This window comes from Hyphomonas sp. (genome assembly GCF_018402285.1).
Lineage (GTDB): Bacteria > Pseudomonadota > Alphaproteobacteria > Caulobacterales > Hyphomonadaceae > Hyphomonas.
On the sequence record NZ_JAGYJH010000003.1, the window covers coordinates 218,877 to 273,689 of the forward strand.

At 63.0% G+C, this 54,813-nt stretch carries 54 protein-coding genes, 1 tRNA gene and 1 pseudogene (1 of these 56 cut by a window edge); 30 read left to right on the plus strand and 26 right to left on the minus strand.

Annotated elements, in window-relative coordinates; genetic code table 11:
• Together KG722_RS03520 and KG722_RS03525 are read left to right on the plus strand one after the other, a co-directional pair.
• Nucleotides 1-688, plus strand: partial view of a DMT family transporter gene (locus tag KG722_RS03520; RefSeq protein ID WP_213269521.1) — the 3' portion only. The gene continues 173 nt to the left of window position 1, outside the view; 688 of the gene's 861 nt are visible here — the last part of the coding sequence; its start codon lies off the left edge, out of view; the stop codon is at nucleotides 686-688.
• 70 nt (nucleotides 689-758) lie between these two features.
• Complete coding sequence (locus KG722_RS03525; protein WP_213269523.1) at nucleotides 759-1,505, plus strand: septation protein IspZ; 747 nt, start codon at nucleotides 759-761, stop codon at nucleotides 1,503-1,505.
• A 6-nt stretch (nucleotides 1,506-1,511) separates the two neighbouring features.
• On the opposite strand, the gene KG722_RS03530 is transcribed toward KG722_RS03525, so the two are convergent.
• Nucleotides 1,512-2,063 carry an NUDIX hydrolase gene (locus KG722_RS03530; protein WP_300998214.1) on the minus strand — a complete coding sequence of 184 codons (552 nt, stop codon included), beginning with the start codon at nucleotides 2,061-2,063 and terminating at the stop codon, nucleotides 1,512-1,514.
• 141 nt (nucleotides 2,064-2,204) lie between these two features.
• On the opposite strand from KG722_RS03530, the gene KG722_RS03535 reads away from it, so the two are divergent.
• Entirely contained in the window at nucleotides 2,205-2,801 is a 597-nt protein-coding gene (locus KG722_RS03535) for a MarR family transcriptional regulator (RefSeq protein ID WP_213269524.1), read from the plus strand.
• 21 nt (nucleotides 2,802-2,822) lie between these two features.
• On the opposite strand, the gene KG722_RS03540 is transcribed toward KG722_RS03535, so the two are convergent.
• From KG722_RS03540 to ccmA, 5 genes are read right to left on the minus strand one after another with little or no spacing between them, the layout of a single operon-like run.
• On the minus strand, nucleotides 2,823-3,347 hold the full coding sequence (locus tag KG722_RS03540) for a redoxin family protein (RefSeq protein WP_213269525.1): 525 nt from the start codon (nucleotides 3,345-3,347) through the stop codon (nucleotides 2,823-2,825).
• On the minus strand, nucleotides 3,344-3,502 hold the full coding sequence (ccmD, locus tag KG722_RS03545) for a heme exporter protein CcmD (protein WP_213269526.1): 159 nt from the start codon (nucleotides 3,500-3,502) through the stop codon (nucleotides 3,344-3,346). Before ccmD ends, KG722_RS03540 begins: the two co-directional genes overlap by 4 nt.
• 5 nt (nucleotides 3,503-3,507) lie before the next feature.
• Nucleotides 3,508-4,233, minus strand: a complete 726-nt coding sequence (ccmC, locus tag KG722_RS03550) for a heme ABC transporter permease CcmC (protein ID WP_213269527.1) — start codon at nucleotides 4,231-4,233, stop codon at nucleotides 3,508-3,510.
• A gap of 23 nt (nucleotides 4,234-4,256) precedes the next feature.
• On the minus strand, nucleotides 4,257-4,922 hold the full coding sequence (gene ccmB / locus KG722_RS03555) for a heme exporter protein CcmB (RefSeq protein ID WP_213269528.1): 666 nt from the start codon (nucleotides 4,920-4,922) through the stop codon (nucleotides 4,257-4,259).
• Complete coding sequence (ccmA, locus tag KG722_RS03560; protein WP_213269529.1) at nucleotides 4,919-5,500, minus strand: heme ABC exporter ATP-binding protein CcmA; 582 nt, start codon at nucleotides 5,498-5,500, stop codon at nucleotides 4,919-4,921. The genes ccmB and ccmA overlap by 4 nt, the downstream gene beginning before the upstream one ends.
• A gap of 172 nt (nucleotides 5,501-5,672) precedes the next feature.
• Between ccmA and acnA the strand changes: the two genes are divergently transcribed.
• Together acnA and KG722_RS03570 are read left to right on the plus strand one after the other, a co-directional pair.
• Entirely contained in the window at nucleotides 5,673-8,438 is a 2,766-nt protein-coding gene (acnA, locus tag KG722_RS03565; protein ID WP_213269530.1) for an aconitate hydratase AcnA, read from the plus strand.
• A gap of 104 nt (nucleotides 8,439-8,542) precedes the next feature.
• A complete protein-coding gene (locus KG722_RS03570) occupies nucleotides 8,543-9,193 on the plus strand; it encodes a DUF1223 domain-containing protein (RefSeq protein WP_213269532.1) in 651 nt (216 codons plus the stop codon).
• On the opposite strand, the gene KG722_RS03575 is transcribed toward KG722_RS03570, so the two are convergent.
• The 7 genes from KG722_RS03575 to purE all read right to left on the minus strand — a co-directional run bounded on the left by KG722_RS03575 (nucleotide 9,194) and on the right by purE (nucleotide 16,062).
• Nucleotides 9,194-10,249 (minus strand): DUF4340 domain-containing protein, encoded by a 1,056-nt coding sequence (locus KG722_RS03575; RefSeq protein WP_213269534.1) that lies wholly within the window; start codon nucleotides 10,247-10,249, stop codon nucleotides 9,194-9,196. It abuts the gene before it with no gap.
• Nucleotides 10,246-12,141 (minus strand): Gldg family protein, encoded by a 1,896-nt coding sequence (locus tag KG722_RS03580; protein WP_213269536.1) that lies wholly within the window; start codon nucleotides 12,139-12,141, stop codon nucleotides 10,246-10,248. Before KG722_RS03580 ends, KG722_RS03575 begins: the two co-directional genes overlap by 4 nt.
• Before the next feature lie 3 nt (nucleotides 12,142-12,144).
• The gene (locus KG722_RS03585; protein ID WP_366909994.1) at nucleotides 12,145-12,903 is read right to left on the minus strand and encodes an ABC transporter permease subunit; all 759 of its coding nucleotides are present in this window, start codon (nucleotides 12,901-12,903) and stop codon (nucleotides 12,145-12,147) included.
• Nucleotides 12,900-13,649: an ATP-binding cassette domain-containing protein gene (locus tag KG722_RS03590; RefSeq protein ID WP_300998215.1), complete on the minus strand. Its 750-nt coding sequence runs from the start codon at nucleotides 13,647-13,649 to the stop codon at nucleotides 12,900-12,902. The genes KG722_RS03585 and KG722_RS03590 overlap by 4 nt, the downstream gene beginning before the upstream one ends.
• Nucleotides 13,650-13,728: 79 nt before the next feature.
• Nucleotides 13,729-14,484 carry a creatininase family protein gene (locus KG722_RS03595; protein ID WP_213269537.1) on the minus strand — a complete coding sequence of 252 codons (756 nt, stop codon included), beginning with the start codon at nucleotides 14,482-14,484 and terminating at the stop codon, nucleotides 13,729-13,731.
• A 4-nt stretch (nucleotides 14,485-14,488) separates the two neighbouring features.
• A complete protein-coding gene (locus KG722_RS03600; protein WP_213269538.1) occupies nucleotides 14,489-15,571 on the minus strand; it encodes a 5-(carboxyamino)imidazole ribonucleotide synthase in 1,083 nt (360 codons plus the stop codon).
• On the minus strand, nucleotides 15,568-16,062 hold the full coding sequence (purE, locus tag KG722_RS03605; protein ID WP_213269539.1) for a 5-(carboxyamino)imidazole ribonucleotide mutase: 495 nt from the start codon (nucleotides 16,060-16,062) through the stop codon (nucleotides 15,568-15,570). Before purE ends, KG722_RS03600 begins: the two co-directional genes overlap by 4 nt.
• Here purE and KG722_RS03610 point away from each other — a divergent pair.
• From KG722_RS03610 to KG722_RS03620, 3 genes are all read left to right on the plus strand, one after another.
• Nucleotides 16,061-16,882 carry a GGDEF domain-containing protein gene (locus KG722_RS03610; protein WP_300998365.1) on the plus strand — a complete coding sequence of 274 codons (822 nt, stop codon included), beginning with the start codon at nucleotides 16,061-16,063 and terminating at the stop codon, nucleotides 16,880-16,882. The two genes, purE and KG722_RS03610, sit on opposite strands and share 2 nt — an antisense overlap.
• Nucleotides 16,883-16,983: 101 nt before the next feature.
• Entirely contained in the window at nucleotides 16,984-17,151 is a 168-nt protein-coding gene (locus tag KG722_RS03615; protein ID WP_300998216.1) for a DUF465 domain-containing protein, read from the plus strand.
• Nucleotides 17,152-17,261: 110 nt separating this feature from the next.
• Entirely contained in the window at nucleotides 17,262-18,020 is a 759-nt protein-coding gene (locus tag KG722_RS03620; RefSeq protein ID WP_213269542.1) for an SDR family oxidoreductase, read from the plus strand.
• Between the two features lie 4 nt (nucleotides 18,021-18,024).
• Here KG722_RS03620 and KG722_RS03625 read toward each other — a convergent pair whose 3' ends face one another.
• On the minus strand, nucleotides 18,025-19,710 hold the full coding sequence (locus tag KG722_RS03625; RefSeq protein WP_213269543.1) for an alkaline phosphatase D family protein: 1,686 nt from the start codon (nucleotides 19,708-19,710) through the stop codon (nucleotides 18,025-18,027).
• Nucleotides 19,711-19,803: 93 nt separating this feature from the next.
• Between KG722_RS03625 and KG722_RS03630 the strand changes: the two genes are divergently transcribed.
• Entirely contained in the window at nucleotides 19,804-20,829 is a 1,026-nt protein-coding gene (locus tag KG722_RS03630) for an RluA family pseudouridine synthase (RefSeq protein ID WP_213271554.1), read from the plus strand.
• Here KG722_RS03630 and KG722_RS03635 read toward each other — a convergent pair.
• Nucleotides 20,826-21,719, minus strand: coding sequence for a DUF3108 domain-containing protein (locus KG722_RS03635; RefSeq protein ID WP_213269545.1), 894 nt, complete (start codon nucleotides 21,717-21,719; stop codon nucleotides 20,826-20,828). The two genes, KG722_RS03630 and KG722_RS03635, sit on opposite strands and share 4 nt — an antisense overlap.
• 267 nt (nucleotides 21,720-21,986) lie before the next feature.
• Here KG722_RS03635 and rpmB point away from each other — a divergent pair, with 267 nt between their 5' ends.
• The 3 genes from rpmB (at nucleotide 21,987) to msrA (KG722_RS03650) (ending at nucleotide 24,892) form a co-directional block, all read left to right on the plus strand.
• Nucleotides 21,987-22,274, plus strand: coding sequence for a 50S ribosomal protein L28 (gene rpmB / locus KG722_RS03640; protein ID WP_213269547.1), 288 nt, complete (start codon nucleotides 21,987-21,989; stop codon nucleotides 22,272-22,274).
• A gap of 228 nt (nucleotides 22,275-22,502) precedes the next feature.
• Nucleotides 22,503-24,158: an amidohydrolase gene (locus tag KG722_RS03645; RefSeq protein ID WP_213269549.1), complete on the plus strand. Its 1,656-nt coding sequence runs from the start codon at nucleotides 22,503-22,505 to the stop codon at nucleotides 24,156-24,158.
• A 116-nt stretch (nucleotides 24,159-24,274) separates the two neighbouring features.
• Complete coding sequence (gene msrA / locus KG722_RS03650) at nucleotides 24,275-24,892, plus strand: peptide-methionine (S)-S-oxide reductase MsrA (RefSeq protein WP_213269551.1); 618 nt, start codon at nucleotides 24,275-24,277, stop codon at nucleotides 24,890-24,892.
• A 16-nt stretch (nucleotides 24,893-24,908) separates the two neighbouring features.
• On the opposite strand, the gene KG722_RS03655 is transcribed toward msrA (KG722_RS03650), so the two are convergent.
• A complete protein-coding gene (locus KG722_RS03655; RefSeq protein WP_213269553.1) occupies nucleotides 24,909-26,156 on the minus strand; it encodes a hypothetical protein in 1,248 nt (415 codons plus the stop codon).
• A gap of 171 nt (nucleotides 26,157-26,327) precedes the next feature.
• Here KG722_RS03655 and cobS point away from each other — a divergent pair, with 171 nt between their 5' ends.
• Entirely contained in the window at nucleotides 26,328-27,311 is a 984-nt protein-coding gene (cobS, locus tag KG722_RS03660; RefSeq protein ID WP_213269555.1) for a cobaltochelatase subunit CobS, read from the plus strand.
• A gap of 30 nt (nucleotides 27,312-27,341) precedes the next feature.
• Nucleotides 27,342-29,339: a cobaltochelatase subunit CobT gene (gene cobT, locus KG722_RS03665; RefSeq protein WP_213269556.1), complete on the plus strand. Its 1,998-nt coding sequence runs from the start codon at nucleotides 27,342-27,344 to the stop codon at nucleotides 29,337-29,339.
• Between the two features lie 405 nt (nucleotides 29,340-29,744).
• Here cobT and KG722_RS03670 read toward each other — a convergent pair whose 3' ends face one another.
• Nucleotides 29,745-30,986, minus strand: a complete 1,242-nt coding sequence (locus KG722_RS03670; protein WP_213269558.1) for an argininosuccinate synthase — start codon at nucleotides 30,984-30,986, stop codon at nucleotides 29,745-29,747.
• Nucleotides 30,987-31,163: 177 nt separating this feature from the next.
• Here KG722_RS03670 and KG722_RS03675 point away from each other — a divergent pair, with 177 nt between their 5' ends.
• From KG722_RS03675 to KG722_RS03685, 3 genes are read left to right on the plus strand one after another with little or no spacing between them, the layout of a single operon-like run.
• Entirely contained in the window at nucleotides 31,164-33,095 is a 1,932-nt protein-coding gene (locus KG722_RS03675; RefSeq protein WP_213269560.1) for a hypothetical protein, read from the plus strand.
• Between the two features lie 44 nt (nucleotides 33,096-33,139).
• Nucleotides 33,140-33,481, plus strand: coding sequence for a DUF952 domain-containing protein (locus KG722_RS03680; RefSeq protein ID WP_213269562.1), 342 nt, complete (start codon nucleotides 33,140-33,142; stop codon nucleotides 33,479-33,481).
• The gene (locus tag KG722_RS03685; protein ID WP_213269564.1) at nucleotides 33,481-34,530 is read left to right on the plus strand and encodes a quinone-dependent dihydroorotate dehydrogenase; all 1,050 of its coding nucleotides are present in this window, start codon (nucleotides 33,481-33,483) and stop codon (nucleotides 34,528-34,530) included. Before KG722_RS03680 ends, KG722_RS03685 begins: the two co-directional genes overlap by 1 nt.
• Here KG722_RS03685 and KG722_RS03690 read toward each other — a convergent pair.
• From KG722_RS03690 to KG722_RS03700, 3 genes are all read right to left on the minus strand, one after another.
• Complete coding sequence (locus tag KG722_RS03690; protein ID WP_213269566.1) at nucleotides 34,527-35,237, minus strand: class I SAM-dependent methyltransferase; 711 nt, start codon at nucleotides 35,235-35,237, stop codon at nucleotides 34,527-34,529. The two genes, KG722_RS03685 and KG722_RS03690, sit on opposite strands and share 4 nt — an antisense overlap.
• Before the next feature lie 60 nt (nucleotides 35,238-35,297).
• Nucleotides 35,298-36,398, minus strand: coding sequence for a Zn-dependent alcohol dehydrogenase (locus KG722_RS03695; protein ID WP_213269568.1), 1,101 nt, complete (start codon nucleotides 36,396-36,398; stop codon nucleotides 35,298-35,300).
• A 94-nt stretch (nucleotides 36,399-36,492) separates the two neighbouring features.
• Entirely contained in the window at nucleotides 36,493-37,296 is an 804-nt protein-coding gene (locus tag KG722_RS03700) for a helix-turn-helix transcriptional regulator (protein WP_213269570.1), read from the minus strand.
• 139 nt (nucleotides 37,297-37,435) lie between these two features.
• On the opposite strand from KG722_RS03700, the gene KG722_RS03705 reads away from it, so the two are divergent.
• Nucleotides 37,436-37,840, plus strand: a complete 405-nt coding sequence (locus KG722_RS03705; RefSeq protein ID WP_213269572.1) for a hypothetical protein — start codon at nucleotides 37,436-37,438, stop codon at nucleotides 37,838-37,840.
• 6 nt (nucleotides 37,841-37,846) lie between these two features.
• On the opposite strand, the gene KG722_RS03710 is transcribed toward KG722_RS03705, so the two are convergent.
• The 3 genes from KG722_RS03710 to gluQRS all read right to left on the minus strand — a co-directional run bounded on the left by KG722_RS03710 (nucleotide 37,847) and on the right by gluQRS (nucleotide 41,277).
• Nucleotides 37,847-39,436, minus strand: coding sequence for an alkaline phosphatase (locus KG722_RS03710; RefSeq protein ID WP_213269579.1), 1,590 nt, complete (start codon nucleotides 39,434-39,436; stop codon nucleotides 37,847-37,849).
• A gap of 66 nt (nucleotides 39,437-39,502) precedes the next feature.
• Nucleotides 39,503-40,435: a DMT family transporter gene (locus KG722_RS03715; protein ID WP_213269581.1), complete on the minus strand. Its 933-nt coding sequence runs from the start codon at nucleotides 40,433-40,435 to the stop codon at nucleotides 39,503-39,505.
• Nucleotides 40,432-41,277: a tRNA glutamyl-Q(34) synthetase GluQRS gene (gene gluQRS, locus KG722_RS03720; RefSeq protein WP_213269583.1), complete on the minus strand. Its 846-nt coding sequence runs from the start codon at nucleotides 41,275-41,277 to the stop codon at nucleotides 40,432-40,434. The genes KG722_RS03715 and gluQRS overlap by 4 nt, the downstream gene beginning before the upstream one ends.
• Before the next feature lie 80 nt (nucleotides 41,278-41,357).
• Here gluQRS and KG722_RS03725 point away from each other — a divergent pair, with 80 nt between their 5' ends.
• Nucleotides 41,358-42,419, plus strand: a complete 1,062-nt coding sequence (locus KG722_RS03725) for a hypothetical protein (RefSeq protein WP_213269585.1) — start codon at nucleotides 41,358-41,360, stop codon at nucleotides 42,417-42,419.
• A gap of 12 nt (nucleotides 42,420-42,431) precedes the next feature.
• Here KG722_RS03725 and msrA (KG722_RS03730) read toward each other — a convergent pair whose 3' ends face one another.
• Nucleotides 42,432-43,082 (minus strand): peptide-methionine (S)-S-oxide reductase MsrA, encoded by a 651-nt coding sequence (gene msrA, locus KG722_RS03730; protein WP_213269587.1) that lies wholly within the window; start codon nucleotides 43,080-43,082, stop codon nucleotides 42,432-42,434.
• 119 nt (nucleotides 43,083-43,201) lie between these two features.
• Between msrA (KG722_RS03730) and KG722_RS03735 the strand changes: the two genes are divergently transcribed.
• Nucleotides 43,202-43,289 (plus strand) — tRNA-Ser (locus tag KG722_RS03735).
• Nucleotides 43,290-43,345: 56 nt separating this feature from the next.
• On the opposite strand, the pseudogene KG722_RS03740 reads toward KG722_RS03735, so the two are convergent.
• Nucleotides 43,346-43,771: pseudogene (locus KG722_RS03740) on the minus strand (IS481 family transposase); the annotation flags it as partial.
• Between the two features lie 173 nt (nucleotides 43,772-43,944).
• Here KG722_RS03740 and KG722_RS03745 point away from each other — a divergent pair.
• On the plus strand, nucleotides 43,945-45,174 hold the full coding sequence (locus KG722_RS03745; protein ID WP_213269591.1) for a glycosyltransferase: 1,230 nt from the start codon (nucleotides 43,945-43,947) through the stop codon (nucleotides 45,172-45,174).
• Nucleotides 45,175-45,250: 76 nt separating this feature from the next.
• On the opposite strand, the gene KG722_RS03750 is transcribed toward KG722_RS03745, so the two are convergent.
• A complete protein-coding gene (locus KG722_RS03750) occupies nucleotides 45,251-46,420 on the minus strand; it encodes an NAD-dependent epimerase/dehydratase family protein (RefSeq protein ID WP_213269593.1) in 1,170 nt (389 codons plus the stop codon).
• A gap of 378 nt (nucleotides 46,421-46,798) precedes the next feature.
• Here KG722_RS03750 and KG722_RS03755 point away from each other — a divergent pair, with 378 nt between their 5' ends.
• From KG722_RS03755 to KG722_RS03795, 9 genes are all read left to right on the plus strand, one after another.
• Nucleotides 46,799-47,449 (plus strand): sulfotransferase family 2 domain-containing protein, encoded by a 651-nt coding sequence (locus KG722_RS03755; protein WP_213269595.1) that lies wholly within the window; start codon nucleotides 46,799-46,801, stop codon nucleotides 47,447-47,449.
• A gap of 226 nt (nucleotides 47,450-47,675) precedes the next feature.
• The gene (locus KG722_RS03760) at nucleotides 47,676-48,311 is read left to right on the plus strand and encodes a phosphoribosylanthranilate isomerase (RefSeq protein WP_213269597.1); all 636 of its coding nucleotides are present in this window, start codon (nucleotides 47,676-47,678) and stop codon (nucleotides 48,309-48,311) included.
• A gap of 38 nt (nucleotides 48,312-48,349) precedes the next feature.
• Nucleotides 48,350-49,561 (plus strand): tryptophan synthase subunit beta, encoded by a 1,212-nt coding sequence (gene trpB / locus KG722_RS03765; protein WP_213269599.1) that lies wholly within the window; start codon nucleotides 48,350-48,352, stop codon nucleotides 49,559-49,561.
• Complete coding sequence (gene cutA, locus KG722_RS03770; RefSeq protein ID WP_213269602.1) at nucleotides 49,558-49,878, plus strand: divalent-cation tolerance protein CutA; 321 nt, start codon at nucleotides 49,558-49,560, stop codon at nucleotides 49,876-49,878. Before trpB ends, cutA begins: the two co-directional genes overlap by 4 nt.
• A 2-nt stretch (nucleotides 49,879-49,880) precedes the next feature.
• Nucleotides 49,881-50,708, plus strand: coding sequence for a tryptophan synthase subunit alpha (gene trpA / locus KG722_RS03775; protein WP_213269604.1), 828 nt, complete (start codon nucleotides 49,881-49,883; stop codon nucleotides 50,706-50,708).
• Between the two features lie 30 nt (nucleotides 50,709-50,738).
• The gene (locus KG722_RS03780) at nucleotides 50,739-51,719 is read left to right on the plus strand and encodes an acetyl-CoA carboxylase carboxyltransferase subunit beta (RefSeq protein WP_213269611.1); all 981 of its coding nucleotides are present in this window, start codon (nucleotides 50,739-50,741) and stop codon (nucleotides 51,717-51,719) included.
• Nucleotides 51,716-52,969: a folylpolyglutamate synthase/dihydrofolate synthase family protein gene (locus KG722_RS03785; RefSeq protein WP_213269613.1), complete on the plus strand. Its 1,254-nt coding sequence runs from the start codon at nucleotides 51,716-51,718 to the stop codon at nucleotides 52,967-52,969. The genes KG722_RS03780 and KG722_RS03785 overlap by 4 nt, the downstream gene beginning before the upstream one ends.
• 128 nt (nucleotides 52,970-53,097) lie before the next feature.
• Nucleotides 53,098-53,844 carry an electron transfer flavoprotein subunit beta/FixA family protein gene (locus tag KG722_RS03790; protein WP_213269615.1) on the plus strand — a complete coding sequence of 249 codons (747 nt, stop codon included), beginning with the start codon at nucleotides 53,098-53,100 and terminating at the stop codon, nucleotides 53,842-53,844.
• Nucleotides 53,844-54,773, plus strand: a complete 930-nt coding sequence (locus KG722_RS03795; protein WP_213269616.1) for an electron transfer flavoprotein subunit alpha/FixB family protein — start codon at nucleotides 53,844-53,846, stop codon at nucleotides 54,771-54,773. The genes KG722_RS03790 and KG722_RS03795 overlap by 1 nt, the downstream gene beginning before the upstream one ends.
• The last annotated feature ends 40 nt before the right edge of the window (nucleotides 54,774-54,813 follow it).

The window sequence follows — 54,813 nt, forward strand, 5'->3', positions numbered from 1 at the left end:
GCAGACCTGGCCGCTGATCGCCATCTCGGTGGCCGTCCACTGGTTCTACCAGTTCTCTGCGATCCGCGCGCTCCACCGGGGCGCGCTTTCGCTTGTCTTCCCGGTCATGCGCGGCCTCGGGCCTCTGGCGACAGCAGCCTTCGCCGCGATCTGGCTGCACGAGAGCCTCTCCCCGCTCCAGCTCGCCGGCCTGATGGCGGCCTCCCTCTCCATCCTTGTCTTCGCTTTGCCCACAGGGCTGACCGAAAGAGCACGCAAGCTCGACCGGGCGGCGCTTTTTTGGGCGCTGATGACAGCGATCGGCGTCGGTCTCTATGCGGTGGCCGACACGCGCGCTGTCCGTGCGATGGACGATCCGCTCACGTTTGTCGTCTGGCTCTTCCTGTTCGATTGGGTGGGCGTAACGCTCGTCCTCCTCTGGCAGCGCAAGGGGAGGGTGGTTGCCTGTCTACAAAAGGAGCTGCGCGCGGGCATTATCGGCGGCGTCGCCGGGGCGCTCTCTTATGGCATGGCAATCTATGCCTATTCGATGACGGACGCAGCGATGGTCACGGCCCTGCGGGAAACCTCCGTGGTCTTCGCCGCCGCGTTTGGCGCCTGGCTCCTTAAGGAAGGCTTCGGACGCCGCCGGGTTGCCGCCGCCGCCACGCTCGCGGCGGGTCTCGTCCTGATGCAGGCTGCGGGCTGACGGAAGAATTCATTCATGACATGAAGCTAGTCAGCTGAACCGGAAGCCGCTCCAGCGCGTAAGGAATGCTATGACCGAGATGAACCCGCCGCCTTCGCCCTCCAATGGCATTGGAACTGCTGCTGACAAAGCCAACCAGATATGGGGGGATTTCATCCCCGTCATCGGCTTTATTCTCACCTACAACATCTTCCGGCGCGTGGAGCTGCTCGGCGGGCTGATCAACAAGGATACCGCCATCTACTGGGCAACCGGCGTTCTGATCATCCTGATGCTGGGCTTCCTAGCCAAGCAGCTTATCCAGCGCCAGCCCGTTTCCCAGATGATGGTGTTCTCCTCCGCCATCGTCGGCGGGTTCGGCCTCATTGGTATCCTGCTTCAGGAGAAGGCCTTCATCTATGTGAAGCCGACCATCCAGCAGCTTTTCATGGCGGGCATGATCTTCATCCCGCTGATGTTCGGAAAAAACCTCTGGAAGTCCCTTTTCGCCAAGGTGTTCGACCTGCCTGATTTTGCCTGGCGCACGCTGGCGATCCGCTGGGGGCTGTTCTTCGTGGCGATGGCGGTCTGGAACGAATATCTCTGGCGCATGTATGCGCCGGGCTTCGAAAACCCGCTTGTGCTCGCCGGCATTCCGGTGGCGCCGGCCGGAACCTACGACTTCCTTGGCCTGACATTCGGCGCGAAGAATGCCGAAGACGTCTGGGCCAACTGGAAGCTCGGGAATATGGTCATCGTGCTCCTGTTCGGCGCCCTCAATACGCCCTACACACTGAAGCATCTGCGCAACACTGAGGAAGCCCCCGAAGCTGCCTGACAGGCCTCAACGCGTAACCTTGTCCGTGCCCGGCGGGTTGGCAAAGGGTGGAAACGCTTTCAGGTGCCGCGTTTGCGCATAATGGGTCAGCGCCCAGATGGCCGTCGGGAACGCCATCTGCGACCAGGGAATATCCTGCCAGCGGACGAGTTTGACTTCCTCGCTTTCAGGTCCTGGCGCGATGTCTGACAAAAGACGGGCGCGGAACATGATTTGGACCTGCGAGATCCGGGGCACGGAATAGATCCCGATTATGCCATCGATCTCGATTTCGGCGCAGGCCTCCTCTCTGGCTTCCCGCCGGGCGCCTTCCTCGACGCTCTCGCCTTCTTCCATGAATCCGGCGGGCAGGGTCCAGAACCCCTTGCGTGGCTCGATTGCACGCCTACAGATGAGGACATGTTCATCCTTGATTACGACCGCTCCGGTCACAATCTTAGGATTCACGTAATCAATAAAATTGCAGCGAGCACAAATTCGCCGCATCCGATCGTCCCCATCTGGCACATCAAGGCGAAAATCTGTGTTCTGGAAAGGAGTTGGCAATTGATCAGTCATCCAATCTTTATCCTGTCGCCTATATGGAGAATGTGTTTGATCCGCCTACGGGGCTGTTGTTAACGCCCCTGAACACGGATCGGCCCCCATCCCAATCCTGTCCTTCCCCGGACGCCAGTCAATCAAAATAGGAACCCCATCATGAGCTTCAATCTCAACGCCTCGCCCAGCCATCTTCTGCACCGCGCCCAGCAGATCGCTGCCAACCATTCCGCCGCTGCCCTGAAATCGGCCGGCGTCACGCTGCGTCAGTTCTCTGTCCTCGCTGCCCTCTCGGGCAATGAAGGTGTCAGCCAGTCTGATCTTGTCAATGCCACCGGCATCGACCGCTCCACTCTCGCCGACATGGTTGCCCGTATGGAAACCGCCGGCCTTATCAAGCGCGCCGATTCCAAGACCGACGCCCGCGCCAAATCCGTTAGCCTGACGGCAAAAGGCAAGAAAGCATATGACAAGGCCCTCCCCGCTGTCACAAAGGCTGACGACGCCCTCTTCTCGACCCTGGCAAAAGCCAAGCAAGACGCGCTCCTGCAAGGCCTGACCGGCCTCGTCGACGATTCGGACAAGAAAGAAGCCGCTCCGGCTGCTCCTAAAGCTGCGCCGAAGGCAAAGGCTGCAAAAGCCCCGAAAGCTGCGCCGAAAGCCAAGAAAGCGCCTGCCAAGAAAAAGTCTGCTGCCAAGGCTGCTGTGAAGAAAGCCCCGGTTGCCGTCAAGAAAGCCGCTGCAAAGAAGAAATAAGCTTCTTCTTCCTTACTAAAGTTATGGGCGGGGCGCTTCTAGCGCCCCGCTTACTTTTTGGGCGAGGGTTTCGTCCAGCGGGCCGCCGATGTGCAGGATGACTTCTCCGCTCTCGGAGATAACGAACGTCTCCGGAACGCCCGTCAGCCCGAAATCAAGCCCGCCGCGCCCTTCCGGGTCCAGCGCCACCTGGGCGTAGGGGTTGCCGAGGCGCTCGAGAAAGCCGGCGCCGTCCTCCACCTTGTCCTTGTAAAGAATGCCGTAGACCTGGCCGGGATGCTGCTCGCCGAGCGCAACGAGATATTTGTGCTCGGCCTCGCACGGGGCGCACCAGCTGGCAAAAAGGTTCACCACCACGGGCTGACTGCCGGGGGGAGGGGCAAAAGAAATCTCGCCGCTCCCGTCCATAAGCGGAAAGACATGCTCGGGCGCTGCCCGGGAGACGCGTTCAAAATCCCCCTTAGAAGGGCGCATCATCTGCCAGCCGCCGAGCCCTCCGACCACCACCAGCGCCGCCACCGGCAGAGCATAGAGCCAGCGTTTCATGCCCGCAGGTCCTCATCATTGGCCATCATGGCGGCAAGGCGTTTCTTCGCCGCCCGCGCCGCCAGCCAGGCCTGAAGGCAGGCCCCGGCAATCATTAGCCCGCCGATGAGAAAGCAGGCCCAGATATAGACGGCGTTCTTGTCAAACTCGGGCATAACTATCATTCCAGCGCCTGCGCGGTGAGGCGGGCAATCCGCCGCTGGCGGATTTCGGTGCGCATGTGGGTCATCACAAGGCCGCCAAATAGCAAGCCGTGGCCAAGGCTGGAGACCAGAAGCGGGGCGAGGTAGACCGCCGCCATCTTCGGGCCATCCGCGGTGATCACGCTGGCGGGCTGGTGCAGCGAAGTGAAGAGGTCCACGGAGAATTTTATCAGCGGCACATTGATGGCGCCCACCATCGCCAGGATCGCCCCGGCGCGGGCCGCTTTCTGGCGCGAATCCATCGAGGCGCGCAGGGCCATGTAGCCAAGGAACAGGAACAGGAGGAATAGCACGGACATCATCCGCGCGTCATCCCATTGCCACCAGGTGCCCCAGGTTGGCTTGCCCCAGATCGCCCCGGTAGCCAGGCACAGCGCCGTCCACACCGCGCCAAGCGGAGCAATCGCCTTGGCGGCAATATCGGCCAGCTCATGGCGCCAGATGAACCAGACGAAGCTTGCCACCGCGAGGCCCGAATAGCTCGCCATCGCCAGCCAGGCGGCAGGCACATGGATGAACATCACCCGCATGATGTCCCCGCCCTGGTATTCGTCCTTCGGAACAATCCAGAGGCCCTGCCAGAGGCCCCAGAGGATGCAGAGCGCGCCGGCCCCATAGAAGAGGGGCGCCGCTACGGCGGAGAATTTCAGGAATTTGTGCGGATTGGCGAAGGCAGACCACATGGTGTTACCGAGATAGCCTCCCCTTAGTCCGCCGCCAAGCGCAAGGCGGCGGCCATGGCATAGGGCGCAACAGCGCAGGCAAAGAGTGTGGAGGCGGCCAGCAGCATCGGCGCCCCGTCCGAACCGATGCCACCTGTCATGGCGAGGGCTCCGAAGATGGCGGTTGGCACATAAAGCGGCAGGGCGATGATCGAGATCAGCAGCCCGCCTCGGCGCACCGTGGCCGAAAGGGCCGCGCCGACCCCGCCCCAGAAGAAAAAGGCAAGCCCGCCAAGGGCGTAGAGCCCCAGATGGACGAGCAACTCCAGGCTCGCCTGCGCCTGGAACATCAGCGCCAGCAGCGGCGAGGCCAGCGCGAGGGGCAAACCGGCGGCCAGCCAGTGTGCCAGCGTCTTGGCCGCCGCAATGCCCGCCATCGGCGCGCCCGTCTGCAGCCAGAGGTCAAGCGTCCCGTCTTCCACGTCCGCTTGGAAGATCCGCTCCAGCGTCACGAGGCTCGACAGTGCCAGCGACACCCAGATGATGCCCGGGCCGACGGCGCTTAGGGTATCAGTATCACTTCCGATACCCAGGGGCACGAGAACCGCCGTCCCTCCGAGAAAGCCGAGCGGCAGCAGCGCGCCTGCCCCGCCTGCCCAGGCTTCAGCGAAAGCCTGCCGGAAAGCGGCAAGGATTGGCGCCGCGCTCAAAGGGTCACCTCGGCGGTAACAGGGAACCCGGCAATGTCATGCATGGAGGCAATAATGGCCCCGTTTGACCGTAAATGGCTGGAAATGACCGCGTCGAGCATGGCTTTGCCGCTGGCATCAAGCGCGGTGTAGGGCTCGTCCAGCAGCCAGACGGGCCGTTCTTCCAGCAGCAGGCGGCCAAACGCCGTGCGCCGCCGCTGTCCGGCGGAGAGATACCGGCCGGGTACATCTGCGGCCCGCTTCAGCGCCATTTTCTCAAGGATTTCAGGGATGTTCGCTTTGGATCCCCAGGCCTGTGCCCAGAGGGCAAGGTGTCCGCGCGGGCTTTCCTGTGGCTTGATGCCTTCTTTGTGGCCGATCCAGTGATGGGGGGCTGCGCGCGCCACATCCCCCGCTTCCGGCCGAGTCAGCCCGGCCAGCATCCGCAGCAGCGTTGTCTTGCCGGCCCCGTTGGCGCCGCGCAAAACGATGCCCTCGCCGGGGGAGAGGGAGAGGCCAACGCCCCGGAACAGCACCCGCTCTCCCCGCAGGATAGCGAGGTCACGGGCAGTCAGGAGCGGGGCGGTCAGCAAGGTCACAGGCAGAGGCTTAGCCTGTTCGCCCTGCCCTGCAAACAAGGCGTAGCGCCGCTATTAACGCTTTGACCCTATGTCCCAATTGCGCCGGAAGGGCAGGGCCTATAAGAGGGCCGCAGCGACGAAAGCGGGCCCCCGGATGGTGTGGCCCTTTACCAGGAGGCAAGGCTCGGACATGCCGTCAAAGGACAGCTTCAAATCGAAAAGCACGCTCACAGCAGCTGGCAAGACCTACACTTACTACTCGCTGGAAGCTGCGGCGAAGAATGCAGGCCTCGGCGATGTATCGCGCCTGCCTGCCGCGCTGAAGGTTCTCCTCGAGAACATGCTGCGTTTTGAAGACGGCCTCACGGTCGTTGAAGACGACATCCGCGCCTTCGGCGAATGGGCAGACAAAGGGGGCCAGAACCCGCGTGAGATCGCCTATCGCCCTGCCCGCGTGCTGATGCAGGACTTCACGGGCGTTCCGGCCGTGGTCGACCTCGCCGCCATGCGTGACGGGATCAAGGCCCTCGGCGGCAGCGCCAAGAAGATCAACCCGCTGGTCCCGGTGGACCTCGTGATCGACCACTCGGTCATGATCGACGAGTTCGGCACCCCCCGCGCCTTCCAGGCCAACGTTGACCTCGAATACGAGCGCAACATGGAGCGCTACACCTTCCTCAAATGGGGACAGAAGGCGTTCAACAATTTCCGCGTCGTTCCGCCCGGCACCGGCATTTGCCACCAGGTGAACCTCGAATACCTCGCCCAGGCTGTCTGGACCGATACCGACACGGACGGCTCCATCCTCGCCTATCCCGACACGCTGGTCGGCACTGACAGCCATACCACGATGGTCAATGGCCTCGCCGTGCTCGGCTGGGGCGTGGGCGGGATCGAAGCCGAAGCGGCCATGCTCGGCCAGCCGGTCTCGATGCTGATCCCGGAAGTGGTTGGCTTCAAGGTTACCGGCGCAATGAAGGAAGGCGTCACCGCCACCGACCTTGTGCTGAAAGTGGTGCAGATGCTCCGCAAGCACGGTGTCGTGAACAAGTTCGTGGAATTCTACGGCCCCGGCCTCGACAACATGCCGCTCGCAGACCGCGCGACAATCGCCAATATGGCGCCGGAATATGGCGCGACCTGTGGCTTCTTCCCGATCGACGACGAGACGATCCGTTACCTCCGCCAGACCGGCCGGGACGAAGACCGCATTGCGCTCGTTGAAGCCTACGCGAAACAGAACGGCTTCTGGCGCAGCGCCGACTATGCACCGGTCTACACCTCGACCCTGCATCTCGATCTGGGCGATGTCGTCCCGGCGATCTCCGGCCCGAAACGCCCGCAGGATCATGTCGCGCTCGACGCAGCAGCAAAGGTTTTCGGCGAATATATCGACGGCGTGCGCAAACCGGCCAAGGCGCCCGAGCTGCAAAAGTCGGAAATGACGGAAGAGGGCGGGGCGCCCTCGCCCAAAACCATCCCCGGCGACCATACCGGCCCCAGCGAAGCGGCCGTTGAAGGCCATGATTGGAAGCTGCGCGATGGCTCGGTCGTGATCGCCTCGATCACCTCCTGCACCAACACGTCCAACCCCTACGTCCTGATCGGCGCTGGTCTCGTCGCCCGCAAGGCGCGGGCCCTCGGCCTGACGCGCAAGCCCTGGGTGAAGACATCGCTCGCCCCCGGATCGCAGGTCGTTTCCGAATACCTTAACGCCGCTGGCCTGCAGGAAGATCTTGACGCGCTCGGCTTCAACCTCGTCGGCTATGGCTGCACTACCTGTATCGGTAACTCCGGCCCGCTGGCGCCGGAAATCTCCAAGTCGATCAACGAGAACGATCTCGTGGCCGTTTCGGTGCTTTCGGGCAACCGCAACTTCGAAGGCCGTATCAGCCCCGATGTGCGCGCCAACTATCTGGCCTCGCCGCCGCTGGTCGTGGCCTATGCCATCGCCGGCGACATGAACATCGACATCACCAGGGATGCCATCGGCACGTCGAAAGACGGCAAGCCTGTCTTCCTGAAAGACATCTGGCCGACGACCAAGGAAATTGCCGACATGGTCCACGCTACCGTGACCCGCCAGATGTTCATGTCGAAGTATGCCGACGTGTTCAAAGGCGACGAGAAGTGGCAGAGTGTTCAGACTACGGATGCTGAAACCTATGACTGGCCGGTCAGCTCGACCTACATCCAGAACCCGCCTTATTTCCGCGGCATGTCGGCTGAAAAAGGCGACATCAACCCAATCAAAGGCGCGCGTGTCCTCGCGCTTCTGGGCGATATGATCACCACCGATCACATCTCTCCGGCCGGTTCCTTCAAGGCCAACAGCCCGGCGGGCAAATACCTCACTGACCGTCAGGTGCCGGTGAAGGACTTCAACTCCTACGGCTCGCGCCGCGGCAACCATGAAATCATGATGCGCGGCACCTTTGCCAACATCCGTATCAAGAACGAGATGCTCGACGGCGTGGAGGGCGGCTACACGCTCGGGCCAGATGGCGAACAGACTTCCATCTATGACGCGGCAATGGCCTGGATCGACAAGGGTGTCCCGCTCGTCGTCATTGGCGGCATCGAATATGGCGCCGGCTCCAGCCGTGACTGGGCTGCCAAGGGTACGAACCTTCTCGGCGTCAAAGCCGTGATCGCCGAAAGCTTCGAGAGGATCCACCGCTCCAACCTCGTCGGCATGGGCGTCATCCCGTTCGAGTTCACGGGCGGCGACAATCGCAAGTCCCTCGGCCTCAAGGGCACCGAAATCTTCGATATCGAAGGCCTCGGCAACGACATTCGCCCGCTCTCCACGGTTCCGGCCAAGATCACTTATGCCGATGGTGCGGTAAAAACGATCCAGATCAAATGCCGGATCGATACCGAGATCGAGGTTGATTACGTCAAGCATGGCGGCGTGCTGCACTATGTGCTGCGTGACCTTGTCCGCGCCTCTTAAGACTGAAGAGCCCGCCGCAGGATCGCCCTCCGGCGGGCTTTTTGCAGCCTTTCACGCGGGTGTGACTGTCAGCAAGATGTTCCGCGGCATATAAGCGGGTTGTGATGATGCGACTGCCTGCCCTTCTTGGCCTGATCCTGGCTGCCTTTGCAGCGCCTCCGGCGCATGCGGACGGCCCGGTTCTGGTCGAGCTGTTTGCTTCCAAGAACTGCCGTTCGTGCCCGGCCGCCTACAAGGCGATGGAAGAGCTGGAAGCCCAGAGCGACGATGTCCTTGTGCTCACCTGGCCGGTTGATTACTGGGATTACCTCGGCAGCAAGGAAACAATGGCCCTGCCGGAATCGAAAGACCGCCAGCGCGGCTATGTGGAACGCTTCAAGCTGCGCGGGCCCTACACTCCCCAGGCTGTCTTCAATGGCGAGGAGCAGGCCCCCGGCAACAAGGCTGGCAAGGTTGGCGCCGCACTCGGCAAGACCATGTCGCTGCCGGCGACGGGCATTTCCCTCGTCCGGAAGAACGACAAGGTTTCGCTGATAGGCGAGACCGGCAGCCTGACCGACCTTTGGTGGGTGGCTTATCTCAAGGATGAAGAAAACGAGACCAAGATGCCCAATCCGGTCATCTCGGTCCGCCAGATCGGACCGTGGCTTGGCGGGCGCGCGGATATTGATCTCCCGGCCTGCGAATCAGGCTGTATGCTGATCGTTCAGGAAGCCGGTTTCGGCCCTGTGCTTGCGGTTATGGATGCGCGCTGATCAATCGCCTGTGATGGCGCCGCCGGGAGCGGGGCTTTCGCCCGGCAGGCGCGCGATGGACTCGATTGAGGGCGTGAAGTCCATCCAGTCCACTTCGGAAATCTGAAATGCCCAGCCATTGGCGCGCTCATTGATCGCGCCGCCGCGATGGGCCCCTTCGCCCGCTTCGATTGCCCGCAGCGTCACAAAATATCCGTCCGCCTCGCGATAGGGGCGCACATCCACTTCCAGCCCGTCATGGGTCTGGGTGATGTGGCGGCCGATGGGCCGTGTCTTGAGGCTGCTGGCAGGTTTCACGCCGACAGGCTGGAAGCGTGTCAGCGCCAGCGCAGGGCCGGTCGTCACGAGCCGGTTCACCAGTTCGAAGTCCTCCTGCGGCGGGGCAGGGCGGAACGCCCGGTCGCTCGCTCCGATCGTCCGCTGAAGGAAGAGCGAGGCGCCGCTGGCATCGATCAGGCGCACGGCCGAGACGGCGTCAGCGTTCAGGTCGATGATGTCGAGATCAAGCCAGGCCTCCGCCGTATAGAGCGGCGGCAGCGATCCAGTCACCTTGTAGGCCTGCATCTCTCCGGGGCGCCGCACATAGATATGCTCATCCTTCCGGCCGGTCAGCAGCGCGGCAGACACCTCGCCTTCCTGGCCGATGACTTCCACAAGGGCGCCATTGCCGCCTTCGCGCGGATCGCCCAGCCCGATGGCGTTCATCTTGGCCGGATCGCGCGTGCGGGGCGCGTCCCAGACGAGTGTTTCCAGCCCGCCCGCCAGATCGCTCAGCCGGTCGGCGCGGATGGGATAGCCATCGCTGCCTTCCAACCGCCAGCCCCCGGGCGCAGCAAAAAGCGTGTAGGTGGCATCTGCCAGCGTGATGCGGATCTGCGAGGCCTCGGCGCGGGTCTCTGCAAAGCCCGGCAGCACAGGCTCGCCCTGCAGGTCGCTGCGCGGGGTGGCCGCCCCGCCCAGCAGCTCGCTCGCAAGCGCGATCAGCACGAGCGCGCCGGCCATAGCGCCCATGATACGGATACGGGAGGTCCGCTGCTGGTTGCGAAGCGCCGTCATGTCACCGCCTGCTGTTTCCGGGCCTGGCGCCGCCAGACTAGGACGCCCGCCAGCATCACCAGCAGGGGCCCGCCCCAGATGTTGATCGCTTTGAGCGTTGCCTCCAGCGCGTCGATCTCGCGCCGATAGTCGCGCTCGATGTCGCGCAGGCCTGCGCGGATGGTGAGGATATCCTCACGCAGCGCTGAAAGCTCTGCCCGTTCGTCCGGAGTAAGCTCTGCTTCCGGGTCACCCGCGAAAAACCCTTCGCCCGAAGCCACAGATTGAAGCTCGGCGAGGCGTGCCTGGGCGGTCGAAAGGCGCGCTTCCAGCGTGGACTGCTGGCGGAAATATTGTGCCTCTGCCCTTTCGCGCATCGTCTCGATACGGTCCATCGGGCGCAGGCTGGCAGCGCGTGAGCGCAGCCTCGAGAGCTCGCCGCGCCCCGCTAGCGCGTCGAGCGCGTTGAGCAGCAGCGCGCCATTGTCTGCCACTACGAGACCGCTTCCTGGCACCACATAGAAGTCGTCCGCCAGGAAATCGGCGTCGGCAATGATCACGATCTCGGCCGGTGTCTGGCTGGCGCTGACATGGCCGGGCAGGGCGGCGGCTTCAGCGCGGGCTGCTTCGATTTCACTGTCGTCTGCGGGCTCGTCCATCGCCGGGGCGCCAGCGGGAAAGGCGCTCGCCAGATTGCCGGTCAGCCGCGCGGCGATCACCAGCGGCTCCGGCTCGGTCATGTAGCTCTGCAACACTTCGTCCGGACCCATGTCGCGGGCCGCGCGCGCCGGGTCGATATAGGATGGGCTGGGGCCCGTCGTGATCAGAGGGGCAAAGGTAAGGCCTGCCGAAACTGCCGGGGCGAGCAGGGCGCCGGGCGCGCCAAAATTCACAACCCGCATCAGGTCTGCTGTAATCGGATCATCCTGACTCATGGTCTCGGCTGGCACGCCCACGAACAGCGGATGGGCAAGCTCCTCGATGCCCCCGCCAAAGGCCTCGACCGGAACGGTCAGCGCATTAGCCGCGTCCGCCACCGCCTGCGGGGCCAGTTCCACACCCCAGGCCCCGCCCAGCCGTCCAAGGCTCGACCGTGCCAGGGAATCGGTGGCCGAAAAGAAGCTGCCGGAAAGCGCGGTCTTGGCGGCGGGGTCAACCACGAAGATTGCCCGCCCCTCACGCAGGATGAACTGGTCGATCAGCCATTCCTGCCGCGCGGTCAGCACGCCGGGATGGGCGACCAGCAGCACGTCAGCATCCGGCAGGCTGCGGAAATCCTCCGGGATCTGTTCTACTGTGAAGCTCCGCCCGATATCCTGCAGCACGGTGTAGCCGCTCTCTCCGCCCAACGCCTTCATGCCGGCAAGGGAGCTGAGGATGCCAACCTTCGGCGGCTCTGGGTTGTCCAGCCGCGCAATCATCCTTGTGAGATCATATTCCAGCGTCGTCTCGCGCTCGGGCGCCAGGAACGGGATCAGCCGCAGATCGTCGATCGTGTTGCGCCCGATGATGCCGAAGTAAAGCGGGTCATTGCCGGCGGCCGGAATGGCGCTGATTCCGGCGGCGAGTGCCTCATCCTCGGCCTCGGAGAATGGTTTGGGATCAATCTCCCGCACGCGTACATTTCCGCCAGAGGCGGCCGCATACGCCGCAAGCAGTTCGCGCACGCGGGCAGCATGCGCCTGGATCGCGGGATACTCCTGCCCCACGCGGCGGGAATAGACGTAGGTGATGTCCACCGGTTCGGCGAGATCGCGCAGGGTCACGCGGGTGGCGTCCGAGAGGGTGTAGAGCTTGCCTTCAGTGAAATCGAGCCGGGCGCCGGCCAGCAACTTCTGCGCGGCAATGTTCCCGGCTAGCAGGACGATCCCGGCCAGCAGCGTCATTAGGACCAGATAGCGGCGCGCCTTCATCGCTCAGCCAAGCCTCCGGCGCGATGCCCAGAGGCAATTGAGGAAGGCAAAGGTCGCTGTAAATCCGAGGAAATAGGCCACCACCCGAAGCTCCAGCACGCCGCGCTGCGCGCTCTCGAACTGGGTGATGAAGGAAAAGCGCGCGATGAGATCGGCAAAGCCTGTCCCGAACAGCGTCTGCACTGTCGAGAGCACCAGCGGCCAGCCAGCGGCGGTAAACACGAACGCGATCACCACCGAGATCACGAACGCCGTCACCTGGCTTCCCGTCAGCGCCGAGACCGCTGCGCCGATCGAAAGATACGCTCCGGCCATCAGGAAGCTTACGAAATAGGTTAGCGCGATGGCGGCATTGTCCGGGCTGCCAAGATAATTGACGGACAGCCACATCGGCAGGGTCAGAAGGAGGCCGGTTCCCGCGACTGTCCATGCCGCGCAGAGCTTGCCCAGCACCAGCCCAGGTAAGCCGAGCGGCAGGGAGAGGAGAAGTTCATCCGTCCCCGCCGCGCGCTCGTCCGCCCAGAGCCGCATGGCGAGCGCTGGCAGGAAAACCATGTAGAGCCAGGGATGCCAGGCAAAAAAAGGCTGAAGGTCTGCTACGCCGGAATCGAAAAAGCGCGCGGCCTCCCAGGTGAAGAGGCCGAGCGCCAGAAGGAACACAGCGAGGAACACATACGCCATCGGCGTGGCGAAATACGCGTTCAGCTCACGGCGATAGGTTGCGGTAAACCCGCTCATCTGCTGGCGGATGGCGCCGGTCACAGCGTTTCCTCCTCCACCTGATCGGTCAGGCGGGCAAAGGCGCTTTCCAGCGTCCCTTCATCCGAGCGCCGGGCAAGGCCCTCGGGCGTGTCATCGGCGACGATCCGTCCACGGTCGACCAGCACGGCGCGGTGACACATCGCGGGCACTTCGGTCAGGGTGTGGGTCGAGATTACAATCGCCTTGGTCGGCGCCATCCGGGCGATCAGCGCGCGCACGGCTCGTTTCTGGTTGGGGTCGAGGCCGTCCGTTGGCTCGTCAAGCACCAGCACCGGCGGATCATGCAGAATCGCCCCGGCCAGCCCAACGCGGCGGCGATAGCCCTTGGAGAGTGCGCCGATCCGCTGGCCGAGAACGCCGGAAATCCGCGCGTCGGCAATCGTGCGCTCGATGGCGTCCTTGCGCTGGGCCTTGGGAATCTGCCGCGCGCTGGCGAGGAAGGCAAGGAACTCGGGCGGCGTCATGTCATTGTAAAGGGGTGCGCCTTCCGGCAGGTAGCCGAGCGCGGCCTGCGCCGCGCGCCGGTCAGAGATAATGGATTTCCCATCGATCAGCACATCGCCCACATCAGGCTCCAGCACCCCGGCAATCATCCGCATCGTGGTCGATTTGCCAGCCCCGTTGGGGCCCAGAAAACCCAGCACGGTGCCTTTCTCCACGGCAAAGGATATGCCGCGCACGGCCTGCTTGCTGCCATAGGCTTTTTCGAGCGATCTGACGTCCAGCATGAATGTCCCGCGCTTCATTTCGCCCCCGTGATAGCGGGCATCGCGCCAAGGTCAAAGCCGTAGGCTCAGAGATTACCGGCGTTTCATGTCGGCAGGCTCAGGCAGAAAATCGCGCGACCTCTTCCAGAACGCACTTTGCCGCCACCGCCACGATCTTCCCGCCATCTTCTATGCTCGACTGGCTCGGGTCAGAGCCTATCCGGCCATCGGGAAAGTCGCGGCGATACTGCACGGCGTCGCCAATCGCGCCGGAAGGGGCAATCTTCGGGCTCATCGGTGTCTTGCTGCGTTCCCGCTCGGGATATCCCCAATAGGTAACGGAAACCTCCGACGGCGTGGCATGGCTGCCATGGCCGGTGGGGTAGAGCTGGTTGCAGATGCCCATTACCTCCCGGAAGTCCCACCAGTCGCGGCGCTTGAGGCTGAGGCCGGGGCGGTTGGTTTCCCCACGCGGGTCATAGCTGCGGCGCGCATGGATTTCGGAGAAGGCCGCCTGGATGGTGGCAATGTTGCCCCCATGGCCGTTCAGCCAGTAAATCCGTTCAAATCCGTGCCGCATCAGGCTCTCGGTCCAGTCCGCCATCGCCGCGATCATGGTCGAAGGGCGCAGGGTGATCGTGCCGGTAAAGCCAAGGTGATGCTGCGCGCAGCCGACATTGAAGGTCGGCCCCACAAGGATGTCATCGGGCGCCAGGCTCTCGGCATGGTTGGCGATGATTTCCGGGCACAGAGCATCGGTCCCGATAAAGCCATTGGGCCCATGCTGCTCGAAAGATCCGATAGGAATGACGATGGTTTTCGACTTTCTCAGCCAGGCTTCAATGTCGGGCCAGGTGGAAACGGGAAGGCGCATGGGGCTAATCCTTTCGGGGGCCAAGGCGGCGCGTGATATGGCCCATCTTGCGTCCGGGCCGGGCTTCGCGCTTGCCGTAAAGGGTCAGAATATCGTTCAGTTTGAGCGTTGCCGGGTCAACGAGGCCTGCGTCTCCGATCAGATTGATCATCTCGGCATCAAACAGGCGCCGTGTATCCCCCAGCGGCCAGCCGGCCACACAGCGGATATGCTGCTCGAACTGACCGGTCTGGCAAGCTTCGGGTGTCCAGTGGCCGGAATTGTGCACGCGCGGGGCAAATTCGTTGGCCAGCAGCGTGCCGTCCGGCAGCACAAAAAACTCCAGCGCCAGAACGCCGACATGGCCCAGCGCTTCAGCCAGATGCATAGCCTTGGCGCGCGCCTCGTCCTCGACCGTCTTGCTTAGGCCGGATGGTACGGTGGAGCGGGCGAGGATCCCGTACTCATGGGAGTTGCGCGGCGGCGCCCAGCTCATGGTTGCCCCGTTGATGCTGCGGGCAACCAGCACGGAGATTTCGCAGTCAAACGCGATCGCGCCCTCAAGGATGCACGGGCGCTCGCCCAGCGCCGTCCACGCTTCCTTGATCCCGCCATGGCCGAGGCGCACCCAGGCTTGGCCCTTGCCGTCATAGCCGTCGCGGCGCGTCTTCAGAACGCCGTATCCGCCGAGTGCTTCCAGCGCGAGAACAATGTCGTCCAGCTGGTTGATCTCTCGGAACGGCGCGGTCGGAATCCCGTGATCATTGAGGAAGGTTTTTTCGGTGAGCCGGTCCTGCGAGACCGAAAGCGATTTCGCCCCCGGCAGCACGCTTTTGCCCGCCCGCTCAATGATCTCGACGCTCGCCACCGGCACATTCTCGAATTCCAGCGTGATCACATCGCACGCCTCTGCAAACTCGCTCAGGGCGGCGGCGTCGTCCCAGTCGGCCTGGAAGGCGCCCGCCGCTAAGCGGCCAGCCGGGGGATCATCCTCAGGCGAATAGATCAGCACATCAAAGCCAAGCTGGGCGGCCGCGCTCGCCAGCATCCGGCCAAGCTGCCCCCCGCCAAGTATCCCGATCACCGCGCCGGGGCGAAGCGGGCTCATTCCTTGGGAACCTCATTCACCGCCGCTGTCTGCGCCGCGCGGAAAGCGTCGAGCTTTGCCGCGACGCTCGTGTCTTCCAGCGCAATGATCGACGCGGCGAGAATGCCCGCATTCGCAGCGCCTGCCTCGCCAATCGCCAGCGTGCCCACCGGAATGCCCTTGGGCATCTGGACAATAGATAGAAGGCTATCAAGACCCTTGAGGGCCTTGGACTGAACCGGCACGCCCAGAACGGGCAGGGGGGTCATAGAGGCCGCCATGCCGGGCAGATGGGCTGCGCCACCTGCGCCTGCGATGATCACCTTCAGGCCGCGATCCTTGGCGCTGGTAGCATACTCGACCAGCCTCTGGGGCGTGCGGTGCGCCGAGACGATCTTCGCCTCGAAAGCGACGCCCATATCCTCGAGAACCTTCGCGGCCTCGCGCATCACCGGCCAGTCCGACTGGCTGCCCATGATGATGCCCACAACCGGGGAGCGCGCCTTGTCCATGCCTGCCTCGCCGCTGGAAAGCGCGCACCATAAGTGCGCGCCGCTTACCGTCAACCGGTCCTGTCAGGGGAAAGTTGCGGCAGGAATCGAACACCCGCTCTACAAGAGACCCGATCACAGCTATTGTTTCGCCATGCCATCAGACACCCCAGAGCTCTCCGAAGCCGAAAAGCGCGCCCTGCTCGAGGCGTTGGGGGTCGATCTTGGCCAGCTCGACCTGCGCGCCCGCGCCGCCATTGAGGCGCTCGCCGAAGAAGTCATCGCCTTGCGCGAGGAGACCGACGCCCTCCGGGCCAGCCTCGCGGACGCAGCCCTGCTGGCCGACAATGACGCGCTCTGTCCGGTCTTCAACCGCCGCGCCTTTGAACGGGAAGTGCGCCGGGAAATCGCACTCTCGGGCCGTTTCCAGACGCCGCTCACCCTGATTTTCATCGATTTGGACAATTTCAAGCAGGTCAACGACGTCTATGGCCATGCCGCTGGCGACAGCGTGCTCCTGAAGATTTCCGACATTCTCCTCGCCAAGACCCGGGAAACCGACATTGTCGGTCGCCTCGGCGGGGACGAATTCGGCATCGTGCTTGCCCATGCCGGCCTCGAGGACAGCCGCCGCAAGGCCGTCCAGCTTGCCGCAGCGATCGACGCCCTGGAAGTACGCGGGGAAACCGGCTCGCCTCTCGCCCCCGTCCAGATCGGCGCTTCCTGCGGGGTGGTGGAGTGGCATACCGGCCAGAGCCCGGCTGCGCTCATTGCGCGGGCAGACCAGGCGATGTTTGCCGAAAAAGCGCGCCGCAAGGCCGAAGGACGGGCACTGAGGTGAAAATGCGGCAAGATAAGTGGTTCTACCCATGACTTGCCTAAACGACTGTGTCATTCTTGCATCACCGGTCACTCCGGACCGGAGACGAAAGGAGACTGCCTATGTCGCTCATCGGTCGCATCAGTGAACTCTCTGCGAAGCACCGCAATCTGGACGAGAAGATTTCCGACGAACAGAAACGCCCTTCTGCCGATGGCCTCGTTCTCAAGGATTTGAAGCGACAGAAACTCAGGGTTAAGGAGCAGCTGCGACACCTCAAGGCCAGCTGAACTTTTCCGGCAGTCCCGTTCCTGGGAAGGCCGCGTCCGGCCAAAAGACAGGAACGGGACCCATGCCCCTAAACCATTCCACCCCCTGCATATGCGCGGCGACCTGAGTCATGGGCCAGCCTGTAAGCTTGGTCCTGGGGCTCGGCCGCGAGGTCGGTGAAGCGATTGCCCGCCGGTTTGAAGATGAAGGCCACAAGGTGCTCGTCGCAGACCCTTCGCAGGAGCGGATCGACGCCGCCCGCGACACACTCGACGAAGCCATCCAGTACTATCATGGCGAGCTCCACTCCCGCCTCGGCCTGCGCAACGCCGTTACCGCCGCCGTCGAAGCATTCGGCCGCGTCGATCACGCCGTCATCGTGCCCGCCTATGAAGAGCCCGACTCGCTGCTCGATTTTTCGCAGGAGAAGTTCGAGAAGGCGCTGGGCAAGTCCGCCCGCGGCGCTGCCATGGCCCTGCGCGTGGTGGCAGAGCGCCTCCTGGAACAGGAAGACCTCCCCGAAACCGGCGTCGAGCGCAAATACCAGAAAGGCTCGATCACCTTCGTGCTGCGCTATGCCGCCCAGGCGTCGATGCCGGGCCGCTTCACCGACACCGTCAGCCAGGCGGCCATCCAGGGGGTGATGCGCGCCGGCGCACTGGAGCTTGCCGAGCACGCGATCCGCGTCAACGCCATCGTCTCCCTGCGCCCCAGCGAAGAGCGCGCCACCCCCTGGTCGCTCGGCCGCGTGCCGCTCGGCCGCGCGGTCCTCGCCGACGAGATCGCCGGCGCGGCCTTCTTCCTGGCCTCGCGCGATGCGGCATTCATGACCGGGCAGAGCCTGATCATGGATGGCGGCCGCTCGACGCTGTCGGGCGTTCTGGAATAGCCCTTTAGAGCGTCTTCAGCGGCGAAACGCCGCCGTCCTCCGCGCTGGCCTCGAAGCTGGCAACCGTCTCTGTGCTGAAGGTTTCGCCATAGATGTCGGACACCTTTCGGAACACCGCCCGCGCCGTTCCCGGCGTCAGCGTCACCAGCGTATATCCATGCCCGAACGGGTCATGCCAGACGACTTCATTGTTCGTTTTGGCAATCTGTTTGCCCAGATCAGGCACGTCCTTCACATAAGCGCCCATGCCGGGCGAGGTGATTGAGGTGCATCCAAACTCCACGCCCCGGCGCGTGCCGGAGGCATCATAAAGCTCGTTGGCATAGGCCGTATGCGTATCACCTGCCAGCGTCACAAGACGCGCGCCGGCGCTGGCAACGCTTTCATACAGCCGCTCGCGCGCGGCCGGATAACCGTCCCAGGCGTCAAGGTTCCAGGGCAGGCCCAGCGCCGTGAAAGCCAGGAAGCCCTTCACTTCGGGAATGTCCTGCGCCGCGATCTGCGCCGGGCTCAGCGTCTCGGTGAAATTGGGCAGCGCCACGCGCGCCATGATCACCTGATTGGCCAGAACCTGCCAGGCTGCGCCGGAAGAGACAGACGCGGTAAGCTCCGTGCTCAGCCAGCTTTCCTGCTCGGCGCCCAGCATGGTGCGGGCCGGGTCGGCGGCCTTTTCCAGCAGCGCTTTCGCTTTGCCGCCCACTTCCAGCGGCGAAGCCGCATTGCCCAGGGCGCTCGCCCAGCTGAGGCTTTCCGAGCGCCCGGTCAGGCGCGTTTCCAGCGCATGCAGCGTCGCCACATCGCCGAAGCGGAAGCTGCGCCAGGCAGCCGTCGTGATTTCACCTGGCGTGATGTCGCGGATCGGCATCCATTCGAAGTAGGCTTGGACTGCCGCCATCTTGCGGTCGCTCCACTCGCCTTCGCCTTCTTCCGGATTGTGGTTCTGCGCGCCCGTCCGGTAGCTGTCATTGGTGCTCTCGTGATCGTCCCAGGTGCAGATCCACGGCACGGCCGCATGGGCGGCCTGAAGGTGGGGATCTGTCTTGTACTGGGCGTGGCGCTTGCGATAATCGGCTAGCGTTACAATCTCCGTGGACGGTTCATGCATCCGGCCAAGCTGCGCAGCCACTTCGGCGCCATAGCCGTCGATTCCGTATTCATAGAGATAGTCGCCCAGATGGACCACCGCGTCGAGGCCGGGCTCTTCGGCCAGCGCCTTGTAGGCGTTGAACCGGCCGAACTGCCAGTTGGAGCAGGACACGACCGCAAGGTTCACCGCGCTCGTGCCATTGGCGGCGGGTGTGCGCAGGCGTCCCTCGGGGGAGGCAATGTCGCCGTTATCGGTGAGGGCGGTGAAGCGGTAGGTATAGTCAGACCCCGGCTGCAGCCCGGCGGCGTCCACCTTGACGCAATAGTCCCTCGCTTCGCTCGCTTCGGTCATTCCAGCGGCGACGGGCGTCTCTTGCCCGGCGCGCAGCACTTCCCATCGCACGGGGACCGGTCCGGCGCCTGACAGCGGCGTCACGCGCGTCCAGAGGATGATCCGGTCGGGCAGGGGATCGCCCGAGGCAACCCCGTGCTGGAAGGCCACCTCGCCCTTGAAGGTCTGCGGGCCCGTCTTGCCGCAGGCGGCCAGCGCCACCGTGCCCAATGCTGCGCCGCCCAGCAGGCCGCGCCGTGTCACCTGTACCATCTTCAAGGAACTCCCCAGTTGCGTGCCGCTCTCATGGCGTGAATTTGCGACACCAGCATGACGCGCGCTGAAAGCTTCGTCTATAAGGCGCCGATGAACCAGATCCTGATCACTTCGCAGGCGGCTGACGCTGGCCAGCGCCTCGATGCCTTCCTTGGCGCCCGCGCCGAGGGCCTTTCCCGTTCCCGGGCCAAGACCCTGATCGAGGAGGGCGCTGTCACGGTGGACGGCGCGGTGGAGACAAACCCCCGCGCTCCTGTGAAGGAAGGCCTCGTGTATGCGGTAAACCTGCCCCCGCCGGTCCCCGCCATGCCGGAGGCTGAGGCCATCCCGCTCGAAATACTTTATGAGGACGCCCACATCATCATCCTCAACAAGGCGGCCGGCATGGCGGTCCATCCCGCCCCGGGCAGTCAGGATGGCACGCTGGTGAACGCGCTGCTGCATCATTGCCAGGGCCAGTTGTCAGGCATCGGCGGGGTGGAGCGTCCCGGCATCGTCCACCGGCTCGACAAGCTCACCTCCGGCGTCATGGTCGCGGCCAAGAGCGAAGCGGCCCATACCGGCCTTGCCGCCCTGTTCGAGCGGCATGACATTGACCGGGTCTACCGCGCCGTCACGCGCGGTTCCCCGCGCCCGCTCTCGGGAACAATAGATGCGGCCATCGCGCGCTCTGAAAACGACCGGAAGAAAATGTCGGTCCACCGCAATCCCGACAGCCCGGCCGCCCGCCGCGCCGTTACGCATTACAAGGCAGTCGAAACGTTCGGTTATAAAGACCGCGCCACCCGGTTACCCGCAGCGGCGCTCCTCGAATGCCGCCTCGAAACCGGCCGCACCCACCAGATCCGGGTCCACATGGCCCATGCCGGCGCCCCGCTGATCGGGGACCCCGTCTATGGCCGCCAGACGGGCATCATGGCCTGGAAGGCGCCGGGCAGTGAGGTGAATTACGAGAAGGCGCTTGCCGCCGCCCGCGCCTTCTCACGCCAGGCGTTGCACGCGGCGGTCCTGGGTTTCGTCCACCCTGTCACCGGCCAGACGCTCCGTTTCGAAGCCCCGCTGCCTGAAGACATGACTGCCCTGATTGCCGCCCTGCGAAAACTGCCGGTCGACTAGCGTCCCCCGCCTGCACCACCTGTTTGCGCAGCGGCCGCCGTCTCCAGCGGCTCAAACCGCAGTGTGCGGGCCTGCAGGGTCACCTTGCCGACTCTGTCGGTGTCGGCAACGATCCGCACCGGCACATGGCTGCCGTTTTCCAGCGGCGCCAGATACATGCGCAGTGGGCCGTCGATGCCTGTCAGCGTGTCCTTGTTCACTTCGCCTGCCTTGTAGCCGGCAATCTTGTCCATGGTCACATGGCACTCGATCGCCTTGCCGCTCCAGGCGGGGCTTTTTACATTCGCCGTGCCGGCATTCTTCAGGTGCAGGTAGGTCAGCTGCTTGCCATCAAACACGCGGATCGGCCCGCCGCAGGGGTCAGCCCCCTTGGCCCTCGGCTCCAGCGCAAAGGTGATCAGCGCCGTCAGCGGGTCATTGGCCAGGATCGCCTGCTCCTGCGTTGCGGCCGGGTCGCCCAGATTTCCGAAGGTCGGCTTGGCGGTCATGGTGAAGCCGTCATTCTTCATCGACAGCTCGACCCGGCGGTTCTTCTTCCCGTCGCGGTTCTGCGAGACATAGCCGGAGGTTTTCAGCTCCCCGGCCCGCACAAAGCCGGACGCGGCCAGTTCCATGTCATAATTGACGAACACATCGGCCAGGCCCGTCGTGCGCACCTTGGATTTGATGGTGTAGGTATTGGGCTTCATTTCCACATTGAAGCTCGCCCGGCCGGTGGCCGGAATGATCAGGATCATCGCCCGCGCGTCGAGTTCATAGATCATGCGCATGGGCTCGCCCGCCTTCACATTCGCCAGCAGGCTGTTCTTTGGAGCGGCGGGCGCGGTGTCGGCGGTCGAGAGGCCTGCCATGGCGATCGTGGCAGCTGCAGCAAGGAGGAGGCGCTTCATCGGGAGGATCGTCCTTATCGGTCAGGCAGGCAAAAAGCCCGCTATTGGGGTCTCATATAGTCGCCCTGTCCCAACGCCGCCTGAACGAACCGGCCTTCAACATGCCGCATTCTCCAGGCCCCGCCCACTGACATAAAGTGACAGTCCGTGACATGGGAGCGCATTTCTCAGCTCGCAAGCCTGATCCCGGCGGTTGACAGGGCGCCCCCGCAGACTGTAGACGCGCGCCTTCAGATCAAAGAACACCTCTTTTTCGGAGCGAGGCCCATGTCCCGCGAATGTGAACTTACAGGCACCAAGCCGATGGTTGGCAATATTGTCAGCCACTCCCAGATCAAGACCAAGCGCCGCTACCTGCCAAACCTGGTTCAGGTTACGCTGCACTCGGAAACCCTGAACCAGGATTTCCGCATGCGCATCGCGGCCAAGGCCCTGCGCACGGTCGACAAGCTCGGCGGCCTCGATGCCTTCCTCGCCAAGGCGAAGGAAGCCGGCCTGTCCGACAAGGCTCTCAAGATCAAGCGCGACATCGCGAAAAAAGCCGTCACCGCCTGAGGTCCTGCCTCACCGCTGTCACGCGCTGACAAGACAAGACGCCGGACCCCGCAAGGTCCGGCGTTTTCTTTTGTTCGGGACTGGCCACGAATGGCCAGAGTTGTCCCCTCTTTGGCACGGACTGTCCATGAATGGGCGCCGTTTGACCCGCGTTTGGCCCGTTCCGGGGGGTAGCGCGGGGCCGGGAACCGGTCCATGAAATGGCGCAACAGAGGGAAGGGGAACCCCATGCGTCTCACCATTATCGCCGCGCTCGCCGCCATCGCTCTGGCCGGCTGCACCGATCCGGCCCCTGCTGCGCCCGCTGCAGACGGCAAGACCCGCATCTTCACCGGCGGCACGATATATACCGGCCTGGAAGACCCCGCCACGGTAGAGGCCGTCATCGTCGGCCCCGACGGCCGCATCCTCGGCACCGCCCCGCCCCTCTCGCATGACTGGAGCGAGGACGAAGTCGAGATCATCGACCTTGCCGGCGCCGTCATGTTCCCCGGTTTCACCGATGCCCACGCCCATCTGCAGGGCATCGGCGAGCGGGAGATGCTCCTCAACCTCGAAGGCACCGCCTCGATTGACGAACTCGTCACCCGCGTGGAAGCCGAGCTGCAGGGCATGGCGCCCGGCGAGGTACTCTTCGGGCGCGGCTGGATCGAAACCGGCTGGCCCGAGGGTCGCATGCCGGCCGCGGCCGATCTCGACATGGTCAGCCCGGACAATCCGGTCATCCTCGTCCGCTCGGATGGCCACGCCCTCGTCGCCAACACCGCCGCGCTGAAAGCCGCTGAAATTTACGACATTACCGGCGATCCCGCCGGCGGCCGCACCGAACGTGACGAGAATTTCAAGGCGACCGGTATCGTCATCGACGAGGCGATGTATCCGGTGCTCTCCCTTGTTGACGACCCGTCCTACGAGCAGATCCAGCAGGCGCTCGAAATCGGCGCCAGGACCTACGCTGCGCGCGGCTGGACCGGCATTCACAATATGAGCGCCCTGCGCGACCATGCCCGCCTGCTCAAGGAGCTCGACGAAACCGGCCGTCTGCCGCTGCGCGTTTACAACGCCTTCAATGAAAACGGCTCCGAAATGGCCGAAGGCCGTAAGCATGAAACCGCGAAGATCACCAACCGCGCTCTGAAAATCTATATCGACGGCGCCCTCGGCAGCCGGGGCGCGCTCCTGATCGAGCCTTACTCGGATCGTCCCGAAACCAGCGGTCTGGAGATTCTCAGCATCTACAGCCTGCACAATCTGATGATGGATGCCGAGAAAAACGGCGTTCAGCTCTCGATCCACGCCATCGGCGATCTCGCCAACCGCCGCATTCTCGAGAAATTCGAGGAGCTTGGGTTTGGCGCTGGTCTGCGCTGGCGCATCGAACACGCCCAGATGCTGCATCCTGATGACATCGACCGGCTTGCCACCAGCGGGTTGATCCCCTCGATGCAGCCGAGCCATGCCATCGGCGACCTGCATTTTGCCCCAGCCCGGGTCGGAATCGACCGGCTTCGCGGCGCCTATGCCTGGTCGAGCCTTCTGAATGCGGGCGCCATCATTGCAGGCGGCTCGGATGCGCCGGTGGAGGTGGGCTCCCCCACTATCGAGTTCTACGCAGCGGTCGCCCGCAGGGACCTAACGGGCTTTTCAGGTGAAGGCTGGCATCCCGAAGAAGCGGTCACCCGGGGGCAGGCGCTGAAGATGTTCACCACTGGCCCCGCTTATGCCAGCTTCCAGGAGGAGGATCTCGGCACCATCGAACCCGAGAAAATCGCGGATTTCACCGTGTTTGACCGCGATCTCATGACCGTTCCGGAAGCCGAAATCCTTGAGGCCAAACCTGTGATGACCGTAGTGGCTGGCGAGATTGTGTTCGACGCCCGCTAGGGAAGCCACAGGCCTCTCCGCATTGTGAAAGGCGCCGGGCTGGACGCAGCCCCCGCGCTCCATACCTTTGCCTACATATCCCGCGTGCCAGTCCGGGCGCGCAAGAAAGGTTCCCAATGCGCACCCTCCTTCTCGCGGCTGCCGCCGCCTGCCTTGCCGCCTGCAGCAACGCGGCCCTCCCTCAGACGGCCAGCGCCGAGCCTGCCGCCCGGGCCGAACCAGCTGAAAATGAAGCCATCGCTGTTTTCGCCGGCGGCTGTTTCTGGTGCATCGAGGCAGAGCTTGAGGAAGTGCCCGGCGTGCGCACGGTCGTCTCCGGTTATACCGGCGGCACCACGCCAGATCCGACCTACCAGCGCATGGGCGATCACGCCGAAGCGGTCGAAGTGATCTACGATCCGGCGGTCGTCAGCTATGACCAGCTTCTGGAAGTCTTCTGGTCTAACATCGACCCGACCGATGAAGGGGGTCAGTTCTATGACCGGGGCAGCCAGTATCGCACCGCCATCTATGTGCTCGACGACGCGCAGGCCGCTGCCGCCCGCGCCTCACTCGAAGCCAACGCCAAACGCCTGAAGCAGCCCATCGCCACGGCGGTCGTCCCAGCCAGCGAATTTTACCCTGCCGAGGAGTATCATCAGGACTATTACCTGAAAGAGCCCGACCGATACGAAGCCTACAAGAAGGGCAGCCGCCGCGAAGAGACCCTGAAAAAGGTCTGGCAGACCGAATAGGGCAGGGCCTTATGCTTCAGCAGTAGGTATTCCCCGGCCGGCAGGAGGAGGAATAAGCCGTGCCTATATTGGCGGTGGCCCGGCGCGCTTCATTCCAGTCGCGATTAGCCTGCCAGGCGGCGACATTCCCTGTGGAACTTCCCGCATTTCCTGAGGCGTAGTTGCCTGAGCCGCCAACACTTCCCGTCTGGGCATAGGTGCTCGCCCCGCTCGCCAGCGCCGCGAAAATGCCCCCGATGGCATCATCCACCGTGCGGCCCCAGTTTCCGCCGGAGTCTGCGCGCACCGATCCGGGCGGGGGCCCCATCATCTGCGCCATCTTCATGGCAAGACTGCAGGAGGTGCTGTGGCCGCCCTGGAAGCAGGCCGTGGTGGAATAGGTGCGGATTGTCTCCCAATTGTTCAGTCCGTAATCGGTGTAATAGTTCAGCCAGGCGACATTGAAGCAGGCTTCATGGTCCGGGGTAGCAGCGTTGCAGGCCGATTTGAAATACCGCTCGGCCCGGTATCCATTGGAATAGCCCGCGCCTGGTCCTACAAAGCCAGTCAGCTCTGCATGCGATTTGCACGCGCCGGGCACTTTATGGTCGCAGGCAAAGGCGAGGGGGGCGAGGGCGGCCGCCTCATCCTTGCCATAGGGCGAATTGAACGCGCCCCGATAGAGGCCCAGCCTGTAGCAGGCGGCTGGGCCCTTGAATTCGCACAGCGTTTCAAACTGGTGATAGGCGTCCCAATGCTCGCCTGCATTCATGAGGGCGACGGCCGCGTCATAGCCCCTGGATGAAACGCGCCTGACATGTTCGAACTCTGCATCCGACTTGAGCGGGCTGCGCTCATATGCCTTCGAATACCAGGTCAGCGCCTGCGCGAGGTCCTGCTGGACGCCGATGGGGGCGGTCTCATACATACGCGCCGCCGAGAGCATGCAGGGGAAGCAGCCCGCCTCAGCGCCGGCGCTGTATAAATAGGCCGCATCCAGATTGTCCTGCGCCGTCTCGCCGGAGGTGACGAGCCCGGCCTCCTTCAGCGCGGCCGCTTCGGCATAGCCGGCCGCCACGCCCGCATCTGCGGCGTCAAGAAACTGCACATAGGCTGCCTCATAGTCCGGGGCGCCATACGAGCCTGCCTTGTGTGCCAGCCCCTTCTGGAGAAGGGCGGCCCCTGGCTCAGCTCCGACCCCCTGCGCCGAAGCGGCCGGCGATGCCACCCCCGCAAACAACAGGAAAAGCGTGGTCCAAAGCGTTCTGGCGCCCGCTGAAAGCATGATCTTACATCCCCTGAAACCCTGCCCGTCAGGCTAGGATGGCCCCCCACCTGTCACCCCCCTGTTCAGGCCCGCTGCAGACTTTACGTTGCGTCGCACTAGGCGCGGGGCCATCCCGTGCTAGAACCCGGAGTCTCAATCAAATCCTCCCGCAGGCGAGCCTGATATCCCATGACCGTTATGTCCGACACCAATGCCCTGGAAGGCATGAAGCCGACCGAAAAAGTGAACGTCAAAAAGGTGTTCGGCCTCGACACCGCCATGGTGGTCCACGGCTTCAAGACGCGCACCGAATACGTGCCCGAGATCGATCCCGCCTACCGCTTTGATCCCCAGACCACGCTCGCCATTCTCGCCGGCTTCGAGCACAATCGCCGCGTTATGGTTCAGGGCTATCACGGCACGGGCAAATCCACCCACATCGAACAGGTTGCCGCCCGCCTCAACTGGCCGATGATCCGCGTCAACCTCGACAGCCATGTCAGCCGGATCGATATGGTCGGCAAGGATGCCATCGTCCTGAAAGACGGCGTCCAGATCACCGAATTCCGCGAAGGCATTCTCCCTTGGGCGCTGCAGCGTCCCGTCGCCATCGTGTTCGACGAGTATGACGCGGGCCGCCCGGACGTGATGTTCGTGATTCAGCGCGTGCTCGAGGCCTCCGGCAAGCTCACCCTGCTCGACCAGAACCGAGTGATCGCGCCCAACCCGTATTTCCGCCTCTTCGCGACGACCAATACCGTCGGCCTTGGTGACACGACCGGCCTCTATCACGGCACCCAGCAGCTCAACCAGGGCCAGATGGACCGCTGGAGCATCGTCACCACACTGAACTATCTCACTCATGACGCCGAGGTCGAGATCATCAAGTCGAAGGCCACCGGCGTGGAAGATCCCACCATCGCCAAGATGGTCACCATGGCAGACCTCACCCGCAACGCCTTCATGGCGGGCGACCTCTCGACCGTCATGAGCCCGCGCACCGTCATCACCTGGGCAGAAAACTTCGCCATCTTCGGCGATCTCGGCCATGCCTTCCGCATGACCTTCCTCAACAAGTGTGACGAGCTTGAGCGCCCCCTGGTCGCCGAGATGTATCAGCGCTGCTTCGGGGTGGAACTCCCCGAAAGCCCACTGATGGTGAAGGTCGCATAAGGAAGGCACGCGTCCCGCAAGGGTGACCCCATGGCAAAGGACACAAGCCCCCAGGAGCTGTTTAAAGCCGCGCTCGCCGCCACCACCAAGGCGATGAGCGCCGAGCGCGATATCGAGGTCGGTTTCGGCCCCGATACCGGCGACCAGGGCGCGCGCCTTGTGCTGCGCGCGCCTCCGGTGGAAGTCTCCGCCGAACTCGCCGCGCGCATCCGCGGTGAGGCCGACGCGCTCGCCCTGCGCCGCGCCCATCACGACACTGCCGCCCACCTCGCCAACCGTCCGCAGGGAGACACTCCGCGCAAGGTTTATGAAGCAGCCGAAACCGCGCGCATCGAAAGCCTCGGCGCCAATGCCATGGAAGGCACCGCCGGAAACCTCGAAGCCGTGCTCGATTTTCGCTGCCGGTCGACTAATTTCGGCCTCGGCTCGGAAGACCCCGACGCCGTCCTCGCCCCGGCGCTGGAATTCCTGCTGCGCGAGAAGCTGACCGGCCGCCCGCTGCCCGAAAGCGCAAAGCGCGTCGCTGACGTCTGGCGCGAAAAGGTCGAGGCGAACGCTGGCAAGGCGCTTGACGCCCTCACCGGCCAGCTTCACGACCAGGCCGAGTTTGCCCGCACCATCCGTTCGATCATCCGTGATCTTACCGCCTCCGACTTGCCGGGCGACGAGGCCGAGACCGAAGACGACGCTCCCTCCGAGGAGCAGGACGAGGAGCAGAACCAGTCGGGCGAGAACGACGCCTCCACCGAAGAGGAAATGGGCGCCTCCGCCGATCAGCTGGAAGCGGGTGAGACCGAGGACATTGACGGCGAAGAGGCTAATGTCACGGTCGATCAGGAAGCTGATCTGGATGCGGATGATACCCCCGACGAGGCCGAGGACGGGACCAAGCCCCTGCGCCCAAATTTCCAGGACGGGGACGATCGCAACCGCTTCAACTACAAGGTATTCACCCGCGCCCATGACGAGATCGCCAACGCGGCAGACCTCTGCGACGCCGAAGAACTCACCCGGCTGCGCGCCTATCTCGACCACCAGCTCCAGGGACTGCAGGGCGCCGTCGCCAAGCTTGCCAACAAGCTCCAGCGCCGCCTGATGGCCCAGCAGAACCGCACGTGGAGCTTCGATCTGGAAGAGGGCGTGCTCGACACCGCCCGCCTCACCCGCGTCATCACAGACCCCACCGCGCCGCTCTCCTTCAAACAGGAAGACGACACCAAGTTCCGCGATACGGTTGTCACGCTCCTGCTGGATAATTCCGGGTCGATGCGCGGGCGCCCGATCATGGTCGCTGCTCTGTGCGCGGATATTCTCGCCCGCACGCTGGAGCGCTGCGCGGTGAAAACCGAAATCCTCGGCTTCACCACCAAGGCCTGGAAGGGCGGTATCGCGCGGGAAGACTGGGTGAAGGCCGGCAAGCCCCAGGCCCCCGGTCGCCTGAATGACATCCGCCACATCCTCTACAAGCAGGCCGACGCGCCCTATCGCCGCGCGCGCCGGAATCTCGGCCTGATGATGCGCGAAGGTCTGCTCAAGGAGAATATCGACGGCGAAGCCCTCCTCTGGGCGCATGACCGCCTGCTGGCCCGCCCCGAGCAGCGCAAGATCCTGATGGTCATTTCAGACGGTGCCCCGGTCGACGATTCCACGCTGAATGTAAACGTCGGCAATTATCTGGAACGCCACTTGCGCCAGGTGATCGAGGAAATCGAAACCCGCTCGCCGGTCGAGCTCATCGCCATCGGTATCGGCCATGACGTGACGCGCTACTACAAGCGCGCGGTGACGATCGTCGACGCCGAACAGCTTGGCGGCGCCATGACCGAGCAGCTCGCCTCCCTCTTTGACGAGAACGAGCCAAACCCTCGCGCCATGTCCATCCCTCCGCTCACGGACCGCACCGTCCGCGGCGGCTCCGCCATTGTCGGCGCCGCATCCGGCGCCCCCAGTTACGGCCGCAAGGTAACCACGGGCAGGGACGTAAAGACGACGACACTGCAGGCGGTGAAACCGTCAGGGAAGAAGTAACGCCTGAACCCCTTCCCTGAGGGAGAGGAGGGGCCCATTGCGCAGCAATCGGGGGTGAGGGTTGCTTCAGCGAGGAAGGCGGCCGCCCTATTCTGCTTCCGTACACCCCCTCACCCGTGTCATCGCGGAGCTTGCGCAGCAAATGTCCGGGTCACAGAATGGCCAGCAAAGCCGCGCCGCAGACATCACCGCTGCCACCCTACCTGAAGGACCTACCCGTCCCGTTCAGGATCCTGAAGCGCCCGGCCCTCTGGACCGACGCGCCGCGGCGCGGCTGGACGAAGAAGCACAGGGGCAGGCTTGGGCGGGCATCAACAGCTCCTGAAACACAGGCTTGAACAAAAAGACGCCTCCCCTGAGGGTTAGGGGAGGGCGCTGGTGTTTGTGCCTGCGTGAAAAACTGGCCTAGTTCTTCCCGAACTTCCGGTCCCGCGCCGCCAGAAGGCGCAGCCGCAGCGCGTTCAGCTTTATGAAGCCCGCTGCGTCCTTCTGGTCATACGCGCCGTGATCGTCCTCGAAGGTCACGATCTTCTCCGAGTACAGAGAATAGGGCGACGATCGGCCGATCAGATAGGCATTGCCCTTGTAGAGCTTCATGGTGACATCGCCGGTCACGAAGCGCTGCGAATGGTCGATCGCCGCCTGCAGCATCTCCCGCTCCGGGCTCCACCAGAAGCCGTTATAGATGAGCTCGGCATAGCGGGGCATCAGCTCGTCCTTTAGGTGCGCTGCGCCCCGGTCGAGCGTCGCCTGCTCGATGCCGCGGTGAGCCACCAGCAGGATCGTCCCGCCCGGCGTCTCGTAAATGCCGCGCGATTTCATGCCGACGAAGCGGTTTTCCAGCAGGTCGAGCCGGCCTATGCCGTGCTTCTTGCCGTAAGCGTTGAGTTCCGTCAGCAGTGTCGCCGGGCTCATCGCCTCGCCATTGATGGCGCAGGCATCGCCCTTCTCAAAGCTGATGGTGATGGTCTCGGCCCGGTCGGGCGCCTCTTCCGGGCTGATCGTGCGCATGTGCACGAATTCTGGTGCAGGCTCAGCCGGGTTTTCCAGAACCTTACCCTCGGAGGAGGAGTGTAGAAGGTTCGCGTCCACCGAGAAAGGCGCGTCGCCGCGTTTGTCGGTGGCAATCGGAATGCCGTGCTCTTCGGCAAATTTCAGCAGGTCGGTCCGCGATTTGAACGCCCAGTCCCGCCAGGGCGCAATCACCTTGATGTCGGGGTTGAGGCCATAATAGCCAAGCTCGAAGCGGACCTGATCATTCCCCTTGCCGGTCGCGCCATGGCAGACGGCGTCGGCGCCGACCATATCGGCAATCTCGATCTGGCGCTTGGCAATCAGCGGCCGGGCAATCGAGGTGCCGAGGAGGTAGACGCCTTCATAAACCGCGTTCGCCCGGAACATCGGGAAGACGAAGTCGCGCACGAATTCCTCGCGCACATCTTCGATGAAGATGTTTTCCGGCTTCACGCCCATCTTCAGCGCCTTGGCGCGGGCCGGTTCCAACTCCTCGCCCTGGCCGAGATCGGCCGTGAACGTGACGACTTCACAGCCAAACTCGGTCTGCAGCCATTTTAGGATGATCGAGGTGTCTAAACCTCCGGAATAGGCAAGAACTACCTTTTTCGGAGCGGAAGCAGCGTTGGCCATAGGATTTTCTGTCGACTTTCTGGGGCGGAAACGGAGTTCTGTTGCCTTAAAGTCCCGCACCTGCCCTGACAAGGCGGCGCCTTACAGGGAATTTTATGGTTTCCTTCTGTTAGCTCCTTTATAGTAAATGCCAGATAGGCCCCTTGTTAACCTTTGGTGCCTCGGGAGAACGGGCTGATGCTGCAGGAGCCGCTGAAACCAGTCGAAACGGGCGATGCGCCTTTCCGTGCCCGCTTACGGGCGCGCGATGGCATGCGGCCCCAATCCACCCTCGCCATCCTCGCCGGTTATCAGCCCCGGGAAGAGGAGGCCACGCCAGCCCCGCGTGAGCGCCGCCCGCGCCCGGTTGCCACGGCCACGGCCGCCACAACAACAACGGTGCAGACCCGCTCCGAGCCGCGCCGCGTTCCGCCCGCCGGCCGCCCTGAAGCCTGGGCGCCCCCGCCACGCCCGGAAACAGTCCACCAGCGCGAGGAAATCCGCAAGGCGCCGGTCGTCATCGTGCCGCCGGTCGCCGAAACGCCTGAAGCTGACACTGATGAACAAGAACAGGCCACCGGCCTCGGCCGCTTCGGGGAATACTCCCAGCTCGCCTTTGCCGGTCTCGCCGTGCTTGGTCTTGCTGGCCTTTCCCTGCTAGCCATCGACAGCGCCCTGAACGGAAAGCCCGGCGTTCTGCCGGACGAGGGAGATGCTGCCTCGCGCGCCGATGCCGGCCCGGCCGTCCTTCCGGCTTCAGTCTCGGCTGTGGCCGTCCAAGAAGCGGCCACCCCACTTGGCACCGATGTCCAGCCCTGGTTCGATTACCGCGGCATGGCCGATTATCTCAAGACGCGGGTAGACGCATTCGAGGCCTCCGAGCGCGAAGCTGCACGCCTCCAGCAGGAAGACGCCCAGCGCCTTGCTTCGGCCGCCATTGCCGACGCAGAAGCCGGACGCCTCGCCTCTGCCGCCCAGGCCGATGCCGATGCGCTCATTGCCCGTGACGCCGCAATCGATGCCGAACGCCAGCGCCTGGCGCGGGAAGAGGCTGAGCGGATTGCCAATGAAGAGGCTGCCCGCCTGGCTGCGCGGGCTCAGGCCGATGCCGCCGCAAGGGCCGAGGCTGACCGGCTCGCTCGTCTGGAAGCAGATCGCGCCGCCGCCGCCTTTGCCGAGCAGCGCCGTGTGGCCGAGCTCGAAGCCCAGCGCGCAGCCGAAGTCGAAGCAACCCGCCTTGCCGAACTGGAATCGCGCCGGGTGGCTGCTGAGGCCGAGGCCCGCCGCCTTGCGGAAGTGGCAGCGCGCAATGCCGCCGCCCGCGCCGAGCAGAAGCGCCTGGCAGACCTTTCGGCCAAAAAGGCTGCCGAAGAGGAAGCCCGCCGGCTTGCTGCGCTCGACGCGCAGCGGACTGCCCAGGCTGCGGAGGCGCGCCGCCTCGCCGATCTTGAGGCCAAGCGCCTTGCCGATGCAGAAGCCCGGAGACTGGCCACCCGCAAGGCCGAGGCGCCAGCGATCACGCTTGCGGCGGCTGTTGCTGCACCCGCTGCCGCGCTGCCCGCCGTTCCGCCCAGAGCGCCTTCGCTCAAGCCTGCGTCACCGGCCGTCGTTCCGTCTGCACCATTTGAGCCTGTCACCCGAACCGGCCCCGCTATTCTCACGGCCCGTGCGCCCGAAGTACGCCCGTTTGTGGCCGGCCCGGCCGAAGCCCGGCGCGGCGCCGATGTGTTCATCGGCGAGCGGGTAGCCCTGACGGCCGGTGACACGATCAGCGCCGAAGCCATGACCCGGCTGCAGAAGGAATTTGCCCGTCTTGTGGTCATCAGCCCTGACGGCACCAAGCATCAGCTGGCAACCCCCGACGGTCGCCGGATCGACATCAGCTTCGAGCGGACACAGCTTGTCAGTGCAGGCGAAGCAAACCTGAGGACTGTTGGTTACACTGTGGGTAAGGGCGAAACTGTAAACCGCGCCTATGCCGAACAGCCGGTAGTGAACGTCTCCGTAATGTGCCGCGATATTGCCTATGCGCTGCCCGGTCAGGAGCGCGGCCGGTTCTCTGCCTGCCAGGGCGCAGACGGGCAGTGGATGCTCGCGCGCCTCTCAGCGGCGACGGCGGGCAACGTCTGAGCTTGCAGTTGCCTGCCGGCGGAAAGCCTGCAAAAGCAAAATCCATGCAGAACAAAGCTGTCTTCAAATTGCTGACCGAAACGGAATGGAAATCGGCCGAACTCGCCGGGCATGCCGCCAGCGCGCTCGATCTAGCAGATGGCTATGTCCATCTCTCTACGCGGCTGCAATTGGAGGAGACGGCCCGCCGCCACTTCTCCGGAAAGGGCCGGATCAAGCTCCTGAGGTTTGACAGTGATGCTCTCTCGCCCCTGCGGTGGGAACCGAGCCGGGGCGGGGACCTTTTCCCGCACCTTTATGCGCCGCTCGAAATTGTCAGCGCTGAAGCTGGATGGTGGCTGGAGCAGGGCGCTGATGGCGCGCCCTGCCTGCCGGAGGACATCTGATGATTTCTGCAACCGGTGCCCGGATTGTCCGTATGTTGCCGCCCGAAGTCGCACACACATTAACCATCCGTATGCTAACATATGGCGCGGGCGTTCCTGCACATGCGCCGCAGCTGCCGGTGTCGACACGGGTGGAGCTGCCCAGGTCCGGCCTGCGGCTCTGCTCGCCGGTTGGCCTTGCCGCAGGCTTTGACAAGAATTGCGATGTACCCGGCGCCATGGCCCGGTTCGGGTTCGGTTTCATCGAATGCGGAACCGTGACCCCAAAGCCCCAGCCTGGAAACCCCAAGCCACGCCTCTTCCGCCTGAGGGAAGACCGCGCGGTGATCAACCGGATGGGCTTTAACAATTACGGCCTCGACTATTTCGTCCGTCGCCTCGAAAAGTACAGGCATGACGTTCCGATCGGTGCGAATGTCGGCGCCAACAAGGATACTGAGGACCGGATTGGTGATTATGTGACTTGCATCGAAGCGGTTGCGCCGTATACCAACTATATTACGATCAATGTTTCCTCTCCCAATACGCCGGGCCTTCGAGGGCTGCAGGACAAGGCCACGCTGACACAGCTTCTGGCACGTTGCGGCGCAGCCGACCGGAAGGAGTTGCCCGTCTTCCTCAAGGTGGCGCCCGATCTCGATGCTGATGCGATCGCCGACATCTGCGGAGTGGTTCTGCGTGAAGGCGCCTGGCTCGCCGGTCTGATCATTTCCAACACGACGCTAGCCCGGCCACCCAGCCTGCGGAGCGAAGAAAAGTCAGAGGCAGGCGGTCTCTCCGGTGCGCCGCTGTTTCAGCCGTCCACGGAAGTCTTGCGCCTATTCGCGCGGACCTTAAACGGAAAGTTCGACCTGATCGGCGCCGGAGGCATCGGAACTGGCCGGGACGCATACGCCAAGATCAGGGCTGGCGCATCGGCCGTGCAGCTCTATTCCCTCATGGTCTATGACGGGCCCGGCATTGCCGCGCGGGTTGCGCGCGAGCTTTCCAACTGCCTTGCTGAGGATGGCTTCTCATCTCTCGCCGACGCCGTCGGCAAGGACCTCTAACCGATCGCGTCGATCCGGACGGCAACGCAGCCATCCATCGCAGTGATCGCAATGTATGTGTATTGCACATTCCGGACACTGACGAACTCCTGCCAGGCCTTGAACTCGTGATGCCTCCAGCTCGGATAGTTGAAATATTCATCAAACATCACGATCGTGCCGGGCTTCAGCCGGTCACCGGCCGTGTCGAGAATGTATTTCGTGCCGCCGTAAAGATCGCAGTCGATGTGCAGCAGGCTGATCGGGCCGGAGTTCGCCGAAAGGAATCCCGGCAGGGTCGCATCAAACCAGCCGACATGGAGCTTCACATTGGCGGGCACTTCGGGAAGCTGGCTTTTCTGCGTGAAGGCGCCGCGGCGCTCCAGATGGCCCGCCCAGTCTTCTGGCAGGCCCTCAAAGCTGTCAAAGCCGTTGACGGTCTTGGAAGTGCGTGCGGCGATCTGGCGGATCGAGTTGCCGCCAGCGACGCCGAACTCCATGACGAGGCCCTCGGCAGGCGCCTTCTCCATCAGGAAGGCGATGTAGGCGGGATAGTTCTCGAAGATCATCGCCTCAGGCATGTTTGCCTGGACATAATCGGCGGCCTCGTTCAGCGCGCGCAGCTGCAGTTGGTAGAGAAGGTTGCGGCCATAATTCTTGTAGATCACGCGCCGCAGGAGCCGCTGGACGAGGGAGCGCTTGGGCTTTGCGGGCGAAGGTCGGGCCATTGAGGGCGCTCCATGCTGGGATGAAGCGCCCTGTCTAGCGGCGCGCGGCCGGCGCCGCAATCAGTCGAGTACAACCACCTGCCGGGCGACGCTGCCCTTGTTGTCCTTCAGGTTTTGCATGGCGACGGTGATGCCGTCCAGGCCGATGCGGTCGGAGATCAGGTCGTCGAGGTGCAGGCGGCCCTGCTTGTAGAGATCGATCAGGCGCGGGAAGTCGATCCGGAACCGGTTCGAGCCCATGACCGCGCCCTGGAGGCGTTTCTCGGTAACGAGGAGCTCGATGCCGGGAATCTCGATGTTCACGCCCGGCGGGATCATGCCGATCACGGTGGCCACGCCGCGCGGGCGGAGCATGTGATAGGCCATCTCGGCGGTCTGCTTGGCGCCAACACATTCAAAGGAATAGTGAACCCCGCCTTTGGTCAGCTCCTTGACCTGTTCGATCGCGTTGCCCTTGGACGGGTTGACGATATCGGTGGCGCCAAAGCGGGTGGCGAGCTGGAGTTTCTGGTCGGAGAGATCGACTGCGATTATGCGGCTCGCACCGGCAATGGCGGCGCCATTGATGGCCGCAAGGCCCACCCCGCCGCAGCCGATTATGGCAACGGTTGAGCCAGGCTCAACCTGCGCCGAATGGAAGACCGAGCCGACGCCGGTGATGACGCCGCAGCCGATCAGGCAGGCGCGATCCATCGGCATGTCCTTGTCGATGGCGCAGAGCGTGTTCTCGTGCACGAGGATCTGCTCAGCAAAGGAGGAGAGGTTGAGGAACTGGCCGACCTTCTCCTTGCCGATGGAGAGGCGCGGATGTTCAGTGACGGCGCGCTGGAACTGTTCGCGGTTGACCGTGTGGCAGACAGACATGTGGCCGGTGAGGCAGTATTCGCAGGTGCCGCAGAAGGGGGAGAGGATCGAGATCACATGGTCGCCGGGTTTGACGGCCGTGACCATGGAGCCGACCTGCTCGACCACGCCGGCGCTTTCATGCCCAAGGATGACGGGCAACTCAGACGGGAAGGCGCCGTCCCAGAAGTGGACGTCCGAATGGCAGACACCGATGGCCTTGAGGCGGACAAGCACCTCACGCGGGCCTGGCTTGGAGATAGTCACGTCCTCGATTGACAGCGGCGCCTTGGGCGCCCGCATCACAGCAGCTTTCATGGCTTGGTTATCCTCCCGGTTGGTTCGCCTGTTTTCAGGCTTTATTTTGCCAAGTCTCGCGCAGGGTGGAGGATTTGGCCAGTGTGACGCGGCGTTACCCCGTCAACGCCCTCAGCACGGCCCGGGTTGTCTCATCGGCGGGGAAGAGGAGTTCCAGGCGCAGGTCGCGAATGGTCACGTCTTCGCTGGTGCCAAAATGCGCGATGGTGGAGAGGAAGCTCAGCTGCCCGGCGAGCGTTCGCAGCGTCAGTGGCACAAGCGGGCTGCGGACTGTATGGCCGGGCGGCAGGGGATGGCGCGCCGTCGCCGCCTCCAGCTCTGACAGCAGGTCGGTCAACACCTCATCATCAGCCGCCTCAAGCGCTTCAAGTTGAATGCGGCCCTGCATTTCGGCGAGCATTTCTGCAAGGTTCACGATGGAAGCTTCAGCGGCGTGGCTGCTCGTCAGCATCCGGATCAGATTGATCTCTCCGGGATCATCCTGCAGGGCGCTCAGGAGCGCTTTCGCCGTGGGGCTCGCATCGAGCACGTTCCAATGCCGGTCACAGAGGAGCGCGGGGTAGGGCGCGTGGCGCTCCATCATCTCGGTCAGGATGCGGCGGAACGGTCCGAGGGCCTCAGACGCCAGCGGAGAGGCGGGATACACAGCCGCGAAGCCGGCGGCCTGAAGCAGCGCGTTGCGCGCGCCGAGCGGCAGCAGAAGGCCTTCGGAAAGCTGGACCACCATTTCCCGGCTCGGGCTCGCCCTGCCGGTCTCAAGGAAGGAGAGATGGCGCGCAGAAATTTCGCAGGTCAGCGCCAAGTCGAGCTGGCTGAGCCGCCGGGCGGTGCGAAAACGGCGGAGGAGGCCCGGGAAGCTTCCGGCATCGGGCAGGGAAGTGAGCGTGCGCGCGGTCATGCGCCGCTTCATGCCATCGCGCCGTGGGACGGTCCATAACCTCAGAGGTAATTGAGATGCCTACCTCACACGCATCATGATGCCGTCATCAACCTTCTGAGCGATGGAGATGGGAATGCAGGGCCTCTGGAAAACTTGGATGACACTTTGGTGCTGGGCCGTGATCCTGTTCGGCATCATCCTGGCGGCGGGCGGCTTGCCTGAAGCGGACGGGGCGGTCGGGTTCCTCTATGGCCTGCTGGGCAATCTGGGCGCCGATGGCTTGCGGCTTGATGCGCCGGGACTGCGCTTCTCGGTCGCTCTGATGGGCGCGGTGACGATCGGTTGGGGACTGACGATCCTCTTCCTGCTGCCTGCCATTCACGCGGCTGGCGCGCCGGCCTGGCGCGGGCTCACGGCGGCGCTCGTGATCTGGTATGTGATCGATGGGGTCTTGTCCGTCGCGACGGGCTTTGCCCTCAACATACTGCCCAACACAGCGCTGGCGATTGCCTATCTGGTACCGGTGCTGGCCAGTGGCGCGCTGCGCGCCACTGGCCGTTAAGCGGGGCTATTCTTCAGAGACCGGCGCCGGAATGAGGCCGATGGCCCGGCCCATGACATGGAAGATCTCGTTCTGCTCGATCACGCCGGAGATGAGGTTGGCGCCCGGACCGGAGGCGAAGGCGGCCACGTCTTCGCCGGCATGGGTTTCCGAATAGAGCGGGACAAGGGATTGCTGGCGGAAGTCCGGCGTGCTGGTGTCGATGCCGGTGAGGTCATAGCGCTTGCAATCATATACAGGCTTTCCCTCTTCGTCCTTGCCGGTTTCGCGGCATGCGCCGGGGCCGTTGGCATAGGAGAGGGTGGTGTAGGGCATGCCGTCGGCGCCGAGTGATGCGCCCTCGGCAGAAGCGCCGGCTGTCACGATGCCAAGGATCGGGTTTCCGCGCTGGGGATAGCCGTTGATCGTCAGCGTGTGGGAATGGTCTGCCGTAACGATGATCAGCGTGTCTTCGCGGCTGGTGATCTCAAGAGCTGCCGCTACCGCAGCGTCAAAGGCGAGCGTGTCTTCGAGCGCGCGGATGGCGTTGCCGCCGTGATGTGCATGGTCGATCCTGCCGCCCTCGACCATCAGGACAAAGCCCTCCTCATTGCGCGACAGGCGCGTAATCGCGGCGCGGGTCATCTCCTCCAGGGAAGGTTCGCCGCCCTTGTCTGCTTCCCGGTCGAGTTCGTACTGCATGTGGGAAGGCTCAAACAGTCCCAGCACTTTTGCGTCCGAAGAAAAGTTTGCCGCGGCAAAGCCGGCCGTGTCGAAAAGGGTGATGCGCTCGCCGCCCTTGGCGGCCCATTCATCCATCAGGTTGCGGCCATCTGTGCGGTCACCCGTCTGGTCTGCATATTCCGGGTCTGGTGTTTCCTTGGGCAGGAATTTCGACCGGCCGCCGCCGAGGATCACGTCAAAGTCAGAGGCCGCGCCCTCGATCAGCTGGCGGGCGATGTCCTTGCAGGTATCCGAAGACGCCCCGCGCATGTCGCTGTCGGCTTCCCAATTACGGTGTGGCACCTTTGCAAAGGTCGCGGCAGGTGTGGCATGGGTGATGCGGGCGGTCGAAATGACGCCCGTTGCAAGCCCTGCGCGATAGGCAATCTCGAACAGGGTTTCGGCTTCCGTGCCGGGAACGCTCGCGCAATTGCCATAGCCTGCGGCGCTGCCGACATTGAGGACGCCGGATCTGGTCTTGAGACCGGCCGTCATCGCCGTCGCGGTCGCCGCAGAATCGGAGACCTGGTAGTCATGGCTGTAAGTCTTGGAGAGGGCAGACCAGGGCAGGGTTTCCATGGCGAGGCGGTAGCTTTCGCCATCTACCCCGGCCGACTGGCCCGCATAGATACGCGCCGCGGTGATCGTGGAGACGCCCATGCCGTCGCCCACGAAGAGGATGACATTCTTGGCCGGTTTGACACCGCGCTCGGCGATTCGCAGGTCCACCGCGTCGGCTGCGGATTTGTAATAGGCGTCTTCCGCCTGAACCGGGGGGGGCGGCGGATCGCCTGCAGGCGCCAGGGTTGCGGGCGCAGTGCCGGTGGCGACGGCGGCAGCGCAGGCGGCAGCCAGGGCGAGCGTGGAGACAAGGGCGGCAACGGCCAGGCGCATGAGGACCTCCTTCAGGCGATGATCACTTCTCCCGCGCTTAACCCAATCCTGTGACAGTGGCGAGAACTATGCCGCCGGCGGGACAGGCTGTCGCTGTGCCAGCCAGACCGCGACAAGGATCGTGGCCGCGCCCGCAGCCTGAAGGGCTGAGAGCGGTTCGTCGAAGAGCTGCCAGGCGATCGCGGCAGCGACCACTGGCTGGGCCAGGAGCAGGATCCCGGCAACGGCAGTGTTCGTCCAGCCAAGGCCTGATATGATCAGGCCTTGGCCCATGACATGTGCCACAATGGCGAGGAGCAGCGGCACGATGAAGCCGTTGGCGGTCAACGGCAAGACGCGTTCGCCTGCGAGATTGACGATACCAAACGCGACGATTGATTCGACCACACTCAGCCAGAAGATGGCTTCGATGCCGCTGAGGTTCCGGCGCCCGAGTTTTGAGAACATCATGTAGCCGGCAACGAAGCCGGCTGCGGCCAGCGCAAAGAGGTCGCCCTTGAGACCACCCGTGTGCAGCGCCGTTCCGCCCAGCGACAGGGCCGCTGCGCCGGTAATGGCAAGGGCGGCGGCGACAAACCAGTGCATGCCAGGGCGTTCCTTCAGGAACAGCCAGGCGACCACGCCGACGCCGACATTGCCCAGATTGACAATGAAGGTGGCATTGGAAACGCTCGTCATAGTCAGGGCCCAGTGCCAGAGGGCGATGTCGATGGCGAAGAAGGTGCCGGCCAGAATGATGAACTTATTGGGCGGCCGGGGCAGGCGGCGGTGGATCAGGAGGGCCAGGCCGAACAGGATCGGCGTGGCAAAAACATAGCGCCACATGGCAATCGCCTGGGGCCCAAGTTCATTGCCGAATTCATGAATACCGATCCGCAAGCCGATGGGCGCAAAGCCGATGGCAACGCCCCCGCCCAGAACCATGAGCGGACCCACCCAGTTGCGCGCCGGGGGGAGGGAAACGGGGGCTGGCACAGCAGCGGGAGGGATCTGGGTCATGCGGGCGCTGTCATGGCCCGAATATCTTGCGGCGTCATCCCCTCGGCGCGGAAGGCGACCAGACTTTTGTCAGCGTTGCGTTTGGACAGCTTCTTGCCATCGGCGCCCAGCAGCAGCCTATGGAAGCGGTAAACTGGCCTTGGCCAGTCCATAAGGGCTTGAAGCAAGGCGTGAATGGCCGTCACTTCCCGCAGGTCTTCCCCGCGCACGACATGGGTAATGCCCTGAAGGGCATCATCATGGCAGCAGGCCAGGTGATAGCTGGCGGGCGTATCCTTCCGGGCGAGCACAACGTCGCCGAAAGGGGAGGGGTCGGCAAGCTGGCGCAGGAGCCCGGCAGGCGTTTCCTCCAGATAGTGCAGGTCCTGCCAGGCCCTCCCCAGCTCCGCGCGGGCCGCTTCCAGAGACAGGCGCCAGGCAAAAGCGGCATTGTGGACGAGGCGCTGGGCTTCCTCATGGAAGAAGAGCGGGCGGCTGACAAAACGCGCCTCATCGGGATCGGCGCCCGCAGGCAGGCTGGCGGCGATTTCCCGCCTTGTCCGGAAGCAGCGATAGATCAGGCCGCGCGACTCAAGCCTGCCCAGAACGCCCCTATAGTCCGCAAAATGATCGGACTGGCGCCGCACAGGGCCATCCCAGGTGAGGCCGAGCCAGGCAAGGTCCTCAAGTATGCCCGCTTCAAATTCGGGTTTGCAGCGAACCTGATCAATATCTTCAACTCTCAGGCGAACCTTGCCGCCTGCTGCATCTGCTGCAGCCCAGACATTGAAAGCCGACACCGCATGCCCAAGATGCAGGCGGCCAGTGGGAGAAGGCGCGAAACGCGTGATATAGTGAGACATCGGCGCCCTTTAGCGGTGTTTCCCTGTTGCAAGAAACTCGCAGGAAACGTATCGCCTTGAACCAGATGAGGTAAACTCCGATGTCGATCTCCGGATGGGCGCAAACTGCAGAAAACTGGCTTGTGACGCATGTGCCCGGCGCCGACTGGCTTATCCTGTTCGGCGCAGTGATGGCTGTTGTCACGGCGCTTTTATTGGTGATCTGGGTTCTGCGGCTTTCGGTCCGTATCCTCAGCACGCTGGCAAATGAAGGCAAGGCGCACGCTGCGCGCCGGCGCAACGCCCCGGGTTTCCGTATCCTGATCGCCCCGCCCGCGGAGGACCGCGCCGCCGGGAAATGGCTCCATGCCGCACTTGCGCAATATCTGCCGGTTTTCAGCTTCGGCGCGCCATTCGGCCTCGTCAAAATGGGCGCTATCCGGGGCGGGCTGGAAAGCCGCTCGGTGGCCCGCGCCCGCAAGCGCATGGCCAAGGCCGATGCAGACATGTTCCTCTGGGCCAGCCGGACCGGCAATGGCGAGCGAGGCTTTGAGCTTCATGGCCTCAGCCGTGGCGGTGGTCTCACCCCTGCCGAAGCGCGCCTGTTCACCATCGCGCTGCCAGGTTCCCGCAAGGTGCGCTCCGACGATCTTGCCCGCGCGGCGAGCTATCTGATCACCAAGCAATTACAGCCCGCTTTGAGCGACCCGCAGGCGTTCCGGGCGGAAAAGATCCGCCAGCTGGCGACCGATCTTGACGCCCTTCTGGCCGGGCAGCCGGCGATTTCGCCGACCTTACGCGCCGAGATCGAGGCTGATTTCTGTGCCTCGGGCGTGCGCGTTGCCGAGGAACTCGGCGATGTGACGCCGCTCGACAAGGTTATCGTCATGCGCCGCCAGCATCTAGATGCGGCCAGCGAAGCGGCCGACACGGGCAAGGTCATTCAGGCGCGGCTGGAGCTCGGCCGGGCCCTGATCGTGCGCGCCGAGAAGCAGTTCGACCAGAATGTCGTGCGCGAAGCCATTGCGCAGCTGTCACTGGCGGTTGAAGGCCTGCGGGCTGATCCGATGATCCTCAAGGCACAGTCGGCCTCGGACGCGCTTTTCAAGGCGCAATCAATGATCGAGTCCCGCAAGCGGTTCTCGCTGAACTTCGGCTCCTGATTTTTACTGAGTTCAGACCGGCTGGGGCAGTGGGCAGATCACGCCCGTTCCGCCGATGCCGCAATAACCGTTCGGGTTCTTGGCGAGATATTGCTGGTGGTAGTCCTCGGCGAGATAAATCGTGCTGAGCGGTTTGACTTCGCTGGTCACCTTGTCACGGTGGCCTGAAGCGGCGAGCGCCTTCTCATAGTCTGCAATCATCGCGCGAGCGGTCGTTTCTTGTTCTGGGGAGAGGAAATAGATGGCGGAGCGATATTGTGTGCCAATATCATTTCCCTGACGCATGCCCTGGGTCGGGTCATGGCTTTCCAGGAAGAGTTTGACCAGGGCAGCAAAGCTGATCTCCTTGGGATCAAACTGCACTTCGACGATTTCTGTGTGCCCGGTGCGGCCAGAGCAGACCTCTTCATAAGTGGGATTGGGCGTAATGCCGCCGGCATAGCCAACCCGGGTCAGCCAGACGCCGGGAGTTTTCCAGAAGATGCGCTCGGCGCCCCAGAAACAGCCCAGCCCGAAGATGGCCGTTTCGACGCCCTCGGGCGGGGCTGCTGCGAGCGGCCGGCCAAATACGAAATGCGTCTTGGCAGTTGGAATCGCAGTCTCACGACCCTTGAGGGCGGTATCGGCGGTCGGCAGGTCGAGGTTTTTCTTCATGAAGAGCATGGGCGGGGGTTCCTTCTCTGCAGGCGGATATGGGTATTGATGAGTTTTATGGCAATCACATGCTTGCGGGGCGGCGGGTCATCCGGTATCTCGCACGCTTCCTGCTTACGGGCCGGAACGGAGAGGTGGCCGAGTGGTCGAAGGCGCACGCCTGGAAAGTGTGTAGACGGCAACGTCTCCAGGGTTCGAATCCCTGTCTCTCCGCCATATATTCTCTTGTCCGACCCGGACACATAGGTAACAGAACGTTCCGGAGAGATAGGTTACAGTTTCGCCCCGAACGGGTTATCGACAGTTTGTAGTGTCCTTGCCTCGAGATCAACATATCCGAGGTCATATTGCATGAACGAGACGAGCCAGATGCCGTCCTCGACTTCTTTCAGTCCGACGCGCTGACCGGCGAGCACGGTGGAGATGTTGATTTTCTTCCGGTGCATGCAGAGGCGTCCGCAGGCAGTGATCAGGGCATCGTGATCGTGGAACGGATACTCGATCTCCGGCAGGCCGCTGAAGGGGCGCGGTGACGGGGTGCAGACGCTCGCCGGGCAAGCCATGGCGAGCCCTTAATGAGGCCGTTCGGTGTTGAACTCCTGGATGAAGTGATCGAAGCGGTCCTGCTGCTGGAGATGATTTGCGGCGGCGGGCTTTGTCGTCTCATTCTTCAGGGTGAGATGCATGCGTTCGTAGCGGCGCCAGCCAGTATTTTGTCTAGTGTTTCTCGAAGCGTGACAGTAGCTTCACTACGCAAGCTCAGGAGGCGGCACGTTTTTTGCGGTTTGACGGCTGGCGCTTTCTGTAATTGGCCGGGCCGGATACGCCAGCCTAGACTGTGGGCATGTTGCGGAGCCGAAGAATCCACTCAATGATGAAAAAACTCGTGCGCAAACCTACTGTTGACAATTTGGACGCTGTGGCCGGTGCGCACAGTCAGCAGCCGCCTGAACACAGCTTGAAACTCGCTTATTTTGCGGGCGACGCTACGAATCCAACTGTCCGCCTGCGTATTCGCTCGTTCATGCGAAACGCAGTGAATGTGATTGGGTTCACGTTCCGAAGGGATAAGTTTCACACTGATTTTGTGCCGTTCTGGGAAAACATCGAGCTCGGCCGGACCAAGGATCGCAACTACCTCCAACGCCTGGGTGCCATTCTCCTCGCCCTAGGTCCGATTTGGCGTAACCGGGCCCAGTTGCGTGATGTAGATGTGCTCTATGCTAGGCTCTTCGATGCAGCTTTCCTTGCCCTGCTTGCGCGATACCTGCTTCGGCTTGACGCAAAACTGGTCTATGAAATCGAGGATGTTCAGCAGATCTTTTTCAGGAAATCGGTCGCCGCTGAGGTGTTTAGATTTCTGGAACGCAGAATCCTCGCATCAGCTGATCTCGTTGTCTTGCCCTCGCCTGGCTTTGCTGAAGGTTACCTTCAGCCCATCCAGGGATATGACCGCCCCTATTTCTTGCTTGAGAACCGAATCCAGCTTGATGAAATCCCGCTAAATGATGCACCCCCCTCGGCGCGCGCGCAAAAGTGGCGTCAGGAGACAGACCGCTGGGTTATCGGTTGGTTTGGAACGCTTCGTTGTCCAAAGAGCATGCGTCTCCTGTCAGAAATCGCTGACAGACTAGGTGACCGGGTTCTCATCTACACGCGCGGCTACCCCACCGAAACCGGGCTGGACGCGTATATGGAAATCGTCAATCGCCATCCGAACTGGATTTATGAAGGCCCCTACATGATGCCAGACGACCTGGAGGATATCTACGGTCGGGTCCATTTCGTCTGGTGCTTAGATTTTCTTGACGAGCGGGGCAATTCTGAACTCCTTTTAGCCTGTCGTATGTATCATGGCGGCTATTTCGGCGCCCTGCCGATCGTCGCATCGCAGTCCCAGATGGCGCGCCATCTCAGCCCGCACGGCATCGGCCATCCTGTTTCCGCCCCATACGTCGATGATGTATGCTCGCTGATCGAGGGCATGACCCCGGCGCGCTATTATGCCGAGCGTGAGGCGGTCCTTACCCGCCGCGATGAACTCTTCTTGGAGGACGGTTCGGGCACCAGGGCGCTGCTGGAGCGGATTGCCGGCAAGTGACACGACACCAGTCAAATACTGGTCGAGAGAGACGCGGAAAGGCCTGACCGGATCCGGGAGGCATAGAAGCCGAGCGTTAACCAGCGAAAACCGCGTCATTTGGATAAAGCTTGGCCAGGTCGACCGCGCTGGCCCGGTCGCGGGCCAGGTCGATCAGCTCGGCTACGCTCTCCCGATTGATCAGCGTCGGCGATACTCCGAAGTTGAATACGGCGCAATTGCGAGCAGCCAATTCGTTGGCCTCTGGCTCTGACCTTGGCGATTCCAGCATCGCGATCTGGGAGCCTGATACATCGGCAAAGATATGTGCCAGATCCAGGATCCGCCTGCTTTCCGAGATCTGGTTCACGACCTTTACACGCTCGCCAGCGCGCGGCGGTGTGGCAAGCGCACCTTCTATGCACTGCAGAGCGTCCTCAATATGGATGAAGCCGCGCGTCTGCTCGCCGCTCCCATAGACCGAGATCGGTTTTCCGAGGGCGGCCTGCACTGCGAAGCGGTTCACCACCGTCCCGTAGATCGTGTCATGGTCGAACCGGTTGGCCAAGCGAGGATCCCGCCGTGTCTCGGCTGTTGTCACGCCCCACACCGTGCCTTGGTGAAGGTCTGTTGCGCGAAGGCCGTTCTTGGCAGCGAAATAGGCCAAGCCAAGGTGGTCGAGCACTTTGGTGAGATGGTATTTCGAAACCGGGTTGAAGGGGTGCAACATTTCTTGCTCAGGCCCCAACTGACCCTTTGGCCCAACACGGCGCACTTTGAGGTAGCCCTCCGGAACCTCGTAGCCGAGTGTTTCGTAGCCATACACGCCTATGGAGCCAAGATGGACCAGATGGGCATCAACCCCTGTCTCGACCAGGGCGGCTGCGATATTGATCGTAGCCATGAGATTGTTGCGAATTGTGTAGCGTCCCGCTGCAGAGGACATCATTGAATAGGGAACCGAGCGCTGTTCGGCGAAGTGAACGACGGCGTCCGGCCGGAACTCGGCGACCAGGTTTGCGAGCGCGTCAAAATCCTCGGCCACGTCGATCTTGTGGAAAGTAATCGGTCCCCCCCCCGTTTCGGCCCAGGCCGCGCAGCGTTCCTCCGGCAAAGCGATCGGAATCAGACTGTCTATGTCCTGCTCAAGATCGATGCGCCGCCGGGAGAAATTGTCGACGATGGCAACAGTGCCTCCCCGCTCGGACAGCCGCAGAGCCGTGGGCCAGCCACAATATCCATCTCCCCCCAAGATTAAAACACGCATCTCCAAGGCTCCGTTCTTTAGCTTAAAGGGCATAACAGCAACAGGCGTGCCATAAGAAAGCCAGGGCGCCGGCTGGCATGACCGTCACCGAGTGTTAGGGCTTTGCTTCCACTCTGCAGCGAGCGCACCCGTCAATTGAATATTTCGAACAGGTTTCTACCGTTCCCAACATATTCAATCATATTTACGGGCCTGGTGAACTTGGCAATAGAGCATCGAAACGCAGCAGTGTGTTCAGGCAGGTCGCGCAGTCCGAACCCACAATAATCAGCGAAAGCGGTCTGGTACTTGCCGTCCAATGAAGGTTGCATTCAGATCGGACTCGGCCGCGCTTAACGCGTCTTGAGTGGCCATTCTAGAGGAAAATTTGATCATCCGATGCTCTACGATCCTGTAAGAAAGTTTCTCTTCATTCATATCTGGAAGACTGGCGGAGAGTCTGTGGTTGCCGCGCTGCGGGAGTCCTGCCCGCTCTATTTTTCCAACAGATATATAAACAAGGCCATCCGATTGGCCCCAAAGCCTGCCCAAGCGGTGCTGGGGTGGCGTGCGCGTCTTGTTTGCGGTCAGCACTTCACCGCCGAAGAGGTGCGCCGGCAGATGCCACCCGATAGGTTTGATGAGGCCTTCAAGTTTACCTTCGTGCGCAATCCTTGGGATTGGCAGGTTTCCAACTATGCCTACGGCTTTCAGACGAAGGCGCATGGCCAGCACAGGATCATTCGCGAGCTTGGCAGCTTCGAGAAGTACATCCGCTATCAGTATGAACAGCGCGCGCCAGCGCAGTGCAGTTTCATTTTTGGCGCCGATGGACAACGTCTCGTCGATTTCGTGGGCCGAACTGAAAACCTTGACGAAGACTTCCATAAGATATGCAAGACGATCGGCTTGGAGGCGCAGTTGCCTTTGCTCAATGTATCGAACCGCCGCCGTGACTGGCGCAGCTATTACACAGAAGAAACGAGGGCCCTGGTCGCAGAGTTGTTTCGTGGGGATCTGGAGGAGTTCGGATACAGCTGGGAAGATTAACGGCGATCCCTTACGAAAGTGCCTTTATCTCATCCCTCTCTATTCAAGGTGGTTCAATCAGTGGAGAAATATCGAGAGGGTGCACAGTTCACATAGCTGCGTTGCGCCGATCTTCAAAAATCGCGCGGTCCGGCTATCGCCTGAACTGCATATAGTTTTCGGCGCCCTTTGTGCCACAGCAAGCACTTTGATGGTTTGAGTTAAAAAGTTTGAGTGAAATTCTCTAATGATACAAGTTAAGGTCTGCGGGCTCCGGGACCCGGATATGGTGGCGTTTGCGGCCCGGGAAGGCGCTGACTGGATCGGCTTTGTGTTTGCGCCCAGCCCTCGGCAGATCACGCTGGCGGCGGCAGAAACGCTTTTGCTTTCAGTCGGGAAGGCGGTGCCGGTGGCGCTGCTGGTGGACCCGTCGGATGACGAGGCGAAGGCGGTGGCTGCGCTCGGTTTCCCGGTATTGCAGTTGCATGGACAGGAAACGCCCGCGCGCGCCACAGAGCTCAAAAGCCTTACAGGATGTGCCATCTGGAAGGCAGTCGGGATCAGCGACCAGTCAGATTTAGAACAAATCGGGACATTTCAGGGCATCGACGGACTTATGGTGGACGCAAAAGCACCCGAGGGCGCCGCTGTCGCGGGCGGGCATGGCGCGGCGTTTGATTGGCAGATTCTCAAAGGCTGGCGCGCGCCAAAGCCCTGGCTTCTTGCCGGCGGACTGACACCGGAGAATGTCGCCGACGCGATCGAGCAGACCGGAGCAACCGGCGTGGATGTGTCCTCTGGCGTCGAGCGTATCCGGGGGCTAAAGGACAGAGAACTCGTCCGCGCGTTCATTCGCGCAGCAAAAGCAAGTGAGCAGCCCTGAGCGCGATCCATCGCGCAGCGGGGATCAGAGGAAAAGTGATGGACCTGCGCAATACCTGGGATCAATGGCCGGACGCGAATGGCCGGTTCGGCGAGTTTGGCGGACGGTACGTGGCCGAGACGCTGATGCCGCTGATCCTCGATCTGGAGCGCGAATACCGTGCGGCCAAGCAGGACCCCGCCTTCAAGGCGGAAATGGACGACCTGTGGGCCCATTATGTGGGCCGCCCGTCGCCCCTGTATTTCGCTGAGCGCCTGACCGAGCATTTCGGTGGGGCGAAGATTTATTTCAAGCGTGATGAGCTCAACCACACCGGCGCGCACAAGATCAACAATTGCCTGGGGCAGGTGCTCTTGGCCCGGCGGATGGGCAAGAAGCGGATCATCGCGGAGACAGGCGCGGGACAGCATGGCGTAGCGACGGCGACGATCTGCGCGCGCTTCGGCCTCGATTGCGTGGTGTTCATGGGTGAGACGGATGTTGAGCGCCAGAAACCGAACGTCTTCCGCATGCGGCTTCTGGGAGCGAAGATCATTCCTGTGTCATCGGGCACGGGCACCCTCAAGGATGCGATGAACGAAGCCCTGCGCGACTGGGTAACGAATGTGGACGACACCTTCTATTGCATCGGCACGGCGGCGGGCCCGCACCCGTATCCGGAAATGGTACGCGATTTCCAGTCGATCATCGGCAAGGAAGCGCGCGCGCAGATCCTGGAGCGGGAGGGGCGCCTGCCTGACGCCGTGATGGCGTGCATTGGCGGGGGCTCCAACGCGATTGGCCTATTCCATCCTTTCATCGAGGATGAAGGCGTGCGCCTGATCGGTGTGGAAGCGGCCGGCCATGGCATCGAGACAGGCGAGCATGCGGCAGCCCTCAATGGCGGCAAGCCCGGTATCCTGCATGGCAACCGAACTTACCTTTTGCAGACCGATGACGGTCAGATCATCGACGCACACTCCATCTCTGCTGGCCTGGACTATCCCGGCATCGGGCCGGAGCATGCCTTCCTGCGCGATGCGGGGCGCGCGGAATACCTGTCGTGTACGGACAAGGAGGCGCTGGACGCGTTCCAGCTCTGTGCGCGGCTTGAGGGCATCATCCCGGCACTGGAGCCGTCGCATGCGGTTGCGCGGGTGGGTGAGGTGGCCAAGGAGCTTGGCAAGGACGGTCTCCTGATCCTCAACATGTGCGGACGCGGCGACAAGGATGTGTTCTCCGTCGCCAAGGCGTTGGGAGTGGACGTATGAGCAAGCTCATCCTTATCCGGATTACCTGTCCTTCCCGCCGCGTGGCGGAGGATATTGCCGAAGTGGCACTTGAACATCGCTTGGCGGCCTGCGCCAATCTGGAAGGGCCGGTTTCCTCCACCTATCGCTGGAAGGGCGTGATCGAACAGTCCTTTGAGTTCATTCTCTGGCTCAAGGCGCCCGAGGCAAACTGGGCCAAGATCGATGCCCTGGTCCAGCGCGTTCATCCCTATGATGTGCCGGCGATCGTCGCGATGCCGCTCACCCATGTAAGCTCCGCCTACGAGGCGTGGGCGATCGAGAATACGGAAAGCTGATCATGGGCCGGGAAAGAATTGAAGCCGCCTTCGCACGGGCGAAGGGCGAAAACCGCGCTGCGCTTGTCACCTATCTGATGGCGGGCGACCCAGGCCTTGAAGAAAGCTATGCGGCGATGTGCGCTCTGCGCGACAATGGTGCCGACATCATTGAACTGGGCGCTCCGTTTACCGATCCCATGGCGGATGGCCCGGCGATCCAGCGGGCCGGACTGCGGGCGCTTGCAAATGGCACGAAGCTTCCCGATGTGCTGGTGCTGGCCGCGCGTTTCCGGAAGGATGACCAGACGACGCCGCTGATCCTGATGGGCTATGCCAATCCGATCCATTCGATGGGGTATGAGGAATTTGCGCGAGCCGCCGCCGATGCGGGGATCGATGGCACCATCATTGTTGACCTGCCGCCTGAAGAGGATGCCGGCCTGCGCGCCATCTATGGAAAGCTTGGTCTTTCGGTGATCCGCCTTGCGACACCGACCACTGATGAGACGCGCGCCGCCAAGGTGGCCGATGGGGCCTCGGGCTTCATTTATTTCGTGGCCGTAACGGGCGTGACGGGGGCCGGAAGCGCCGATCCTGCAGCGATTGCTGGGAAAGTGGCGATGGTGCGGTCGGTGTCCGGTTTGCCGGTTTGTGTCGGTTTTGGTGTAAAAACGGGTGCACAAGCTGCAGAAATGGCTAAGATTGCCGATGGGGTGGTGGTTGGTTCGGCTTTTGTGGAAAAGGCGCAGGATGCGCACGAAACTGGAAAGTTTGAGACGGCAGCACCCGCGATGGGCGAGCTTGCCGGAGAACTGCGCCGCGCGCTCGCTGGCGTGCCCAAAGCCTGATACCGCCGGGAAATCGGGAGACTTCTTCAGATGAACTGGATCAACAAGGTAACGCCGCCCGGCCTAAAGACCATGATGTCCAAGAAGGACACGCCGGACGATCTGTGGGTTAAATGTCCCGCTTCGGGCGAGCTGATCTATCGCAGCGATCTTGAGCAGAGCTGGTATGTGACGCCGGCTGGCGCACATCTTCGCATTTCGCCGCGCATGCGCTTCCGCATCCTCTTTGATGACGAGCGCTGGGAGCCGATTTCGCTGCCGCCGGTGCCGTTGGATCCGCTGAAATTCAAGGACGACAAGCCTTATCCGGCGCGCCTGAAGGCGGCCAAGGCCAAGGTCCTCAATCGCGATCTCAAGGAAACCGAAGAAGGCGGGGCGCCGCTGCTGCAGGAAGACTGCATGGTCGCCGCTTATGGCAAGATTGGCGGGGTGCCTGCGGTCGTCCTTGTGCAGGACTTTGACTTCATGGGCGGATCGCTTGGTATGGCGGCCGGCGAGGCGTTCATTACCGCCGCGCAGCTCGCCCTGGCGCGCAAATCCGCTTTTGTGGTCTGTACGGCCTCAGGCGGGGCGCGGATGCAGGAAGGTACGCTGAGCCTGATGCAGATGCCGCGCACAACACTGGCGATCAATGACCTGGCTGACGCGAAGCTGCCATATGTGGTGATCCTGACCGACCCGACGTCGGGCGGGGTGTCGGCCTCCTATGCGATGCTGGGCGACGTACATATCGCAGAGCCAGGCGCGATGATTGCGTTTTCCGGGCCGCGTGTGATCGAGCAGACGATCCGCGAGAGCCTGCCCAAAGGTTTCCAGCGGTCGGAATTCCTGCGCGAAAAAGGTCAGGTGGACATCGTGGTCGACCGGCGGAAGCTGAAAGCAACCGTGGCGCGCGTCCTGGGGCATCTGTTGCCAATGGCTCGGCGGCGGGATGACCGCTCGTCCCTGCAGCTGACCCCGCCGAAGACGCATGCCCCGAAGCCTCCCGAGCCGAAGGTCAAGCCTGATTGAGCGGTAATTCACCGGCCGTTGATGCCGCGCTGAAGCGGTTTGAAGGCCTCTATCCTGAAACCATCGAGCTTTCGCTCGGGCGTATTGAACGTGCGCTTGAACGGCTGGGGCGTCCGCAGGACCGCCTGCCGCCCGTAATCCATGTGGCGGGCACGAACGGGAAGGGGTCCACTTGCGCCTTCATGCGGGCGATGGCCGAGGCAGCGGGGCTGAAGGCTCACGTATTCACCAGCCCGCATCTGGTGCGGTTCAATGAGCGCATCCGGCTGGCGGGAAAGCTGGTCGGTGACGAGGCGCTGATCGGCTGGCTGGATCGCACATACGCCGCCATTGAGGGTGGGCAGATTACGCATTTCGAAGCCACAACGGCGGCGGCGCTGCTCGCCTTTTCGGAAGTCCCGGCCGATGTGCTGATCCTTGAAGTCGGGCTCGGCGGCAGGTTTGACGCGACGAATGTCATTGCTGCGCCGGCGCTCTCAGTGATTACGCCGGTGGACTATGACCATGCGCAGTTCCTGGGAACAGACCTTGCCGGGATCGCTGTGGAGAAGGCAGGCATCATTAAGGCCGGGTGCCCGGCGCTGACGGCGATTCAGCAGGACATTGCCGATGATGTGATTGCGGCGCGGGCCGCAGAGGTTGGCGCGCCACTTTACCGGCTGCAGCCCTATTTCGTCGAAGCCATACCAGAGGACGTGTCGCTCAGCGGGCGTCATCAGCGGGCGAACGCCGCGCTTGCGGCGATGGCGATGCAACTGTTCGGCAATTCGGTGCGGATCGATCAGACTGCGATATTCAGGGGCGCTCGCGAGGCGGTCTGGCCGGCGAGGATGCAGCTGCTGAAGGACGGGCCCGTGACGCAGCTGGCGGGCGGGCTGCCGGTGTGGCTGGACGGCGGGCACAATCCGCATGCTGGCCGAGCGATTGCGCTGCATCTGGAAGGGCTCGGCGGGAAGACGGCGCTAGTCTCGGCGATGCTGGCGAGCAAGGATTCGGCCGGGTTTTTCGTGCCCTTTGCACCGCTGGGTGTGGAGGTGTTCACATGTCCCAATGCGCCCGGGCATCAGGCAACGCCGCCCGCCGAGCTGGCGCAGGCTGCCGCGCGCGCCGGGCTGAAGGTTGCGGCGTGTGCGAGCTTTGAGGACGCCATGCGCACCGCCGGTGAGAGTGGTGCGGACCAGGTGCTTATCTGCGGCTCGCTATACCTGGCGGGCGAGGTGCTGGCGATGAACCGGGAAACGCCGGAGTAGGGGAGCGGCCCCGGGCCGCGCCAATTTGACCCTGACGTAAGCGTCAAGCCTTGCGCCCGAGGCGGCCTATATGTAGGGACAGCGCACTCTAAAGTGCCAAGAACCATAGCCAAACTGGGAGCGCCCGCATGAAGGTCCTCGTGCCCGTCAAGCGCGTCATCGATTATAACGTGAAGGTCCGCGTCAAGCCGGACCAGACCGGCGTCGATCTCGCCAACGTGAAGATGTCCATGAACCCCTTCGACGAAATCTCCGTCGAGGAGGCCGTCCGCCTGAAAGAAGCGGGCGTTGCCACCGAGATCGTGGTTGTCTCCATCGGCCCCCAGCAGGCACAGGAAACGATACGCACCGCCCTCGCCATGGGCGCGGACCGCGGCATCCTGATCAAGACCGACGCCACCGTTGAACCGCTGGCCGTGGCCAAGCTGCTCGCCAGGGTCGCCGAAGAAGAAAAGCCCGACCTCGTTCTGGTCGGCAAACAGGCGATCGACGACGATTCCAACCAGACCGGTCAGATGCTGGCCGCACTTCTGGACTGGCCGCAGGGCACCTTTGCATACAAGGTCGAGAAAGACGGCGACGCGCTGAAAGTGACCCGCGAAGTCGATGGCGGGTTACAGACCGTGAAGCTCACCCTGCCTGCGGTTGTCACTGTTGACCTTCGCCTCAACGAGCCGCGCTACGCTTCGCTGCCCAACATCATGAAGGCGAAGAAGAAGCCGATCGACGAGAAAGCGCCCGATGCTTACGGCGTCGACATCTCGCCGCGCCTTACGGTGGTCAAAGTGACCGAGCCGCCGGCGCGCAGCGGCGGCATCAAGGTTGAAGACGTCGCGGCGCTGGTTTCGAAACTCAAGACTGCGGGAGCTGTTTAATGGCCGTCCTTGTAATTGCAGAACATCATCACGGCGCCCTGTCGGACGCGACCCACAAGGTTGTGACCGCCGCGCTCAAGTTCGGCGGCGATGTCGATGTCCTCGTTGCCGGTGAGAATGCCGGTACGGTTGCGCCTGAAGCCGCTAAAATCACCGGCGTCCGCAAGGTGCTGAAAGCTGAAGGCGAAAGCCTGCGCAAGCAGACCGCCGAAGCGATGGAAGCCCTCGTTGTACCGATGATGGCGGGCTATGACGCCGTGTTCCTGGCCGCGACCACCACAGGCAAGAACATCGCCCCGCGCATCGCAGCCAAGCTCGACGTGATGCAGCTTTCCGAAATCATCGGCATCGAAGACGCCTCGACCTTTGTGCGTCCGATCTATGCTGGCAACGCGATCCAGACCGTCAAATCGTCTGACGCCAAGAAAGTCATCACCGTTCGCGGCACCGCTTTCGGCGCCGCTGAAATGGGTGGCTCGGCTTCGGTGGAAGACGTGGCGGCGCCTGCCGGTCCGTTCAAATCGGAGTTTGTCTCTGAAGAGATGGTGAAGTCGGACCGCCCTGAACTCGCCGGCGCCAAGCGCGTCGTCTCGGGTGGCCGCGCGCTAGGATCTTCTGAAAAGTTCCAGGAAGTCATCTTCCCGCTCGCCGACAAGCTCGGCGCCGCCGTCGGCGCTTCGCGCGCCGCGGTGGACGCAGGTTACGCGCCCAACGATTATCAGGTCGGCCAAACCGGGAAGATCGTTGCGCCGGAACTCTACATCGCCATCGGGATATCGGGCGCGATCCAGCACCTTGCCGGGATGAAGGATTCCAAGATCATCGTTGCGATCAACAAGGACGAAGAAGCGCCGATCTTCCAGGTTGCTGACTACGGCCTCGTGGGCGACCTCTTCAACATCGTTCCGGAACTGACCAAGTCGGTCTGATCCAGGGCCCGTTCGCGCGATCAAAGTCCGGTGCCTTGCG

Excerpts from the sequence above, each read along its gene's own strand:
- KG722_RS03625 (WP_213269543.1), bottom strand. The coding sequence starts at position 19,710 with ATGGTACAGGTGACACGGCGCGGCCTGCTGGGCGGCGCAGCATTGGGC.
- KG722_RS03580 (WP_213269536.1), bottom strand. The coding sequence starts at position 12,141 with ATGAAGGCGCGCCGCTATCTGGTCCTAATGACGCTGCTGGCCGGGATC.
- KG722_RS03780 (WP_213269611.1), top strand. The coding sequence starts at position 50,739 with ATGAACTGGATCAACAAGGTAACGCCGCCCGGCCTAAAGACCATGATG.
- KG722_RS03655 (WP_213269553.1), bottom strand. The coding sequence starts at position 26,156 with ATGCTTTCAGCGGGCGCCAGAACGCTTTGGACCACGCTTTTCCTGTTG.
- cutA (WP_213269602.1), top strand. The coding sequence starts at position 49,558 with ATGAGCAAGCTCATCCTTATCCGGATTACCTGTCCTTCCCGCCGCGTG.
- KG722_RS03705 (WP_213269572.1), top strand. The coding sequence starts at position 37,436 with ATGACACTTTGGTGCTGGGCCGTGATCCTGTTCGGCATCATCCTGGCG.
- rpmB (WP_213269547.1), top strand. The coding sequence starts at position 21,987 with ATGTCCCGCGAATGTGAACTTACAGGCACCAAGCCGATGGTTGGCAAT.
- msrA (WP_213269587.1), bottom strand. The coding sequence starts at position 43,082 with ATGCTCTTCATGAAGAAAAACCTCGACCTGCCGACCGCCGATACCGCC.
- KG722_RS03685 (WP_213269564.1), top strand. The coding sequence starts at position 33,481 with ATGATTTCTGCAACCGGTGCCCGGATTGTCCGTATGTTGCCGCCCGAA.
- KG722_RS03750 (WP_213269593.1), bottom strand. The coding sequence starts at position 46,420 with ATGCGTGTTTTAATCTTGGGGGGAGATGGATATTGTGGCTGGCCCACG.
- KG722_RS03610 (WP_300998365.1), top strand. The coding sequence starts at position 16,061 with ATGCCTGCCTCGCCGCTGGAAAGCGCGCACCATAAGTGCGCGCCGCTT.
- msrA (WP_213269551.1), top strand. The coding sequence starts at position 24,275 with ATGCGCACCCTCCTTCTCGCGGCTGCCGCCGCCTGCCTTGCCGCCTGC.
- KG722_RS03710 (WP_213269579.1), bottom strand. The coding sequence starts at position 39,436 with ATGCGCCTGGCCGTTGCCGCCCTTGTCTCCACGCTCGCCCTGGCTGCC.
- trpA (WP_213269604.1), top strand. The coding sequence starts at position 49,881 with ATGGGCCGGGAAAGAATTGAAGCCGCCTTCGCACGGGCGAAGGGCGAA.
- KG722_RS03695 (WP_213269568.1), bottom strand. The coding sequence starts at position 36,398 with ATGAAAGCTGCTGTGATGCGGGCGCCCAAGGCGCCGCTGTCAATCGAG.
- KG722_RS03575 (WP_213269534.1), bottom strand. The coding sequence starts at position 10,249 with ATGACGGCGCTTCGCAACCAGCAGCGGACCTCCCGTATCCGTATCATG.
- KG722_RS03760 (WP_213269597.1), top strand. The coding sequence starts at position 47,676 with ATGATACAAGTTAAGGTCTGCGGGCTCCGGGACCCGGATATGGTGGCG.
- ccmD (WP_213269526.1), bottom strand. The coding sequence starts at position 3,502 with ATGCCCGAGTTTGACAAGAACGCCGTCTATATCTGGGCCTGCTTTCTC.
- KG722_RS03530 (WP_300998214.1), bottom strand. The coding sequence starts at position 2,063 with ATGACTGATCAATTGCCAACTCCTTTCCAGAACACAGATTTTCGCCTT.
- cobS (WP_213269555.1), top strand. The coding sequence starts at position 26,328 with ATGACCGTTATGTCCGACACCAATGCCCTGGAAGGCATGAAGCCGACC.
- KG722_RS03675 (WP_213269560.1), top strand. The coding sequence starts at position 31,164 with ATGCTGCAGGAGCCGCTGAAACCAGTCGAAACGGGCGATGCGCCTTTC.
- KG722_RS03690 (WP_213269566.1), bottom strand. The coding sequence starts at position 35,237 with ATGGCCCGACCTTCGCCCGCAAAGCCCAAGCGCTCCCTCGTCCAGCGG.
- KG722_RS03670 (WP_213269558.1), bottom strand. The coding sequence starts at position 30,986 with ATGGCCAACGCTGCTTCCGCTCCGAAAAAGGTAGTTCTTGCCTATTCC.
- purE (WP_213269539.1), bottom strand. The coding sequence starts at position 16,062 with ATGGACAAGGCGCGCTCCCCGGTTGTGGGCATCATCATGGGCAGCCAG.
- KG722_RS03525 (WP_213269523.1), top strand. The coding sequence starts at position 759 with ATGACCGAGATGAACCCGCCGCCTTCGCCCTCCAATGGCATTGGAACT.
- KG722_RS03630 (WP_213271554.1), top strand. The coding sequence starts at position 19,804 with ATGAACCAGATCCTGATCACTTCGCAGGCGGCTGACGCTGGCCAGCGC.
- KG722_RS03790 (WP_213269615.1), top strand. The coding sequence starts at position 53,098 with ATGAAGGTCCTCGTGCCCGTCAAGCGCGTCATCGATTATAACGTGAAG.
- KG722_RS03590 (WP_300998215.1), bottom strand. The coding sequence starts at position 13,649 with ATGAAGCGCGGGACATTCATGCTGGACGTCAGATCGCTCGAAAAAGCC.
- KG722_RS03620 (WP_213269542.1), top strand. The coding sequence starts at position 17,262 with ATGGGCCAGCCTGTAAGCTTGGTCCTGGGGCTCGGCCGCGAGGTCGGT.
- KG722_RS03540 (WP_213269525.1), bottom strand. The coding sequence starts at position 3,347 with ATGAAACGCTGGCTCTATGCTCTGCCGGTGGCGGCGCTGGTGGTGGTC.
- KG722_RS03615 (WP_300998216.1), top strand. The coding sequence starts at position 16,984 with ATGTCGCTCATCGGTCGCATCAGTGAACTCTCTGCGAAGCACCGCAAT.
- KG722_RS03715 (WP_213269581.1), bottom strand. The coding sequence starts at position 40,435 with ATGACCCAGATCCCTCCCGCTGCTGTGCCAGCCCCCGTTTCCCTCCCC.
- ccmC (WP_213269527.1), bottom strand. The coding sequence starts at position 4,233 with ATGTGGTCTGCCTTCGCCAATCCGCACAAATTCCTGAAATTCTCCGCC.
- KG722_RS03700 (WP_213269570.1), bottom strand. The coding sequence starts at position 37,296 with ATGACCGCGCGCACGCTCACTTCCCTGCCCGATGCCGGAAGCTTCCCG.
- KG722_RS03635 (WP_213269545.1), bottom strand. The coding sequence starts at position 21,719 with ATGAAGCGCCTCCTCCTTGCTGCAGCTGCCACGATCGCCATGGCAGGC.
- KG722_RS03600 (WP_213269538.1), bottom strand. The coding sequence starts at position 15,571 with ATGAGCCCGCTTCGCCCCGGCGCGGTGATCGGGATACTTGGCGGGGGG.
- KG722_RS03725 (WP_213269585.1), top strand. The coding sequence starts at position 41,358 with ATGTCGATCTCCGGATGGGCGCAAACTGCAGAAAACTGGCTTGTGACG.
- KG722_RS03535 (WP_213269524.1), top strand. The coding sequence starts at position 2,205 with ATGAGCTTCAATCTCAACGCCTCGCCCAGCCATCTTCTGCACCGCGCC.
- KG722_RS03755 (WP_213269595.1), top strand. The coding sequence starts at position 46,799 with ATGCTCTACGATCCTGTAAGAAAGTTTCTCTTCATTCATATCTGGAAG.
- KG722_RS03595 (WP_213269537.1), bottom strand. The coding sequence starts at position 14,484 with ATGCGCCTTCCCGTTTCCACCTGGCCCGACATTGAAGCCTGGCTGAGA.
- KG722_RS03680 (WP_213269562.1), top strand. The coding sequence starts at position 33,140 with ATGCAGAACAAAGCTGTCTTCAAATTGCTGACCGAAACGGAATGGAAA.
- acnA (WP_213269530.1), top strand. The coding sequence starts at position 5,673 with ATGCCGTCAAAGGACAGCTTCAAATCGAAAAGCACGCTCACAGCAGCT.
- gluQRS (WP_213269583.1), bottom strand. The coding sequence starts at position 41,277 with ATGTCTCACTATATCACGCGTTTCGCGCCTTCTCCCACTGGCCGCCTG.
- cobT (WP_213269556.1), top strand. The coding sequence starts at position 27,342 with ATGGCAAAGGACACAAGCCCCCAGGAGCTGTTTAAAGCCGCGCTCGCC.
- KG722_RS03570 (WP_213269532.1), top strand. The coding sequence starts at position 8,543 with ATGATGCGACTGCCTGCCCTTCTTGGCCTGATCCTGGCTGCCTTTGCA.
- KG722_RS03795 (WP_213269616.1), top strand. The coding sequence starts at position 53,844 with ATGGCCGTCCTTGTAATTGCAGAACATCATCACGGCGCCCTGTCGGAC.
- KG722_RS03645 (WP_213269549.1), top strand. The coding sequence starts at position 22,503 with ATGCGTCTCACCATTATCGCCGCGCTCGCCGCCATCGCTCTGGCCGGC.
- KG722_RS03745 (WP_213269591.1), top strand. The coding sequence starts at position 43,945 with ATGATGAAAAAACTCGTGCGCAAACCTACTGTTGACAATTTGGACGCT.
- trpB (WP_213269599.1), top strand. The coding sequence starts at position 48,350 with ATGGACCTGCGCAATACCTGGGATCAATGGCCGGACGCGAATGGCCGG.